We start from the raw sequence: 54549 nt of genomic DNA on the forward strand, positions 1-54549 counted from the left end.
AAGCATCGATTGCGGCGGTAAGCTTTGATCGAGCCCCGTCTGACATTCGCTTCAAACCAGTGTGTGATTATATTGCTGTTCAGTTAATTGTGATGGCGGCTTCCAATCCGATATCTGGAACAGGTCGGCGCTTGTCAGAGTTAAGATCGGGAATTAGTAGTCTGTTTTTGGAGAGGCGTCCGAGGCCTACGACACCTCGGACGGTTAAGATATCAAAGACCCGATATCCAGTAGATCGCAATGCTGCTCCTCTTAAGTGAACAGCATTGCGGCAAAATGGCCGGGCTTTTTTATGTGAGTTGATTAATGGATCAGTTTGATGCTGTCGGCAGCTTCTGGGTTAACGATAAATTGATTGTCATTGCCCTGAATTTCCCGAATTAGATTGTTACGTTCTATCTCCTCTGCTGAGGGAGGGTCGACGTGATGCCAGCGCTTGAGTTGACTGAGATCTCCGTGTAACGGCAGATCGTAAGTGACATACATGTACACAGACTTCTGGCAATGTCCCCCTTTACATCGTCAGGAGGATCTATAACCCCAAACACCCGCCGGATATTGCATTCGCTAACAGGAACCGAGTGATCCAGTTCCTCAAACTTCGCGGCCCGTCTTTCCAATTCGAATCGGGCATCTTCAGGATAGATATTGTGGAGGTCGCTGGTTAAACGCCGGTAAGTGGCGCTATGTTCGCGGCATTGTCGGGGGGTACCGCATTCCAGATTGTCCCGAATCCAAAGCGTTGAATAGATATAACTTTCGGTCACCAGAATGCTTTTCTTGGAGAACTTTTTTTTGCATATCAGTGTTTCTCCGCCTGTTGAATACAATTTGCCCCAAAACTCATTCTTCAGAGTTTCTTTGGGATCGTTGAGCTGGGTCTGGGCAAATGTCGATGTACAGGTCAGCGCCACTAAGCATGCTAGGACTGAACAGATGTCTTTCATGTGTGACTCACTATTTTTGTGCTTATTCAGTATCGATGGTCACAAAATCTATTTTTTAGCGCCGGTTAAGGCTATAGCGAAACCGGCGGTGAGCTCCGGCAGAACGAACTGTGAGAGACTCGGGTCCTGATAGTATAGTTTATAGACAGTTTGTTCAGGATAAAAGGATGTTTCCGTCAGATGCTTTTTTGTTTAAAAATGCATCTGGCGGAAATGAGAATGCGTTGCAGGCGCAGTAAAGTTGCAGTGCGCCCGTTAAATCTTTGTTCTTCGCCTGTCAGAGACGACGTTTGAAATCCTCGTATTCCTTTTTTAGCTCTTCGGCGAACTTATGGGCGGCATCTTTAACGTTCTGGCCGCTGTGCTCTGCTTCTCTGGAAACTTGGGAAACTTTCTGCCGGAACTGATCGTAGCGTTGTTCTAGCTCTTCCCAGTCATCTTTGAGGTCAGCTTTTGCCAGGTTGAGTTGTACCTGTAATTCATCTCTCTGCTGGGCGAGATCTTCTTTCAATTTCTGGAAATCATCTTTGAGGCTCATCGTTATCTCCCTTTCTGATTGCTTTGTTAGTGTGGGGCAGGCGCCCCGGGAAACCTTTGAAAAGCTATCTGCGTTATGACTACGACGTCAGGTGCACTCTTTCGCCAGCCATATTCCTTTGCAGGTGTGAAGGTCTTGCCAACGTTTTCAGAGGCTATAAAGATTATCCTTGTTGTAGTTTACGACAGATTGACAGGGGTCAATCTGTCGATGGTTTTGCTGGTGAGGGCGTCAGAGCGGTGCGTTGATCGAGATGGCGATCCTGGATTTTGGTAATCCATCCACTTTGTTTAAGTTTATCCATTTCCCTTTTCAGCTTGTTGACTGTAGTTTGGGAGGTGTCCTTATGGAAAGCGGCATAGAGATCGTGCGAGATGTCGCCCAGATCTAAGACAGGCTCCAGTTCGCTTGCACGATGTCCTTCTTTGTGAAGCATGATGGGAAGGCTGAGTTCATTGAAGGGGAGTAGGTCGATCCTGCCGGCAAAGAGTTTACGGATATTGAGCTCATCCTTGTTGACAAGGAGAATATTTTTACCTGTTTCGAAACCTTTTGTCAGAAGATAAGCCTGTTTGATGTCGGAATGCTCTCCACCCACAATGTACTGTTTGGCGTCTTCCAGTGAGTCGACTTTAATATCCTCACGAATGGCCAGTTTGTACATCCTTATGCTATATGGCGCGACTTTACCTACCCAGTGAAACTCATTCTCACGTTCTTTTGATCTGGCTATGGAGAATATCAGGGTGTTCGGAGTGTTCCGTGCCATGTGATAGGCTCGCGACCAAGTGAAAACTTTCAGGTTGTAGCTCAGCCCGGCTCTGGTTAGGGCCTTTTTGACTATTTCGGTGGCCATGCCGTGAACTTTACCGTTTCTCTCATAAGAGTATGGCGGAAAGTCTGTTGTTACGACTTGTATTGTATCCGCCTTGGAGATGGATGAGCACAATAAAGACAGGGCGAGGAGGAAAAGTCGAATCCGAAGCAATACTGAACCATCCCTGATGTTGGTGGAACATTAATCATAGTGTAGCAACTACTAGCAGTTTTGATACTTATGCATCGGCGATAGTTTGGGGATCTTGATCGGATAAAGAGATGGTTTTTCAATATATTACATTTTGTACGTCAGCACTGGGATAAGTACTGGAGATTGTCCTACTAAGGCTAATGGAGATATTACTGAAGATAAGGCTGTGTAATGGCGGACATTTCTCCGCTGTTTACCATTAAGGAAATTTCCTCGTCCAGAATTGTGCGCCAATCCTTCCGCGTTTGTTTGCTGTAAATGACCCACTGAGGAGTTGAACGAAACTTCGTGGGTAATACTTTTAATGGAAGTCCGCTGTTGGGAACCAGATAGTTGAGTCCGAGATCATGATAATAGAAAAAGCGGACAAACTGGTTTTTCGCGAGCACTTCGAGGGCGTTATCGAGCGTATGGAATTGATCATCGACCACTACGCCCCGTTGCTGTTTCAGGAAGGTGGCGGACGAGGTTCCCAAAAGTGCTCCGACCAGGGCTTTGGATTCAGAGAGATCGTTGAAGCTCTGGGGGATGAAGAGTTCTTTCTCGTGAGCTGCTACAACATTGCTGACTGAATACACGGGCAGGGTTGAATAGATGAAACGCTCTTCTCGCTTTGGGTTTCTTCCGGCTCCACAGTAGGCGTCGCTTATGCCACTTTCCACCATCATTAGAATCCGCTTTATTGGTAGAAGTTCCTTGGTAATGACAACATTGATGCCTTTAGCGTTCAGTCGTGACTTCAGCGCCATGTAGACGTCGCCGCAAAGCCCTCTGACTCTTCCATCTTTGATGAGGTATTTGGGGGCTGAATCCTGCATGACGAACTTCAGTGCTGTGTCGGATAATACGGGGAGGGAAAGCATTGTCAGCCAAGTGATAACCAGCAGCCTGATAGAAAGTAATCGTTTTGAGCCATGGGAAAGTGTCGGATGCTTGGTGAATGTTATACGGCCAAAGGGCATGCAGATGATCCAGGTGATTGTAAGGCGATATGTTTGGTGCTCAGTGAGCGCTCATTAAAAGTGTAGATCTTGGGAGCCAAATGACAGAACGTTTTAGGATAGAGTGTTACATTTTTTTGAGACTGTCGATTTAAATTTTCTGGGCGGTAATTTAATAACCATCAGATTGCTTGCAGTAAAAGAAAGCGTCTGAGGCTGTTCACCGAAAGTTTGGTGATGGGGGACGGGAAAATAATGAGGCCTATGTGGGAGATGCGCTGGCCTCGACGAGATTGAGTGGTAGCTAGGCCAAGCTGGCCGCGGGCGGATTCGATCGGGGCCGCCCAGGCGGGCAGGCCGCCTGCGTCGACCCCAGCAAAAACAAAAAGGGTCGGCCAAAAAAAAGCCCGCTAAATTAGCAGGCTCTTTGAAATTTGAGTGGTAGCTAGGGGCGGATTCGAACCGCCGACCCCAGCATTATGAGTGCTGTTATCTAACGTAAAGCATTGATTTTATTAACTGTAAGTAGCGTGACCGTACCAGTTTTCCTGCAGTAGACAGCAATAGGCTGCATCAGGATTACGCAAAAATCACGCACCGTAAAATCTTTGCAGGTGACAGCATGATCATTAGGACATTTCTGATAGCCATGGTTTTGGCGGCTTTTTCCACATCCTCAATTGCCGAGACGTTCACCGTTCATGGTGGCGGCTGGTCTCATCACATAGACAGCAGTGATTACGATTACAACTCAAACCACCGTCTGATTGCAGGCGAGTACCGCGACTGGATAGGCGGATACTTTCGGAATTCTTTTGATGAAGACAGTTTCTTCATCGGCCATCGATTCAATAAACAGCTTGGTGACATCAGGCTGTCGATAATGCCAGGGGCCACATATGGCTACCGGCACTGCACAAAACCGAAAGACCTGGACGGTAATGATCGCCGGGTCTGTCCTGTCGTCGTCCCTTCCGCGACTTACACCAAGTACCAGGTAAAGCCCACTGTTTCACTCATGGGAACCGCTGTGGTTCTCACCATTGAGCTGGACCTTGATAGCGAGATCTTTGGCAATAAGTGAGAGAAGCGCATGAACAAAGGCAAAGTTGAATTAATTAAATACGAACAGAGTTCAGAGCCGCTCAATGAAACTACGTTTGTCTATCTGGTCGAGCACAACAACGGGGACACAATGCTACAACAGAAGCTAACCATTTATGGTAACCCCAGGACTGTGCCCACTACATGGACAGCCGAAATAGCAATGGACGATTTCCCACCGCAAGAATCACCAGGTGATGCGGCAAACAAGTTGGCCGATTGGCTGGAAAGGATAGCGGCATCCATACGATCTGGTGAGTTTCACTCATTTGAGCGGACCAAATATATAGATCTTGATGAATACAAGAAGGTCTCGTAGGTCATAAGTGATTGATTTTTCAGGGCCAGCTAGGCCACCCCTAATCCTTTGTATATGCAAGGGTTTCAGCCACTTGTGGTGGCCTTCTATACGATTTCAAAAATTAGTCGAAGCCCGCGCGGCAGCTCCACCCCACGGTGGATTGGGATAGCCAGGGTCCCCGGCGATGAGAAATATTCTCATTAACATGGTCTGACAATATATAAGTTATTGATATTAATATGAATATACAGAGAAGAAAGCTAGGCAAGCTGATAGCCATGACTAAAACGATTACTAAACATATGGAGTTGTGGAGGGCTCATCGGGAGAGGATCGATACCTATTCGCCACTGTACCGTGAGGTTGTAGTAGAGCAATACAGGGCATCTGTAGAAATGCAACTGGACGCGATCAGAGCTACGCCAGTAGAAGTATTCAGGCCTGACGGAAAAGTGGATAGGCGTCGACTGAGGCGGATGCAAAGGAGGCTGAAATGGAAGGTCGTCAAGCTAGTAGATAATCGGGATGGGGTGAGTGTTGCCTCTTCTGTGGAGCTGTTTCTATCTGATCCAGCTGTAAGGGGGCTTCAGATCAACGTGGATTCACCAGGTGGACAGATATCGGCAGGGGAGGAGTTGGTCCAGTGACATGCACCTATTGCGGCAGCAGATACCACACTTATAATTATTGCCCTAAGACCTGGGCAGGCTCTTCGAACCGTGTGCATCTGAGGTGCTCCTATTGTGGGAGCCGTAAGCATAACCGGGATGCGTGCCCTAAAGCATGGCCCGGTCCTAATCCTGTAGCCATAGGTGATTGAAGGGCGGATCAACCGCCCCATACTCTCTGATAGAAGTCATCGAAGCCTGTCACAGCATAGGATTTGTAACCTTTCCAGCCATAATCGACAGCCCCATCATGAAAGCCTTTCCTGAACATGACCCGGTAGGTCGTTTCCTGGGCATCTACAAAGGCTTTTATATCCGCCTTGCTGATCCAATAGTCCTTAAATGACACGTTCTTATACATCACCTTGTCATATTCAATCTCGCCATATGAATCCACATTGACAGGGGGGAGCTCGACTAACCTGCCATCAATCTTAAGCATCAGTGGTTCGTCTGGTACAAATGAATAGGTGCCGTCGACTGCGAATGTGAAGAAAGCCCGGTCCTGCTTATCGCTGTCCCAATATAGGCCAGCCATGAACCCGCCATGCTCGATGATTGCCGGCGACAGGTTAACAACACGCTTGTTGTCAAATTGTGATGTCGATTCGGTGATGATGCCCCTGGTGCTTAATGCTGAGTCAACTGCTGCACAGCTGCAGAGCACCAGCATGGCGATTGAAAGTAACGCGGCTCTCATGTAATCCTCCGTTGATTTGTATGCCGGTTAAAAGTAGACCAGGCGTCACGTATCGTCAACATGAGGCAAAGGTAGTGAGAACGGTATCAAAGACTGTAGAGGTAGAGTTTATAGAACAGCTGTGCGAGTGCGGTGGGGTTCTCAGGACGCTTGACCGGCACGCTGAAAGAACTGATAAATGGATGGAAGAGCAAATTATTCATACTCACCCCACAACCTGGGATGTGAAGTGTTCTAAGTGCGGTCAGGAGTCGTCCACATCCTTTCCTTGGCCGGTAATCAAGTACAAGGGCAAGCGGTTCCTTTTGGAAGAGCATGTTAAAGGGAAGGTGAGCGCCTTAACTGCGTTATTAAGGCGCTACTCTTTGACAAAAAGCCCACGAGGGTAATTTGTCTATCAATAGCGCTCGCCACGGTCAGATGGCAGGTCTTTTGTCCACCCCAGGCAGTAACGAACATATGAGCCCTGCGTATCTTCAAACTGTCCTGGTGCGACTGCGATAAGAATCCACCCCAGCTTGAGGAGACTGTTCGCTTCTTGTATACGCATGGTCTCTATCACTTCTCTAACATCTGACAATTCCATTTCGACTTGCTCCTTATCTTTTTTGAATCATTGGCTGATCAAAAATATAGCAGATTTTATAGTGCGCGAGCTGATCGATTGACAGGATACTTGATAATTTTCGGCTTTTAGTGGAACTATGTTGCTTTCACAAACTTAACTCATGTTGGCCAGAGGTAACTGGACCTGTATAAGGAAATCCTATGAGTATCGATGCGCGTCAGCCGGAACAGACAGTAAAGATTAAAGCGACATATACTCCCCCACCTGACTTTTCTGAAGGTGGGAGAGAATACCGTAGAAACATCCTGGGCAGCTCTTCACTAATTGCCGTCCTGTTGTTTTCTGATTCTTTGAAACCGGCAATTTTTGGAGTCGAGTTAAATGTGCTGAGTATGTGGGTATTCTTAGGGGTGGCACATGTTTATTTTTTCATCATGTGGCGGCTCACAACAAGCATAGCAAACGATAAGAATGGTGAATTTTGGAACTTGAAAGGCATATGGAGGCAGGCTGGTTTAATTGGTGCATGGAGTTTTGATGGCAAGACAAAAGCGCAATTACTCTTTATTCGAGCGCTCCCTATATGGGCCTTTCTTTTGGGGCTGGCCGGAATACTCTGGGGGTTATTCCAAAGCAGCCCAGCAGCATCGATCTGAGTTTCTACGGGAGAGAAGCCTCATACTCCTCTTAGGTGTCCAATTTTGATAAGGCGTTTACTCGCTATTCCTCAACCTCAAACTGCTTTTGAATGCAGTTCAGTGCATGCGGGTAAATGCTTTGCACAAAGTCTGTCCACTCATCCGCAAGATCATCGTCATACTCTGGGTCGTCATCAGTGTACGGACAGACTAAATCCAGGCGTAGTGCCTCATAACCCAACATGTCAACAATGTGCTGAGCCTCTTCTTGGGTAAGGGGCAGCTCTTCGGTAGACCGATCATATTTAGCGAGGATAGAGAGGCACTTTGGGAACTTCTCTCTTTCTGCAATTTTAACGATTGGCCCATACAGTGCTTTTTGAAATTTAACTATCTTGGTTTCCATGTTGCTGTCTTACACCTTAATGTTCGTGCAAATATACCTGTTCTGTTCGAGGAGGGTATTAATTTTATTAATAAACTCTGATTCCAGCATAACCCGACAGGCGTTAATCATTGGGTGTGATTTATCTTGGTAGTTAATAACTAATCCTTCAGGGAGTGGCCCAGGTGTGATCATCCAAGCTGTTTGCCCCCTGAAAAGATACTTCCCCCGGATCTTCTTATTTCTAAGAGTTTCCATTGAGTCGGCAAATGATAGCCCTTTATTGGGATTGGGAATAAGTAGTTTGTCTTCAGCAAACGGGTCGGCAGCCTTGTCGAAGTCGGCAGGGCGTAAACCGTCCTTTTGCAGATATTTTGGATTGCTTTTGCTTTTGCTGGAGCGGTAGACCTCTGAATGCACAACTTCAATCCAGAAGTCTTCAGGGCTTGCGGTAGTGTAAAAGGAGTGTCTTAAAAAAATATCCCTATTTCTCATTCCATGACCTAACTTGAACTAATAAAAATCGGCTGGGGAGGGTAGCAGGCTAACGCCAGGTGCTCAATCGACCATAAGGCATATTTCGAAAGGAGGCGACCCAGCCGGGCCGCTATCACTGGGCATCCATTGCAATTATGTTCAGGCATCCGTGCGAGTGACGAGGAGCATGATACCCACTCTCACAGGGCAATATAAGGCAATATATCACCTATCCCTGTGAGAGATATCTCAAAATAGCCGGTCCTGTGGATCGAAGTTACAATACACCAGCTCGTTTACCTCCACCCCAGAATTACCACCCACCGTGTGGTTCAGCTTAAACTCCCGCAATTCCATTTCACTGAAGCATTCCCGGATGTCTTCGTGATCATTGATACTGATGATCATCCTGCCCTTGATCGACTTGGCTAGTTCAGCCATTCGGGTGTATTGACTCCAATCGAACGGGCAACCGTAGCCAGCTGTCTGCCAGTATGGAGGATCCAGGTAAAAAAGAGTGTCTGGCCGGTCGTATCTTTCGATGCAATCAGCCCAATCAAGCTTCTCGATCACAACACCAGCCAGACGTAAGTGCGCTTCACTCAGATTCTCCTCTATCCGGAGCAGGTTGAGCTTAGGTGGGCGTGTTGCACTGGTGCCGAAGGATTGTCCCTCTACCTTTGCGCCGAATGCTGTCTGCTGCAGGTAAAAGAATCTAGCAGCACGTTGAATGTCTGTGAGGCCAGGGATGTGAGCATCTTTCAACCATTTGAACATCTCGCGACTGACTAACGCCCATTTAAATTGCCTGACGAACTCTTCTAAGTGATGTTGGACGACTCGGTATAGATTCACCAAGTCGGAGTTAGTGTCATTAATTACCTCCACATGGCTTTGTTGTTTCATGAAGAACAACGCACCACCTCCACAAAATACCTCTACGTAGCATGTGTGTTCGCCGAATAAAGGGAGTATCTGTGGAGCTAATCGGCGCTTGCCCCCCATCCAATTGATAATTGGTAATGTCATTGCGAGTTCCTTTACAAACCTAAATCTGTTGACTAGGCTTCTTCCTGCCTCGCGAGGCGGGAAGGCCTTGGGTGCTCGCATGGCTTGCTCATGCTGGCGCTGTCCGGTCATTGTTGGCGCAATGGCCGGTCGCCTTCTTTCTTCCGAGGTGCTTTTACTTCTGCTGCCCCTCCTTAATTGCTATAACTTTTATCCTGACAGCCCGATGGTACCAATATTCAAATTTGCCCATGTCCAGCTGTGCATTGCTGTTGATAAGCCGGCAGAAAATCAGCATGGCAATTACTCCAGGTAAATAGAGAAACTGGAACCACCAGGCAATCTGGAGTTCTATGGTGATTGTGTTGCTTGTCATCGATCACCCGCATAGATAGATACATGCAATCTGCTTGGTTGTTTCTGATTCATCTGCCCAGGTGACGGGCTCCATGGCCTTTGCGACCACGACGCGCATATCAGATCCGGAATAGAGCATTCCTTTTCCAAGGGTTGAGCTGGATGTGATCAGGTCACCCACTTCAATATCGCCGCCTTCGTCACAGATGTTTATCTGGCCTTCACCAACGCCATTTACAGATGCAAGGTAATAGAGGTTTGATTTATTGACATATTCTTCTTCTGGCATTAACCGCATCGAAACCGGGCCAACATCTTGCTCTGGCAGTTCCTTAGTCCATACAATTACTCCGAAGGTGTCTTTTGATGCCGGAGAATCCTGCACCTCAATACCTAGAATCGTGTTAGATACTCCCCTTCTTGCGATGACAAGCCCAGCTTTTACAATGTCTCCAGGTTCATAAGGAGGGCCAATTTTGGGTAGTAAGGCATCATGAGCGCCTGTGAATGGGCCGTAGTTTGTTCCAGCTCCAGAAGCATAGAAATCATAGGAGGGGCCAATAGATGTAGCTGCCTCGCAGGCAGTTCCACCATATGAAGTAGCATATACGCCTCTACCGTTTTGGGAGTGAGACCCACGCACCCCTACAGAGCCAGCAGATGTCCCAAGAGCCCTACCTTCTACTCCATTGCTGTTAATAGATCTTCCGAGTATTCCTGCTTTGGAGTAGCTCCCACCGAATATTCCATTTCTGGTCCAATTCGAGGAAGTATTTCCTACCACCAAGTGGCAGTCGTTATAGATACTGTCGTTATCTCCAAGGGTAATAGTTCTGTCAATGGTTCCATTCCCAGTATCATTAAATACCCTGATCTGATCCGTTGCATCGCTAATCTCTGTTCGAGCACCGGTTGTAGATGTTTGTATTGTTCCTCCGGTGATGGTCGTAGCTGTCACAGATGTGCCGTTTATGCTTCCTCCTGTGATAGTTGGGGCACTGATTGATATGCTTGCAGCAACACTCGTCGCCTGAATGTCCCCGCGCACCTGAAGGGTAGACCCGTTCCATGACAGGAAGTTTGAGGAGTCGCCATTCAGGAAAAAATTGCCTGAGTTGTCCATGTAGGTCTGCCACATGGAGCTATCGTAATAGCCCAGATGAGTATTGGTGAGGTACAGACCAGAACCGGCTGGCGCATTACCAAACCGAGCAGGGATGTTGGAAACGTTTGATGACCAGTCAGCCCCAAAAGTGGCAAAACTAGACAACCAATTACTGCCATTCCACCGGTATACGATGTCGTCATCGGTGTCATACCACAGATCACCGACACCCTCAGCAGTTGGAGCCGTGGCCTGATAGAAAGTTGTGACCTTGCCATCGGCTGTTGCTTGGGCTCCAGCAGCATTTGATATGGCCTGGGCAATCTCCGTATCCTGTGAATCAACCCAGCTAGATCCATTCCACCGGTAAACCCTGTTTCCATCGTCGGTATCAAACCACAAATCACCAACACCTGAAGCTGTAGGTGCACCTGTTTGAAAGAATGTTTCGATCTTTCCATCTGCAGTCGACTGAGCACTGGCAGCATCTGATATGGCCTGGGCGATATTTGCTGTAATTGTGGTCGAGGGAACGCCGTTTACGTTGGCAGTGTCGTTTGCAGTGTTGTCAGCCGTTACATCAGCGTCAGAATTGACTATGGGAGTGACAGAACATAGGGCGATATGAAGCTCTGAGAGCCCCATCCCTGTCCAGTTTAGGAAATTAACAGATGCGTACTTTGCCGTAGATGTTGGGGTATATGTTACTTCGGCTGTCTGCCAAGCGGTCGTAATTGCTGCATTCTCGAACCCTATCAGAACAGCTCTGTCACCGCTTACGTTGTAGGAAGGTTCCGCCCCGCCTACACCGCCTTCGCTTACGTGGGTTACTCCGTCAGGCAGCTCGCTGTCATATTCCCCAATCCTTACATAAAGGCCGGATGCGCTGTTTTGATCAGATTTATATCTGAACTTAAGCCTGTATTTTGTTTCTGGCTCGACTCTGAAAGCGGGATAAGCAACGCCGACAGAAGAGTCTGTAGCGCTATATATCTTTATATGGCCAAGAGCCTGGTCAAGATAACTTACAATGCTTGTGCTTCCACCAGAAACAACTCTAACACCTGCAGGCCTGCCATCCTTTGCCACAATCAGGCCTCTTGGATTGGAGTGCATATCCCCGCCATTTGCCGCAACATCATTAAGATCAGGGGCATCTGAAAGGTTGGAGTAACCGCTGCTGTTTCCGGTAAGTGTCACGCTACCGGTAAATATCGCGCCACCGTCATCTTTAACGCCGAAAATTACAGTCCCATTGTCTTCAGCGCTCAACAAATAGACATCCCCACCCAGGCTCTTTGGACCCAATGTGGCTTTAATATTTCCGTTGACAGCCTGGACGATTCCCAAGGTAGTGATAATGGTTGTGGCAGCGAGTGAACCAGTGGCGATCTTGCCGGCGACAATGTTCTCGATCTTCGTGGACGGGATAGCGTCGTTGTCAACGTAAGTGTTAATGAATGCCAAGTCAGCGTTGGTGATCGATGCCCATGGTCCGAGCTCATCAGGTGTAACCAAGTCCAAAGTGGTGGCACCTACTTCTGCATAGCCCCCAGCGCCGAATACGTCATACAACTTCAGCCTGAAATAGTATTGGGTGCCTGTATCGAGACCGCCGATTGTGACTGCGGAGCCGTAGAAAATGCCCCTGCTCGTTGAGCTGTTTTCAGCCACTGGGGTGGAGGTGTCCACAAATACTTCAAAGTAAGCATAATCCTGGTCGGTAGGTGCATTGAATTTTAGAGCAACCGAGCTGAATCTGGGATTAGCTGTCAGACCTGTGGGCGTAGCTGGGGCAGGGTTATCGACCGTGAGAGTGGCTTCGTTACTCTCCTGTCCCTGGTTACCAATGGCTTTTACTTTGACAGTGATTTCCCTGAAGTTACCGTCTTCCAGGTTCTTCTCGCTGCTGTATGTGTATGCCCGGTCGGTAATCTGTTCTGTCCTGACCAGGATGGCACCGTTGTAAATCTGCAGCTGATAGTAAGCGAAGTGCTCTTTCTGGTAGTTATTATCGGTGAATAGGAAATGTGCATCGCGTCCAGTGAACTCGGTGCCACCTTGTTTCAGGGCGATAATGGGCACCAGCAGCGGGAGCACAGTATCTCGGGTTGCAGGAATACTGATATCTTCAACTGTCCACGATCCTGTCTGATAGGACTTGGATCTCAGACCTGACTTTGAGACAGAGAATGCACGGAAGTTATACGTGGAGCCATCACTGACAACTGTCACAGTCGCTTCAGGGGAGGCCGCGCCCACATATGTCCACCCTATTTGACCGTCCAGCTGATAGTAGATCTCAGAATAGCTATAAGCATCATCACCCGGATCCGTGACGCTTATCTCAAGCGTTGATAGGTTACCCTGGGCGCTGGCCGGGGTGTTTGTTGCTTCCTGGATATTGATCGCACTGGGGATCGGTGCATATTTGATCTCTGGCGCTGGTGCAACATAGCCAGTAAGCATCTGCACGCGTACCCAGGCTTCTGAAACGTTCTCTGCCAACCCGGACGCACTCTTTAAGGCTCCGTCGCCGTTAAAGGTGCGATTTGGGGCAAGGTATGTCCCTACGTATTTTGATGCCACGGCATTCTCTATACCGCGATATCGAGGATCCCAGCTTGAGCCAACGGTGTCCGCGATGTGTTTTTTGCCGAGTATGTAATAGGAGCCATCTAAAACTGGGCTTAACCCGAACCTAACAACACAGTTTGATGTCGTGATGTTGGGTGGGTTGTTTTGGCCGTCAACAAGGAAATAGATACCACCAGGGCAACCACCTGCGCCGGATCCTGCTTTTATGAAAGCGGGGGTTCCTGTGCTGATGACTTCGAATGCTTGCCCAGGACTCCCGGCACCTCCGACATTCTTAATTTTACCAGCAGCTCCAATATCCGCCCCGCGAGAAACTACCAACAATCCTGCAGCGCCATCTCCACCTGATCCACCGGGGGCTGTACCGGTATTTATTATTGAGCTTACAGCTTCGCCGCCTCCTGATCCTCCATTACCTTGGATATCAGTAGGAAGTCCCCGAGGAACTCCGTCATTGCCAACAGTAACGTTCAAAAATGGAGGCCAGTCCCGGTCAGGATTAGCAGATCCTTCATTGTTCAAGCTCTGGATTCTGGCCTGTGAATCATCGCCGAACTTAATACCTTTCCCTGCTAATGTCCGACCAATACCTGACGTAGTTCCATCCAATCCACCAACCTTGCCCATATGGCCACCGCCGGTCAGGATCATATCCCCGTTTTCTTGGAAGAAGCCGCGAATCCTCATCTGTACATTGTTGACAATGTTAACCCTGGCGCCTGAATCAACGGTCAAATCTTGGTCGCAATAAAAAATAGAGCCAGAACTTCTAAGGTTACTGCCACCGGTCAAAGTAATTGTGCCTGTTACGTGCGTGACACCACCTACCTCGGTGACTTGGCCAGGGAAGTTTGTCTCGTTGATTTCGGTTCCCGCAGATGAATACCAACTGTCAGTTATTGCGGTACCTGGCTCCTGTGGAGGGATCGCACCAGCTGGCTGACTACTGCCCAGAAGGCGGACGACAACGTCCCCGGTCTCCCAGTCAGTGGAGATCTGTTGGATCTCGAAATTTCGATCAAGGGTTAGTGTGCCGGTTGTATTGGTATAGTCGGCCACGTTCTCCAACTTGACCCGCACGATGTCGCCGACCTCCAGGTCGTTGTTATCTGCCAAAAGGACAAGGGTGATTTCGAGTGGTGGGCCAGCATAGGCATCCCGGAGGGCGTCGAAGTGGTTCTTAATTACATCGAAGCTGTGGCGTGATGAATGTAGGGTCTTGAACTTGATTTCTTTGAGCTTACTGACACCGTGCCTGGTTATCGAATCAGAGTCTGATACAGCATTTACCCGGCGATAGGTTTTCTCGACCGGATCGTAGCTCCACTGGATGGAAATCAGGTTGATAACTGAATCCATATTGTGGGTAAGTTCGCCATAGTCCTTGACGTTTGAATCAACATTGAGTTCGCGGATGTAAGAGCCGCTGGAGTGAATGACAGTCCTTCGACGTAGCCCCATTTCACCGCTTGAATAAACTGGAGAGAAACACCCCATCAGCAGAAGCAACTGTTCCTCGATGTACTTCTTACCATCGACTTTCGATTGTCCACGGACGACGGCGGCAAGCCCCTCATCAAAATTCGTGAGATCCCACAGGTCGGAGCCAATATTTAGAAAGTCGCTGGTACGGATGTATTGAGCGTCGACGCCGAGGTGCCAATGGTCTGGTAGAAACTCGCCGGCATAACCGTATATTGAACCGGTCAGCAGAGCGTACAACAACATAGGCGCAGGCATTTCGAGGTAGACATACTCCTCGATGACCGGCGCATTATCTTTATTTGAGTCGTTTGACTTCTCGATATCCTCAATCAAGTGGGCAGTATCGAGCACACCCCAGGTGCAACCGGTAAATGAATTGGCAGTCTTCCCGGTGTACCGCACAACGCACTTATTAGGGAGCATGATGTAACCGACAGTCTGCCCAGATGCGTCTGTAATACCGGAGGGTGAGACGGGCTGCTTGACCATCTCAAAATCAGATGTGTCATATACTGGAATGGTCGACGCTCCAGCTGCCACAGACTGGCTGAGCGCTGTTTTCTTAACGTCAAAGATGTCTTCCCGGAGCAGGCGCTGAACATCACTGCAGTTGAAGGTGTACTTCCCTTCCTCGTATACGACCTCGCTCACAACTTGCGTGGTGGCCATGATGAAATCAGACCAATCCAACTCAGTGGCACCTACCCAAAAGCGCGCACGCTTGCCTTTCAGGCCTTTATCAGATGAGCTGAGTTTGTCACTCTGCAGGTCAGTCAGGTCGATGTAGGCTGGCGTGCCTGAGCCTTGGATATCCAGGGCATGGAACGTCAGAGATCCGATAGTCGACAGACCTTTATCAGGGGATATCTTCTGGCTGGTACCGGAAATGTTCTGCAGGACACCTTCATAGACTTCACCGGTTAGACCCTGAATGGGTCCGCTGGTGAAATAGACAACATCCGTATTGGCTTCATCAAAACTTAACTCGATGACATAGGCGACATTTACGACATCGAGGCCCCAGGCCCCAACGAAATTGGAGTTATCAGTCCTCACGGATCACCTGTTATATAAAGCGGATTGAAAAGGAGTAGGAAAGGAGTTGGTAGTTGCGGGGATCTGGCGTATAGCCGTTTGAGAGCATTGCAGTTTGAGGCAGTGTCACATTCGTCCACTTACTTTCGAGCGATACGATGCTGAAAGTCTCACCGCCATCGATGGAAGCAAAGAATTCAGCCAGCTGAAATATCTGGTCAATGTCATCTGTGGGAACAGACCGACACTGAAACTCGATATAGCTGCCGTGTCGCAGGGATTTTGAAAGTGTCTGCTTTTTGTTAAATGCTGTGCTGACGATGCTGCGCGGTCGCGGTTGGAACTCTGCCAGCGGGATAGTGATGCTCTTAAAATCGTTCTCTGAGGTGCCGGATGTCAGAGAGCGAAGGGCGGTATATTCAATTATCATCATTCACCCCTTAGATCCTGGCCATTACGGCTTGTATTCGTTACCAGTACAAAGTCGGTGGATTCGATTTGGTCGCGCAGCGGCTCAAGGATTGCTCCAGCGAGTTCCTGTGCGAGCTTCTCCGGGTCACCGTTAAGTGTCGCGCCACTAAAGTCGAAAATTATCTGGCCACGGTTTCCTGTCTCAGATACTGGGCCTAGCGGTTGCTGTGGTACGGTTGGCTGATAGGCGGCACTATTCGCAGAGGAAGACAGAGAGCCCCCGCCACCGAACTGCTGGGATTTGATTTGCTTGATCTGCACCAACGTCGCTGCAGCAGCGGCTGCGGCGAATGCTGCGCCAAGGGGAGGACCACCAAGCTGGGCACCAAAGTTGTATGAGTGGACAACAGCCTCAGCGCCAGCGATCAGGGCATTTGCAATGGCGGCTTTTTTCCCGATCTCAAACAGCTTTTTGTTTTCGCTGTTCATCAGGGTGGACAGGTTGCCAAACACCATCTTCGCGCCATCCAGCGCCGGCTGGAACTGGCTAAACTGCAGCTGCCTCATCACATCTGTGTGGCGACGCTCCTCTGCCTCTAATGCTGCATTGGCTCTTTCCCTTAGTGCCTGGTTCTCTGCTGCCGCAGCTTCGATCAGGGACCGTGTTTCCTCGTACCGTGCCAACTCAGCGGCAAAGGGATTATCTTTTGATGCTTCAGCGGACTGCTCTTCTTCCAGGGCAAAAAATGATTCCTGAATAGCCAGGCTTTCGCTGAGGCGAGCTTCTTCCTTAACTTTCCTTAGCTGTTCCTGGAGCTGGATCTGTTCTTTGAGGCGCTCATTGATCAGTTCCTGACCTCGTGTCTGCGCCTCCAGGAATCCCAGCTCAGTGTTTTCTACATTGGCATTCCGGATTGCCCTGATACCCGATTCGTAAGCCTTGTTAGCCGCCTCCTGACTCTTGATCCGCTCCTTGATTAAACCGTTGAGTACTTCCTCACCACGTTTAGCTGCATCGATAAATCCGAGCTCGGTATTTTCGACACTGGCATTGCGGATGGCGCGCAGGCCTTTGACGTATTCATCTGTCGAGCTCCCCACACCTTTCAGGGCTTCGTCGACATCCTTCAGAGCCTTCTCCAGCTGCTCTTGAGCATCGGCGGCATCCTTTGCAGCGCGCACCTGCTCTGCGAGTTTTGCGGCTATCTCAACAAATGCAGGGGAGGTGTTGCGGGCTTCGACACCAAGCTTGGCAACGACTTCCTCAAGGTTGTTTAGGTTGTCAGTGGTGGGAGATAGCCTGGCTGTTGCAATAGCATCAATGAATAACAGCGCCTGATCTCTGGATAGGCCGAAATCCTCTTGGAGCTCTACTAATTCTTCCCGAAGTTCGGACACCCCAAGAATGGCCGCTGCGTAGTTAGTACCGCCCTGGTTCTCAACCTCAGCCAACACTACAGCGACATCTTTGCCGGCTTGCTCAAGTGCAATTAACTGGTTGACCGCATCATTGATATCAGTCTCGAACGCACCGCCAAAACCATCCTCAAGGGTTTCTTTTAGGGCTCCCTGTGCTTCATTGAATGCCTTGGTGGCATCCACCAGCCCCCGGGAGATTTCTAACTGAGCAGATAAGCGGGAGGCTCGAGCGAGTTCCAATACTTCATCTGTAAGCTCCCTGGTTCCGCGCTTGGTTGTCTTCAGGACAGAATCCAAACCTTCCAGCGCATCCTCCAATCTCTCGGTTGCTGTGCTGGATTCGAATAGAGCAGGGAGGAAAGCGGTACCAAGGGCAGCACCAACGGCGATAAACGCACCAATGACCGCACCACCAGGACCGAAGATGCCCGCGATTTGCGAGCCCTGCTGACCCAGCGCTACCATCAGGTTGGTGCCGGATTGCAACTGGACGGCAATATCCTGAACCTGGAAGCCTAACTGACCAACTGCGCTCCGCATTTTCTTAGTGGAGGCTGCGGCTTTCTTGCTCGCTTGGTCGATTGCACCCATCTCGGATGCCATCTTTTTGTTGGCCCGGTCAATCTTCTGCGCGGAGGATTCATACTGAGCAACCTGCTGGCGCAACTCGCGCTCAGAGTTAGTTGAATCCAACTCCAGAGTAATTTTGAGCTTTTCTTTAAACGGCACTTTTCGCCCCATGAAGAGTTGCAATCACATCGGAGCCAGACTGTTCAACCCGTTCCTCTTTAAAGAAGGGCATGAACATCGATGGCTTGACGGGTGGTTTGCCTTTGGGAATTTGGATGTTGATGAGTGCAGATGTCTGCATTCCGGCGCGGAGATCGTCTCGCGTGTAGTCCCACGGTTGCCGGTTGAATTCAGCTCGCCAGAGGTCGTATTCCCAGGCTGGCATCCCTTCCAGCATTTCAGTGAGGGATCTCCATCCGAGTGTTCTGGCAAGTAGGAGCTGGAACTGTAGATCCGGGGACTCTTCTATTCCTTTTCGGGCGAATCCTCGGCGCTGATCTTGTTCAAGCTCAGTGCTTCATAGAACATCGGCAGCACTTCGGATGGGTGTTCCGCGCCAAAGTCGTCCCACTCATCCATTGTCATGACAGGAATTCCGTCGCCATCTGTAACGGCCACAGACAAAAGGGCGGGGACGTAGTATTCCTCCCCCTTCTGATTGGATGTCATAAACACTCGCTGACGCTCGGACAGCTTTATTTTCTTGAGGAATACAGTACCCAAAGGGGTGTTAGTTTTACGCTCGGTCAGGTTCATGATGCATACCCTGTCAGCACACCACTGGCGCTGATGCTTACGTTTGTAGTTACCAACCCTTGAGCGGATCCGCCTGGGTTGAGTGCCGCAGATACAGTCCCGTAGAAGTAGACTTTTTCCCCTGAAGGGAAGGTGATCCGGAATGCCCGCTCGGCGTTGGTGTTCGATGCTGCCTTTGCAGCCAACAGAGCTGGGTCAGATACAGACCAGTGTGAGGTGAAGCTGAACTCAGAGGGGCTTACTGATGTTGCTGCCTGGGTTTTTTGCTTCTGGTGAATGGTTGTGGTGTCGGTGTACTCAGGCTCGCCCCCTGAAGCATTTACATCGGTAAATGTCGAGAAGGTTGTACCAAAGGTAACGACCTGGAATGTACCTGAGCTGAAGTCGTCATAGTCGCTGGTGTCTTCCCCTTCCAGCTCAAATGATCCAGCAGCTGCGTTGGCCACCCTGAACAAACGGGCATTAACCTGGGACATACCTTGTGCTGTAACGAGAACAATATCCCCGTCACTTGGATCAGCTCCGGCATGGGTCACCACACCTGGACTGGCTTTAGAAATAGCGGAAATAGCGACGGCTGTTGCAATGGCAGATTGCATAGCAACGCCTACGCCCGACCAATAAGTGGACATGAAAGCACCTCCTACGGTGGTGAAACTAATCGCTGTATTTGATGGTGAAGCGGTGGGTTATTCCTGGCGTGCCGTCGTCGAGGTCGCCGTACTCGTAACCGGCATAGGCGATGGCACCTAATACCGATCTGAGGGTGGAATCAGTGAGAATGGATGTCCGGATCTGGTCCGCGACGGTATCGAGATCTGAGTCATCTGCGAGTTGCTTGTAATAAGAAACGTACAGAAGTGCCTCGGTTGAAAAGGTCAATCCCATGACCGGCTCTACATCACCCTGAGCCACAAATACTTGCACGAACTCTTTGTCGTTGCGGGTATCTGATCTGCGTGATGTATAGGTATTGCCGGAATAGGAGAGGGCGACAGTATCTTTAACGGCCTGTCTAACCTGTTCTCTTGTTGGCATATTTGGTTGTCCGGAAGTTGAACTCTTGTGCGAGCACCTTGGGGTAAACCTGCTCCATGCTGCGCTCAATTTCCTTGATGGTTTCTTCGTCTACTGTGTTGGATATGTCGACGCTCAGTCGGCGGATGGGGTACCGCTTGCTGGTCTTACGCTCCCAGGCGTGAAGCTTCCTGTTCTTTCTGCTGACGCCCACGAATCCTTTCGGGAACACATGCGAGCGAGCTTTGACTCCGTATCGTTTTGTGCGCCCGCTCTTGAGCCGGGTTACACGCCGGGCTCTGGTGATTTCACCTTGGGTCATCATGTTTATCACCGATATTCCACGGCGATAGACAGTCACCCTGGCCCGCAGCTTTCGAAAGGTCGCTTTGCCCAGGAAGATCCGCTCAGATATGAGCTTCTGCTGAACATCTGCACGCGCGGAGATTGACTTCTTAAGCTTTGATGCTGCGTGCTCTATCGTTCTGTTGGCAGCACGAACGTGGGAGGCCTTTGTCTCATCGTTTACGATTGCCTCGATCTTGCGATTTAATCGGGTAATCTGTTTGGACAGGGATTCAGACAAGTAACACCTCAAGGTAAATCCGGTGACCATCGTCTGAAAGAATGGATACCACTTGAAAAGTGCCATCACTCAGTTGGAACTTATCACCCTTGGTAACGGTCCCTACCTGTTCCTTGAACACGCTGATTTCGTAATCAACCCGATAGACTTCACCGTACTGATTGGTTCTTTCCACATCCCGGCTGAGGGAAGCCTGAACCAACGAGGTACCGTTAAACACAGCATCTTCGCCAAACACTTTATTGAAAGCAGGCTCCAATGCTTTGGATATAACCCGATCAAAGAGACTAGCCATGATTCACCAAGATAAAGCGGCCAAGAGGCCGCTATAGGGGGGAGTGTTGATTAAGTCCGTCTGCCGCGTTGCAGCATCTTCGGACGGCTGCAGAGAGCTGTGCAGTAGCTGTACACCTCGATATCGGCGTACATATTGCGCTTCGTGTCAGGGATGATCATCGGATAGACTTCCTGCCCTCTCTTTCCGATCATTTCGAAGGTTTCCCCAGGGCTGTAAATCATTTGGAATACACCAGGTGCATTCACAGGGAAGAATTTAACCTTATCGGTTCCCACTGACACAGTGGTCCCATCGTCTGTACCACGGTAGTTTGTCCATTCGATACCACCGTAGCGGAATGACTCATAAGCGATGCCATCGCGCAAATCCGCTGCTTGCTGAGTGTTGAGGTAGGTTTCACGCACCTCTGGATGGGCGGTCAAGTCATCCCAGAAATTATCACCACAGTAGGCTCGAACAAACGTACGGCCAGGAATCCATGCACCCTTGGCGGCTTTCATCATTTGACGCACCACTTGGCTACATTTTTTTCGAATTGCACCGCTGGCCGGAGATGCGTTATCCAAATCAAAATCGATTTCCGTATCTTGGGTGACACCAAATTCGGTAAACCAGTTGTAGATCTCGCTGGTGCCATCAGCATCCAATACCGAGCCCTGGATACAACCCAACATATGGTTTTCCCACGTAAGCTCTAAATCCCTGATTAGTCCGTCAGGTCCGTTCAGGCGATCTGCCACTTCCATTTGCACCTGAGCGACTTCCGTTTCGCTACCAAATGCGCGGATATCTGCCAACTCAGAAGCGGTAATGCGATCTCCTTTGGCCAGTCGAACTGTCTCAAATGGACGTGCTTTGCGTTTTTGGCGATCACGCTGTTCCAGTGGCTCGCCCCGTTTTGATGTTTTAACCAAGCTCAATACACCGTCTTTCTCTTCGATATAGAAATGCTTGGTGCGGATGTAACGCGGTGTGAAGATACCAGAGTTACGTAACATGGAAGGAAGGAAATCCACCTTCCTGAACGCATTCGCCATAGTGGTGACACTGAATGCATCGTTGTTGAAAATATCTATTGTTGCCATTTGTTGGCCTCCAGAAACGAAAAAACCCGCCGAAGCGGGTTAATGAATTTGGTGATTAAGAAGGGAAGAACTTAGCGGACGATAATCCCCAAGGCTGCGAGCTCGGTGATGGCAGTTGCCTTCTCGTTATCGGTGATGCCGTCTGGCCATTCCAAATCATAGCCATTGACCTCGCAATCTCTTACATGTGCCACGGCGTCTGCGGTGGTGCCCGTCGCGATTACAGCGTCAAACAGAACACCTGCAGCAACGTCGACATCTGCAGTGGTAGATGAGGGGTCGAGTTGTTTGTAATTCCCTGTGGAAGCCACCTTGGCAATAACGGTACAAGCGCCCAGGTCTTCACCGTCGATTGTGACTCTTTCGCGTGAGCGGCAGCCATTGGCCTCGGATACGATATATTCTCCGGCGTGGCGGCCTTCGGTTAATGTCGCCATTATGAGTTACCTCGTGTAGTGGATTGAATGGCTGTATCCCAGCCGTTTGACTCCGCTCCAGGAGCGGTATTCTTTATTGCGCGATCCCAACCCTTTGAATGGTCTTCATTCGCTGCAATCGGGTTGTGTGCAGAGTTGATGCTCGTCTCTTCATCTTCGTCAGCCATCGCCTCTTGCAACTTGATACCCACGGCCTCAGCTGACAAGCCTTCGGCAATATAAGCGTCCGCCTTGTCATCAGCACCAGCGATCTTGCAGAAAGTGGTAATGGCCTTCGCAGCATTGAGGCGTTGTTGAACTTGGTCGATAGAGGCTTTCTCGCGGATCAGCTTTGCCCCCAGTTTTGGGTAGCCAGCATCTGCACACATCTCTGTGATAGCTGCGGCATCTTCGGCGCTAAATGCTGATGCTTCAGGTTCTGGTGTAGTTTGTGGCTCTTTTTCCTCGGTATCAGGGGTGTTGTCTTCAACCTTTGGCGTTGAGCTGGTTTCAGTGGACATTTGAAATGCTCCTTTACTGGATTTCTTGGAGTTCAGATGGTCTGCAAATTCATCAACAGCGTCATGGCCGTTAATGAGTTGGTCAGCGAATCCGATATCTACAGCTTCGCCGGCTTCGAAGACGGCAGCCTCGGTATTGAGGACAGCCTCGAGTGAGATGCCGATATTGTTTGAAACGATGGTTGCAAACTCTTGGCGCATCGAATCTATAGCTTTCTGGTACCGGTTCAGAACTTTGTCTGGTAGATCTTGGTATGGGTTGCCGTCAGCTTTGTGTTTGCCGGAATAAATCAAGGTGACCTTTCTACCTGCGTTCTCCATTTCCTTCTCACGGCTCACGTGTGCCATGATCACCCCAACTGAACCCGATACACCTGTCTGTGTAATTAACCGGCGCTGTGCGGCGCTGGCCAGGGCAAATCCGCCACTTGTCGCCTGGTCGTATGTCAGTGCCCAAATGGGCTTATCTTTTCCAACGCGCTTCAGGACCTCCACGCAGTCGAAACAGCCGGACACTTCACCACCAGGTGTATCCATGTCGAGCAATATGCCTTTTACCTCTGGATCTTCTGCCGCTGCCATTGCCCGGGCCACAAGGCCGTCATAGCCGGTCATACCTGAGTAAGGCTGGAGGTATCCATGCTTATGCACCAGCGTCCCTGACACGGGCAAAACAGCGACACCTCGGTGGAGCATATAAGGTCTATGTCTATCCCGATCAGATGAAAAGCTGGCGGCTTTTGCTCGAAGTTTTTCGCCAACCAGTACTTCACCTTCTGGGGAGCTCAACTCAACGATATTTAGCCGCGGTGCAATGGCTGAGAAAAATACCTTGGCGTAGCCAGGATCAACCGCCAGAGGCTTACCAAATACTCTGGCAGCTATGTTTATAAAATCGGGCATGGTTATTCCTCTGATTTGTCTTTCCCGGATCCGTTTGAGGTAGCAGAAGTGTCAGTCTCATAGTTGAGCCCCAAATCCTTTTCCCTGGCTGAGTCTTCAGCGTTCTGGCGATCAACTTCCTCGGCATCCTCGCCTTGCTCCGCAACAATGGCGCTGCGTGATTTGAGGCCAGCTTTCTTCTGCAGGATCTTCGACTGAACATCCTGGACGGGATGTAAGTAATCCCAACCATCTGGACGCCACTCGCTTGATTGATATTTCTTGCGGTTCTCCAGGTAGTCTGGGGCGTAGAGCTTGCCCGCTAACACAGCGCGGTCAATGAAGGCAGACCAGACCCTTTCGCAGATCTGGGGAATGGTGTACAGCCACTGGGTGTGTTCGAGAAGACGACGATATTGGTTCAATATGGCGCGTAACGTCCTATCGTTAATTGCGCTCATATCGCCAGTCATGATCTCGTAAGGGACTCCCAATGATGCAGCGATGGCAAGAAGCTGCGCACGGATGAAATCAGCGTAACCATCGCCAGCCTTGTCTCCATCAAATAACGTGGCCGACTCACCAGGTAATGCCGTCATCCATGTGCCTGGCTGAACATCTGTGACTGGGGCGTCGTCGAATTCTTCCAGTGGCTCACCAGTGAAGGGATCAAACTTGTAATCCTCCTCACCGTAATCTGGGCGGGTGAACACACCAGTATATGACGACCTGGTTTTCTTCCGATTCAGCTCAGCGTCGTCATACTCATCAAAGTCTTTCGCTTTAATGAGGGCTTGGACTGTCGCTGGTATACCTCGGATTTGGCCAGCTCTGAGCGGAGTGAAATGGTGAATGATCTGATCCGCAGGGATATCAGCCAGCTGATCAAATCTATCTCCATCGAATTCGCCAGGGTGATTCCGATACATCCTGTAATGGGTGCGGCGACCGATTGTGTCGAACTTCACCCCGTGCTTAATTCGCCTCGAAAGATCTGTGTCTTCCATTGGACAGAATTCTGACTCCAACACCTGGAGCTGTAGGGGAACTGTTAATCCGTCGCTGGGCCTTCTGTCCCTGAATCTTAGGAATATCTCACCAGCCTCTCTGCGGCCTCGAACCATCATGGCCAATATTCCGGCGAAGTTGGTTATTCCATCTGCATCGCATTCTTTTACAAAGTCTTTCCATAGATCATTTGCAGCAGCTCGAAACGCTTTATCAGGTGCCGCGCTCCGACCAGTGATACCGGTCCCGATTTCATCTGCAACCCAATTATTCTGGGCAGATGCAATCCAAGGATTGTTCCGCGCCATATCCCTGGATCTGTTTCTCAGGGACGTCAGGTTGTTGGTGTTTATTGAGTTGGGGCCTTCAGGGGTGGGCCTCCATGTCTGAAGCCTGCGCCCATATCGGGCACCCTCATAGGCTGATTGAGAACGCTCCCTTAAAGAGCTGGTCTCTGAAACTATCCACGGATTGGACATTTACAACCCCTTGCTATGGCGCACCCGTATCGCTCTTGGGCGCTTGGTTGTTGAATTCTTGGCAGAGAGTTCTGCTCTTATGTTTTGGATAGCTCGGTAAAGCTGGTTTGTTGACTGGTAGGTAACTGATCTGCCGTCTGCGTGCTTAACGGTCAGGACGCCCATTGCGTAGGCTTCTTCAAGCTCAGCCAGTTGAGTGGTTGTGAATGCCATAAGATTTACCGGTATCTATAACGGGTTTGACGTTTGCGGGTTGGGCGGGCTTTCGGCTTGACTTCCTCGACCTTTTCCAGTGACCGCACTATGTCTGGGTTTTCTTCCCATGAGCGCGCCCAAGGGGGAGGGGAGTCCCAATCGATTTTGTGAGCCTTCACCTTTTCATGGCGCATGGCACCATATGCATAGACAAAGAGGTCAAAGGCTTCATTGTCGCCCCGTCCAGGCTTTTCCCATTTACCATCTGGCATCCTGACTTCGTAGGTGAGTTCATCGAAGAACCAGGATCCTAACCAGTCGGGGAAGTGGCAGTAGTTGGGGCCTGGCTCATCCCGCCAGATGTTGTTGTTAACAGCATCTTTAAACTGGTGGGTGTTCAGGATGTAGATCGGCACATCACCCTTGCTTGAAGCTTTCCGGTCTTTCCGCTTTGTGTTATCCGGGAATGACTCAGAGAACAACTTGGCGTTTACCTGGGATGCACCTTTGACCAGCATGAATCTTCGATGCAGGCCGTCCTTGCGAATTTGCCTATAGAACTTATAAGCGTTGTCACTGACACCGTCTTCACCACCCATGTCACAGGCGGTCATTTTGATCGGCATGTAGCCAGAGCCATCTGCCAGTGGATAGACCTTCTTGATTACACCATCAATCAGCTGGTCCCAATCTTCCAAATATTGGGCTGGGTTGATGGGTTCGAAATCACCCTTATCGTTTTTCCGATCTGACCATTTGATATTGAAACGGTCTATCAGGGAGCACTCCAAATGCTCTCCAAATCCATGGACCTGAACCACAAAACGCTTTTTCTTATTCTTGAGCTTTGAGCCTGCCTGGACGTCAACAGATGCGATAAGGAAACGGACACCTTCCGGTACAACTCCTTTTTCCCAGTGTTCTTTGCGATCATCAAAGACACTGGCATCTCGATCATTCTGCCGACTGCGGGACAGATATGGCCGACCTTGGTCAACGTTGATCGTCGATTTCAGCGCCTCTTCATCACCGGTGCGCTCGTATTCTTCCTCGGCCTGGAGTAGGGCAGTGATCTGCGAAACCCAGGTCTGGTAAGCCGCGACCGGGCCCTCAAACCAAAAGGATGCAATTGTTGATTCCCGCCCCTTTCCGACAACTTCGCCATCTTTAGTAAGTGACTGACCTTCCTTTAACCAGCGCTGGTTATCTTTAAGTGTTGGCCGATCACTATAGTCATGCAGGTGACCGCAGTGGGGACACCCGAGCTTGACTGTCTTAGCTGTTGCTGCCGGATCCCCCTGATCTACAGTGTTGTAAAGCTCCATTGTGGGCTGGAACCATTCTTGACACCCCAGGCACTGCCAATATATGCGCCGGCGATCACCCCGGTTATAGATCCCCATGATGCCCTTGCAAGGTGGGGCCTCGTGTGGTCGGTCTGGGTTAGGGTTCCAGCTGGGGTCCAGGATCTCAAAGCCTGGAGAAGACTCAATGAAGGTCATGCCAGCCGACCGGAATGTCGTATTCCGCTTTTTCAACAGCGTGAACAGGTCACCTTCACCATCGACGTTATCCGTTTCACGTCGGTCATAGTCCGTTGCGGCACAGAATTTAAGGTCTCTGGATGAGATCTGCTTAATGGATGGCCATCCTATTGAAAGGATGTTCCCAGCTTTGAACACCTTGTCGAACGTGTTGTCGTCGTTCGCCCGGGTAGAAAGCCTGCTCTTGAGCTCCGGGGAGTGTCTGATGAAACGATCTACACGCTCTTTGGAGTACTTCCGGCCAAGATCCTGGCTTGTGTGTACTACCAGCATGTCGCTTGGATCGCATTTGATCCCGTATGCTAGAAAGCCGTCGACAGTTACGGTTTTTGAACTCCGTGCTGGACCGGCCAAGACCACCGCTTCATATTCGCGGCTGCTCATGCACTCCATAACTTCTTTCATCTCTGGCGCGAGACTGCAGTCGTATTCCCGCCAGGTACCGTCTGGATATTGGACCTTCAGATATTTGGTAGCGGCTTCGTATACAGTGACGCGCTCAGGCGCTCTCACCAGTGCCGTTACATCCTGCCTTATCGCAGTCGCAGATCCGTACATCGAGTTCGTCCAATTTATCTGCCGCCTTGTTGCGGACTGAATCAATTACCTGTTGAACGTGTTCGACTCCACGGCCATCGAGGTTGCAGATCCGTTCCAGGTCATCGGGTAAGCAGGCAAATGCTGAAACAAGTGTTTTGACCATTTCCGCCATCTCTGCCCTGGATTCCTCCGCCTTTACCAGGGTGCCTTGGATTTGGAGTACCTCATCTCGTTTGAGCGTCCCTTCATACCATTCCTTCCTTTCCTTGGTAGGCAGCTTTTCAGGGTCGAAATCTTCGTCGCCAGGATTGATGGCATCATCTTCCTTGAACAGGAATGGGGCGATTTCGTGGATGGCGTAGACGGGGTGGCCGTTCTTTGATCCGGATGGAAGAACCCCGGAGAGAGCTATTTTTTTACTGACCGTATCGCGCCCCATCTTGAACGCTTCAGCTATCTTCCGGATTGACCACTTGTAGGCGTCAGCGGTATTGGCGACTTCACCATAGGCCATAGATTAAATCGGCGCGATTTCTACAATAATCGTCCTGGTCAGGGTCCGAGGGTTACTGTCTGGCTTGAGCTCGCTGGTGGTAATTGTGTTGGCCAGCTCCACTTCTGAGAGTGTGCCAGGGTTCTCAAGCCATACTTTGGTGATGGGGCTTTGATAGGAGCCGTCTTGGATAGTTGCGCCGCTGGATGCAGCCCAAGATGAGCCTGTAATAGTCTCTCCATCTGCAAGCTTTGGCGACCAATCGAACCCGTAAGAGTCGTCATCGTCTTTATGTGCAGGAGAGACTCTTGCCGGCTTCTCTCCGTCATGAACTAGCAGAGCCATCAGACTGTATCGCCGCCAACAACAGGAACTGCTGTGTCACTCGAAGATGCAGCAGAACTGTTCACGGTGCGGCGTAGCCAGATGGCTTTGTGTTCACCTGCTGCCAGGTCACCAATTGACAGTCCGCTGGCTTTATCTGCTGGTGCAGAGAATGTAACACCAGCTGGTGCAGTATCTTCATCACCAACCGTTTGCTCTGTGCCATCAATCGCGCTGGTTCCCAACCCGATATCGAGAGTCGTATCAGCGCTCGCGGTATTAGAGCTAATCCAAGCCGCAGCACTTACCAATGAGTCTGTACCATTAGTGTTCTCAACGTAGATACAGCGGTATTCCACATCGCCAGCAGATGCTTCAGAGCTTGAAACATCGTCAAAAAGGGTATTTGGATCAACCTCGACAGAGGATTTCGCGCCACCCAATGAGGCAGCAGGATCAGAGTTTGCAGCACCACCTGAGAGGTAGTATTTAATTTCGGCTTGTAGTACAGGCATCTCAAGACTCCACTGTAACGACTCGTTTTGAATTCAGAACTAGAACCAGATTTCTTGGCGGGGTGAAGGCATCGGATTGAACTGTCCATGACAGGTTGAGGGCTCTTTCTACAGACCCACCTACTAACCAAGACAAAGACATTTCGTTATCAACAGACTGGAAAACGTCCCATTCGACCTGAAGGGAATTGCTGACCGCTCCGAAGATGGACCAGCCCATCATCAGGCCCTGGTCTACGGCGTTGTATACACTCCATGAGAGAGTTGCCCTTTGGGAAACTGCATTGAATACATCCCAGCCCAGTGAAAGTGATCGTGAAACTGAGTTCGGGCTCTCGACTGACCATGCGAGGGGGATGCTGCTCTCAACAGAATTCAGCACAGACCAACTGATCGATGATCCATTCTGAACAGTGTTGTAAACAGGCCATGACAAAGCCAGGCTTTGCTCTACCACGTTATAAACTGTCCATGACGTAGATAGCTCGGCTTCAACCCCGTTATAGACATTCCAGTTCGGGGACAGTGATTGCTCTACTTCTGAGCCAACTGCCGATGCATAACGTTGATAGGTCCGATAACCAACCGTATCAATGTCGGTGTCTGTTTTTAGGTGCAGGCCATCGCCAGTTACATCGACGTCAATGTCTCTGTTAGAAGCAGTGATAAAGGCGTGTGGATTGCTTGCCGCAACGGCTTCTTGAGCGAGCCTGATAGGTTCCTGCCCTGTAGTAGTACCGTTACCGTCACTTGTGGAGTGGATCGTCTGCATGGCGACAATGATTGTGATCGCGCCAAAGTCTGCATAGATGTCGTTAACGAGCTGATTCAGGTCTGTCTCATAATCAGCAGCCAAGTCGGTATCGTTGGAGTTGCTTTCGCCCTGGTGGAAGATTACTACATCAACCCCACCTACTTCATTGACCCTTCTGGCGAATGATGTGTAAAGGGCTCCACCTTTCTGCCAAACGCCTATTTTTGTGGCTCCAAGTGGGCATGGAACAAAGCCCAATGGCTCACTATTCCCCGCCATGGCATGGTGCGCAAACCGGAGCATGAAGGAACCTGCCGCACCTGGATCAGCCGAAACAGTATCAACCTGGTCGACGTCAGAGTCCCAGGCGTCCTCCAACTCTTGATACAAGTCAGCATTAGTGAACAGGAGATGCCGCTCACCTCCTGCACCACGTGCATAAATCTGCAGGTTGTCACCGCGCCCTGAGCAGTTTGATTGCCCTATACCCGCAATCACTCGAACTACAGAGATGTAATTGGCAGTTGCTGTGGTGTCGGTGTCGTCCGCCAGCCTGACTTCGACAGAGTGATGGCCCTTTGCCAGCACAGTATCAAACGAGTAGGGGCCGGTTGACGGTGAAGAAATGGCCGTTTGCCAGGATCCGCCATCCAGTCTGTATTCAATGGCACTGGTGGAGACGTTCAGCAAACCTGATACAGGAACTGTGGCAGTGCCTCCAACTGAACGCCTGAATACATAGTCGTTGATTGTCAGTGGCACTTCAGGAGCCGTGACAAATCTCACGTTATCAAGACTTGGGGCGGTGCCGCTTGCCCTCATTCCCATCCTTGTCGCGGATTGAAGGAATGATGAGGAATGTGTAAAGGCCTCGACTTCGTTTATGTGGGCAGTGATATCGGGTCCGTCGAGTGTGACCGAGACATCATAATCATCAAACCGCCCAAACGATGGAATTACATAGCTTTGGACAGATGTCCATGCAGATGACTGTCGGCGATATAGTCTGAGTTCCGCTTCGGAAGACGACAAAATATAGATACAGACAAGCCAGAAGTTGCTTGTGTCTGAGTACCGGCAGACCAACCCATAAAACCCAGCTGAATCACCACCAGAATTGAACTTGGCGGTCAGTGTCCCGTCAGAGGCTTCAGCATCGAATGTTGAGACCCATTTCGCTCCAGTGGGGCTTGATCCTGTTGCCTGCAATACGCCTGACGCGGCGGTGAACTGGCCATTATCTTCTGTCCAATCAGCAGGGAACTGGAGATCATCAAAGGTGTAGTTTTTTACACCATCAGGTAGGACATGGCTTGCTGTAAGGGATGCGGTGAAAGGTGCCAATGTGGCAACAACATCTGCCGACCCATCCGGAGGAATGAAGGATGCTTGTATTGCCGCAGTAAATGGGGACAGCGTTGCAACAAGGTTATTTGATGAGGCAACGAATTCCCATTGAGAATCATCTGTCGGAAAGTTGGTCAGAGTTCCGTCAGTCGATCCATTGCCAAGACTGTCAGCGATGGTCGAGCCGGTGCCCTCATTTACCGGATATAGCCGACTATTCGAACCGGTGTCAGTGTCCACGAGTTCCAACTCATGGAGCTTAAATTGACCATAGGTTGCTGAAGAACGACGACCAATCCATTCAAAGGAAAAGGCGCCAGATCCATCGGTACCAGAATCGACCAGCTGTGGACCGGATCCTGAATCAATATACAGCTCCGAGGTGTAGTCAAATCCGTTGTAATCGACAATGACATGGAGCTCATATACAACCCCAGTTTGCCAGGTGATACCAGAATTGAAATCTACGCGGTGAGATGATCCGCCACCCTGGACCCTGACATCAGGCGAGCTGCCGGGATTTACATAAAGCCGTTTGTTCGAGCTGCTTGAGTCACCCAGAATATAGGTGAGCGCCAGCGCGGATAACTCGAACTTGACCCGGATCTCCCATCGTTCACTCGATGGTGTCCATGTCGGCATCACAACATGGTCGTTGGAGCCGTCGAATATTAGAGCGTATTCAGCCATTAACCAGCCTTACGGTACTTGGAAGGTCGCTGAACTGATTGGTAATGTGCCGCCTGTTACCAGTGACGTGTCATCCATGGTCATGCTTTCACCGCTTGCTGTTAGGCCCACAGAACCATTCCACATAACAGTGTCGTCTGATTTACACATATCGTATTCAGCGGCAGTACCATCAGCGTCCACGCTACTGTCTTCCGTGATGGCGTTAAATGTCAGAAGGCCGTTAACAGCTGCTGGAGCAGAAGTGGCAGAAAGCGGACAGGTGCCGAGAAGGGTGCGGCCCGGGGAGGCGGTATATACCTTGATATTACCTCCGTCCAGTTCCCGCGCGATGTTGTCGGCAACCAAGTTTTTACCATAGGTGCTCAGGGTTACTTCGGTGCTCATTAACCGTGAACCTCAAGTTATTTAGTTAATGTGAAAGAGCGCTTCCCTTGTGGTCGATCTACTCGGCATTCCTTGCAGCCGTGAGATTTGATGATGGAGCCTATCTGCGTTCTTACGCGGCGATTGAAAGCTGCCTGGTCTTTAACTATCAGGCCCCTGATTTCTGCTATCTCGCCGGCAACCAATAGAACGCAGATCCCAACATACTCGGATCGGGCCTCGAAGCTTTGTCCGTCTGGATAGATTCGCAGAACCGATATCGAGTAATTTATGGGGCTGGTGCTTGAGATGAGGATCTCTTCGTGGACGGAATACATGCCATACCTCGCTATCCGGTACGGCTATTAACCGGAGATAGCTAATCTTTGTTCAACATGTGATTGTGGTATTCCTCTTTGAGCTTGAATTCCTTTCTTTTGTAATACCAATTTACGCAGAAAGTCGCTGCAGCCAGTCCAAAACCACCCAGTGCCAGCCACTGATTGAAGGTCATGGAACCAGCCACTCCGATACCAACACTGGTGAAATATGAGGCTGCTGTGGTTTTATCTGGGATCACTTGTTCATCACCTTGGGGATAATCTTTTCTGCTGAACGCCCGACGACATATCCACCGAGGCCAATCTGGAGCAAGGTCCAGGCCTGGTCAGCCAGGCGGAAAGTCAACAAGCCAAAAGAGTCACACACAACCAACGCCAGGAAAGTCAGCATCGTAATCGGACGCCAATTGCGCTGGAGCCAGCTTTGTCCCTGAGCCTCTGCCTGAATGATTGAGGCCTTGATCTTGGCCAGTCTCATCTCATATTCGAGAACTTTACCGAGTAAGTTGGATTGCGCTCCAAACAGAGCATTTTTTATTTGGGCCTTTTCTTCATCGGATGTATGGAGTTCATCCACTAAGTCCACAGCTGGCTCAAAAATGCTTTTTATGAAACCGAATACATTCACGGCAAGCTCCTACAATTGGCAGTCCCAGGCAAACCATCCACCTGCACGAACTCCCAGGTACATGAGGCCAGACTTCAATCGACTAACCCCATCGAATCGTAACGCCTCATAAAACAGGGAATCACATTTGGCCCGGCTCAAATTTTTGTTAGCCAGGTGTCCACGGATCGAATATAGGAAGTCGTGCAGAATAGCAGCCCTTCTAACACGAAAATCGTCATTAGAAACAAGCCACCGAGCAGTAGCAGGGATTGAAGCAAGATCGTGCCGGAAGCCCTTTTTAACCGTGATTTTATATCCATCTCTGCATGTCCAGATTAGATTCTCTTTAAGCATCCATGATGCTGCACCACGTATGCTTGATTGGTCCAGCTCATCAGACTCCCTGTTGAAGCCGTAATCTTTAGTCATCATGGCCATACCATTGAATAGGGTTTGATTTGGAGGTAAAGATCCTCAAAACCGTCCAGGGCTCCCATAAGTACAGAGAAAGCCAAACGGCTCTGAGTGACAGCGTTCTTACCGGAAATTATCTGATAATTCATGCCAGGGGCGATGCAGCCCTCCAACTGGTGAGGCCAGTTTGCCGGGTGGATCATGATATAAGTTCGACCAGGCACATCGGTTACTTCCCAGCCGGATATATAATCTCCACCACTAGATCGCCGAACCACGCCGCTGTCGCGCTTCTGTAGCTTATACAGGCCATCTGGGATGCAAGATTTCCCAGTTTGGTTGTTTAACCATGGGCGCTCACAGGTGTAGAGAATTCTGTCGTTAGGCAACTGTAGTCGGCCAAACGTCCCATCTGTGGCGTAAGCGAATCTCTCAAGAGTGATTACTTGCATGGATTAACCGTGGGGCAGAAATAGAAAAGCCCGCAGCGGACGCATCATGACCGGCGGGCTAGTTTCCCCTGGGGGTAGGGGTGAGGCACAGAAGAAATAAAAAAGGCCCACCGAAGTGAGCCTTTGTGGCGGAAAAACCGCAACATGAAAAATTTTAGGTTAAAGCGTTCCCAAAATCAATAAACAGCCCCATTCACGGAGATCTTACTAAGGAGTACCGATACAGGTTTCAGCGTCCTTTTTTCCATTGAGTCAATTGCTGTAACGATAGCTTCGTATATAGGTTCGCAATCCCTTCCCCAATGTTTCCGCTCCACTTTCACTTGATAGTCATCAAAGAGTCTTTCGCAGAATAGGCCCACAGAATAGGATCGATCGGTCTGGAATTGGCCTGCCTTTTGAGCCCCAACATACTCGCTCCCACCACCAAATACCTGACGGCGGTGGTCCCTGATGAGCATTCGTATCAAGCCGGACATCAGGCGCTCTCGTTTTGTCGTTATCTTTCTTTTCGGATCCATTTCTGAGACGTACTTGTACATGCCGTTAACAACCAGATCCTCAACTTGGTCCAGCACCTCATCGTAGAATGGCCCGTACATGTAGTGACCGAAGAGCTGGAAATGGGCCTCCATGCCTTGGATTGTGCGCTTAACCCTGGCCAGTACATCTGCATCTAATGGAATATGCGCGCCAGATTTGCCTCGGGTTTGGGTCGCTGTGATAGTCCAGTGGCTTCCCACAGTCATCATCCTGCGTCTATCCTCTGGGTTTCTAATGCGCTCCCATACTAGCTGACTGACCATACTTCCCAAGGTCACAGATTGGGCTAGAATCTCCAGCCGGTCAGGGGAGGGGATAAAATAGCATTCGTGCCAAGCTCTGCGTGCTGAAAAAATTCTCACCCGTTCAAGCCCTCTCTCACTCTTTGAATGGTTTGATTGGCAACCCTAAGTCGTTCCTGAAGGTCAGCATTCAACTGGGTCATCTTCATCAGCTGTTCCCGTAGCTTTAAATTCTCAGCTTCCAGCAAAGAATGGGATTCTTGCAGTGGGGTCATGCTGCACTCCTTTCCTTCCCAGTCTGCAGATATTGGATAATTGCGATCCGGGCAGCATCCCAACCGGCACATACCACAACCTTGTAACCAACCTTCTTCAGGCGGGTGATCCACTGCTGCTGATGGCTATACAACTTGCCACCCTTCCGGCGCTTCATTTCGATAAACAAACCTGCATAGCCTCCGAGCGGTAGAGCAAGCATCAGGTCAGGGACGCCCTTGCGGACGCCTTCGGCCTTGAGTTTCGCAGCCACAATCCGGTGTCTATCTCCACCATTTGGAACTGAGAATAGAAAGTCACCGATAAGGCCTTGAGGTATTCGCTGACAATCAGCCCACTGGACAAGTGCTTTTTGCTCTTCGTGCTCTGAGGGAATCTGATACCTCATTCGACATACCCCGCTGGCACAAATCTCAACACGTCATGCTTCTGAGCCCATAGCTTGAGCTCCTTTGGTGGCACATCCGCCATACTCTGATAACCGAGAGTGTTTTTTAGAGTTTCCCAGGCCCAGCGCTCGACGTGTTCGATACGCTGCTTATCGAACCACTCTTTGCCACCGAGTGCGGACTCGCCTTGCTGGTGCTGTTTGGCATGATTGCTCGCAAGTAATGGGATGGATGAGTAGGGTGGTTTGATTCCGGTACCAGATCCATTTGCCACGCGGCGGACGTGGGCGACTTGTACAGGATCTTGATCTGTTCCATACACTCCGGAGAAGCAACACTTCTGGTTGCGTATCCAGGCTGTGAAATGGCTGTCTGGACCAATCGCCCTCCATACGTCCAAGACCCTAAAGAAGCCTTTGAGCTTAAGCAGCTTGGCCATCTCACCGTACTGACCACCTTGGGAAATGGCTTTCTGTTGCATGTTCTGCTGAGCCGCTTGCTGTGTGAGTCGGCATACAGCACCAGCAACGCCAGGCATGCCAAAAAGCTCAAAGGCAGCTTTCGCATCATTGGGCTCTATATCGATACTTAGCCTCAACGTTCCATCAGCAAGGGTTTTGACCGACCGGCTGGTGAAAGCAATCACGTCGCTCATGAGGCCCTCCTGTGGCTATCCCATTTGAACACCAGTGAGATTCCGCCATTCTCGCGCAATCTGTCGACCACCCGATCACCGATGCATTCGGTAATTGTGTGGATGTCCAGGTTGGATATCAGAATCGTCGGCTTCATATCCTCGTACCGCGCATTAACGACATCGAACATCACCTGCCGTTCGAAATCGGTTTTATGCTGGACACCGATCTCATCGATGATCAGCAGACTGTAGCTCCGCATCTCGTTAATGATTCCGATCTGGCTTTCACTCGAGCCCTTTCCGAAAGTTGACTTAACCCTGAGTAGAAGCTTTTCGAGGCCTGTGTATTTGGCAGCAACATGCTGTTGAGTGATGGCGTATTTTGCGACTGCGATGGCAAGGTGGGTTTTACCAGTACCTACGTCCCCGGTCATGATCATGCTGGTGCCGGTTTTTCGATGCTTCCGGATGTTCTCAGCGTAGGATTTCGTTTGCTCGCAGATCGCACGCTGCCTTTCTGACCGGCAGACGTAGTTTTCAAATGTTGCGTCCTTGAATCTGAGCGGAATGTCCGCTCGTTCGAGCCAGCCCTCGATGTCGACTTTCAGTTGCTGCTCTCTGAATTCGTTTTGCATGCTGAGCGATTGAACGCACTCGGGGCATTCAGACCAGGTGCCGTTGCCAAGGGCGTAGTAAACGGATTCGTATTCACCGTGCCGGGGACATGTTCTGGTTTCAGTTGTGCCTGTATCAGGATTAGAATCTGTATGATCCATCGCCGTTATCCTCTAAGCCGTTAAAGTGATCGATTTCGTTGAAGTTGGTGTGGGGGCTTCGAAGTGGGGGCGGTCCACCCCGATTAAACTTGACCGCATTTCGCATCCAGGTACGCCATGCAGCTACCCAGTCAACAAACAAACTGCGTTTAGCTTGGTGGTGATCTTTGAAGTTCTCGGTCTCATGATCGAGATTGATTCCAGGCACCTGCTGTTGAGCCCAAAGGCGCATTTCGTCAGTAATTTCAAAACCGGGAGGGAGAGCTGATTTTCTCTTGGGCTTTTTGGGGGCTGCCGGTTCGGCGGACAATATATCTTTATCTTTACTATCTTCTCTTCTCTTCTCTTCTCTGGTAACGCTTTTTGTAACGGTTTTTGCGTTACATTCGCGTTTCACGTCTTTAGGTTGTTGTTCTGACTGAACTTTATTCCTGTGTTTTGCAACCCTCCTATTACTCTCAGCTCGTTTTTTTGCTCCGTTTCCGTTGTGTTTTCCAAAGTCTGGGAACACCATTCCGTCGCCTGATTCGCTCAACCAGCCGACTTGTAACATCGCATCAGCGAATCCGGTAACGGCTGTGATACGGTCGAGTAATGCCTTTGTAACGTTTTTTGCGTTACCGTCTATGGTCTGTTGATCAGCCCAAATCCATATCCGGAGTAGCTTCCCAGATACCGCATCCGGATCGATATCCAGCAATTCTGCCATTTTAAAAACCTCTGGCTTGTCTGGTGTCGTGTGATCGAGTTTTATCCAATCGCCTGCCATAAGCTCCTACGCTGCGTCATTCTCTTCAAAGTCGAACAGGGTGGGGGTCTGGTGTTCTATCTCGGCCTGTTTCAGGTACTGAACACCGTCAAAGAAATAATCTGAATTCAATTCGCTAGCACGACCTAAGCGCCCGAGTTTTACCGCCATATACGGTACAGTCATCAGCCCCCCAAAGGGGTCATAGACGGTCTCATCAGGGTTGCTGTATCTGGTTATCAGTCGCTCGACTATATCCAGCTGTAGGGGGCACACGTGGTTTTGTAGGCCCTTCTGGGTCTGCTTACCGTTAAGAGTTCGCATCCTGTTTACGTCGTGCCAAACGTCATCAGAATGACTGCCTGGCGCCAGGCTCATGAAACTGGAAGGGAGGGCTCCACGGGCATCGAGAGCCTCGCCGACTCTTACGTGGTGCTGGTAGTCGTAAATGTTGTGCAGACTAAACTCGGTGAAGATCTTTGCCAGTTTGTCTGGCCCGTAGCCGGCCATCTCTTCAGGGTCCAGAAGACGGTTGCCACTGGAGCGCCAGAAAGCATGTGCATCCACCTGCCAGCGTGCCCTGGAGTAATCGGCCTTTTCTTTGGTGACTGGGACATCTGCGTAGCCCTTGGTTCTGTTTGTCTGAGGCTTCCTGAACAACAAAACATACTCGGGCGAACCTACACCCATCTTTGTGCCGTCCTTGCATTGCTCTGACCACCCCAGCCGGTAAGTCTGGTTGTTTTCCCGTACAACATCGGTAACAACGGTGATCATCCCCATGTAGTCAAAACCATGCTTCTGTGCATGAAATATGGCTTCTGCATGAAAGGGGGAAACAGTTGGGGCACCAGCGCCTGTAACATTGCCAAACAGGATCCGGTCTTTAACGTGGCAGCAATACAGTCGACCAGGATTCAAAACCCTCAACAGTTCCGGCGTGAGGTAATCCATCTGCTCCCAGAAATGATCATTGTTCTCTGTGTGGCCGAAATCGTTATAACTGGGCGTGTATTCGTAATGGTTGGCAAACGGAATACTGGTAATAACCAGGTCGACAGAATTGGTTTCCATTGACTGGGCTTCCTGGACGCAATCATTATTTGCTGCCAGATACCGCTCCCCACTTACTTCTACTCGCTCGACACCGATAGTGCGTTTCAGAGTCTCGGCCATCTCCAAATTGCTCAGGCCGTACTTTTTAACAATGGCTGTCATCTTCTCCACCATCTCATCGTGATTGCGCCATTTCTCCAAGAGTATCCGGAGGATCTCCCGCTCGGAGTCGGCGTAAATGATGTGGACCTCACAGGTGTGGGTCTGTAGGAATCGATAGATCCGGTGAACCGCCTGAATGAAGTCGTTGAACTTGAAGCCAATGCCGACAAATATTTCCTTGTGGCAATGGCGCTGGAAGTTACAGCCGGATCCGGCAATAACCGGTTTTGTAGACAGGTATTTGTACTTGCCATCCTGGAAGTCGATGATGCGTTGTTCCCTCTCATCTAAATCGAGGTTCCCGTAAACATCCTTACAACCCGGTACCGCTTTGTTTATCGCGTGACGCTCAGATTCTTGGTCATGCCATAGGACAAAATGGCTATCAGGATCCTGCTCGAGTATCTCGGACATTTTCGCAACTCGGAGGGGGAGGGTGTCTCGCTTCTCCCTGGCAGCATCTTGGAGACTCAAAGCCGCATCTTTGAACATCTCATGCTGGCCCCACTTATCAGTACCGGCATCAGAATGGTCTGTCTTCACCTCGTGATAGATGACTTTCAGTTCTGGCAGCACATACCCATCGTCTGAAAAGCCGAGATCCGAAGGTCGATCAATGAAGAGTGCCCAGCTGCTGATCCAGAGCCAGAATTCCTCTTCTTTGTGTGGGTATATGGTTAGATTGTTAGCCTTGGTGCTATCACGCTGGAAGAACCGGGTAAGGGCCTGGCCAGTGTCCATGATCCCCAGGAAACCAGCGTAATGGATAAGCTCTTTATACCTGTTCGGGCTGGGTGTCGCGGTTGCAACGTACTTGAACCTGACGCCATCAAAGAGCGGCAAGAATTCCTGGTAAGTCTTCGATCCGTATGATCGCAGGATAGATGCCTCATCCAGGCTGGCAGCATCAAACAAGGTAGGGTTGAGTTTTCCTTCCCGGATACTTTCATAATTGGTCAGATAGATTCCATCGCCGTCGATTTCTTTATCGGATTGGATAAACCTGATCTTAATTCCTAGCATTGCAGCATCGCGCTTGAACTCCTGACGGACACCTAAAGGGGCACATATCAGAGCCTTTCCGCCCCCGAGACACACTAACAGCAGCCGAAGTACTTCCAGCTGTACAACGGTTTTACCGAGACCAAACTTAGCGAATAGTGCGCGACATCCCCCCTTAACAGCCCAGACCACCATGGCTTTCTGGTGGGGCTTCAGAATTGGATTAACATCTGCAGGGGAGATATCGAAGCCGGTTGAAACCGCCAGCTTAATTTTCCGCTTAATGAAGTCGATGTATGCGCCCATTTCAACGACCTTCATTCTCAACAATTGGACGGAGCTCATTCTCTGCCCATCTGAGGCTGTCCTTGAGCTGAGTTACAATCGTTTTACAAGTGCGTACTCTTGAATCAACATTGATGCGGTTCTCAGTAAGTCGGAGGGCGCGTAGAAGGCTGTACTCGTTGTGATTCTCTTCAGGCAATCCTAATGCAGTGCACAATCTCTTGATGCCATCAGAAAGCTCTTTCTTGCTGCGTTCGGCAGATTCATTGGCGCTCTTTAAGAGAATGTCCGCTCGCTGTTTTGCTCCATTAAGGATTGAATCAACCTCAGACTGGATGTCTCTTAGGTTGGCTCTCGCAGCGACCAGATCAGTAATTGTCTGTGCGACATCCTCGCCAAAGTGTTCGCGGACCTTACAGTTTAGTAGGTAGGTGTTGATTGCCTTGGTTCGATGTTTTGAATCCGCTCGCTCAATACCATCGATGAGAAGCTTGAGCATTGTGTCTTGAGGTAGAGTGCATGGGTTCAAGACTGGTGCTTTGAGGCTCTTCCAGCCGTTTTCACCACGGATCATTAGACCGCAGGCAGCTGGCAGATCTTGTTTTGAAATCAGCCCTTGGGGAACGCAGAAATACACACCACAACTGAATTTCAGATAGCTCTGCCATTTGCCACTGGTAACGTCAGACCGGTAGTCAGACACGGACACCTTAATCTCATAAGATAGGGGTTTGGGGTTGGAATAGCTTTTCCGCATAACATAGACGTCGGGGCGCTTACTCCCGGATGGCCCCATCTGCATATCGCGCCACACCATCTTTTCTGGTGTGTTCAGATGTTCAGCGAGATCATTCAACAGGTCGTCATGCTTCCATTTCATGCTGCACCAGCCATTGCCGCCCGCTGGCAACTCACACAACGATAGAAATGCTCATCATCGTTCTGATAAAGCCATCCAGGTGCCGCCTTGCATGTAGCACACTCCACCCGCTCAATCTGAGTCAGGTCTATAGACCGATCGATCTGACCAATCTGAACTACAGGAAGGTAGGTTTGCCCCAGCTCAGAGTCATGGAAGGCATTGATATCAGGCTGGTTAAGTGGGATTCTCTTTGCGCCTGGGAAGGCTGTCAGGAAACGTTCTATGCGTTCCTCAATTGGCTGTTTGAACATCATTCCCCCTTGAGTTCAAATACGCTGTTGAGCGTTATAGAAAATGGTTTGATGATCATCCATGACAGAGTGGTTGTGATAACTGCCAGGCAACCCAGCCCGGTCAGTAAAGCTATCGAGGCGATTTGTATTGTTATGTGCATAATCGGATCCTCTGATCTATAGCTGAGTAGCCTCATCATCGGCTTGTAAATTCGTGCCCTGTTCTCGGGGTGGATATCCTCCGAAGGCAAGCAGCAAGCTGCACTCCCAGGCTTCCTATTGAATTCATGCCCCTGAATCCCAGGGGACTAACCGTCTCGTGGCTTTTCCGACCAGATCGCCGATGCACTTAGTAGTCGGTTCTGGCTGCCAATGTTTCCCACCGTTGGCTGGGGGTTTGCATACTCGCTTTGTGAAGCTTCCTGGTGCCCTCTCTGGCGGTTCATCCAGGAAACTTCAAAAAGCGCCCTGAGACAGGGCGAACATCAGGCATGGAACAAACTTTCCTAAATCACCGCTTGGTGATGGTTAAAAATTCCTCGAAGTGTGCGAGCTTCTCCTGCAGGGCGGCGTTCTGAGCTCTAAGAGTTTCGTTTTCGGCTTCTACTTCGGTTCGGAGGCGGACCAGTCCGTAACCTCGGTGCATGGCGAGCCATCTAAGTGGGATCTCATTCCCGACTATATCCATGAACTCGCAGAGTAGGTTTTGGGGGAAGTGAGCTTGACCACTTTTAATCCTTGTCCATTGTGCTGCGGCAATTTTCAGTTCCAGGTGAATCTGCTTTTCCTGAAGCCCGCTTGCAGTGATCGCCAAAACCAGTGCAGACTGCATATCTGGCAGGCGGTCAATAACATCATCTCCCACGGCCTCTATGATTTGAGGGCGTACGACTAGGGGTAATCTTCCTTGTTCGGCAACTGCAGTCATCTCAATTGACTCCTATTGACTGTTGAAAAAGAGATATAAAAAAAACACCCGATTAAACAGGTGGTTATTTTTATGCAGCATCACTCTCATCCAGCTCCGGAAACACAGCTTCATACTTCGATACAACGCGATCTGGAGTTACCTCCTTTGTCGCTGCTTCAAGTCGTTCTGCCAAATGCCGGGACGGATTCCGGTGATAGCCAGCTAATTGCTTTAGATAGTTCACGGATGTATCAGCCAGAGCGGCCACCTTTGCCCGTTCGATATCTGTTGCAGATGAAAACCAACTTTTCACATTCATTTAATTTTGCTCAGTGTTAGCATTTCGCTAATAAGCATAAGGCAAATTCAAATGGCCCGCAAGAAACATTATCATTTTGCTAACTCAAAACCGGGTAGGGATGAACGGACCTTGGCAACTATTCACGAAACGAGATTAAAGAATCTGCTGCACCTATATAATCTGCATGGCGGTGCTGCCGGTTTGGCCCGAAAGGCTGATGTCAGTGAGGGATATTTGAGACAGATCACGTCCGAGAAGGGTGGGAGAAATGTCGGAGGCCAGTTGGCCAGAAAAATTGAGAGCAACTTGGAGCTCCCTAAAGGCTGGATGGATTCAGGCCACGGTGATGGTGGAGCGAGCAAGGTAGAAGTAGAGGAGGTAGTGGCAGTTCCCTTCTATGACTTTAACGATGTATTAAACAGGGAAAATATAGAGCCCAGCCGGCACGAGTTCTTTTTCGCCAGCAAATTGACTGAAGGCGTGTTCGCTACTCAGTTCTTTGGTGATTCCATGTTGCCCAGGTCCGGAATGGGTATTTTCGATGGGACTATCGTATTCGTAGAACCAGCAATTGAGCCAAAACACCTCTCAATCGTTCTCGCTGTCGTGAATAACAAAGCACTGATTCGTGAATATAAACAAGATGGGGCAGACATCATTCTTGCCCCGCTGAATGATTCCTATAAGCCTGTCGAACTCGGTGATGGTGAGGTCGTTGGCGTTATAAGGCAAACAAGGGGCACCATCAAATAGGTGCCCTCATAGATTTTTGATAAACTCCTGTAATTCCTCCCTGTTAAACGTCGACTTCCCTTTCTGTTCCTGTTCCCGCAAGTATTCCAGGTCATAATCAACCCAGACTTCCTTGCCGTGTTTAATGACCGTGACCCCTTCAGCAAATGGCAATGCTATCAGGGCTCTCTTATCAGAGTTCATTCATCCACTTCCGTGCAGGTATTTATTATTTCCTTGTCTTTATCCGTTGGCGTGCATCAACTGCTGGGTTGTAGCTGGCGATTGTGAACCTAACGTTAAAGAAATTGGCAAGTGTGTTGGTGTAGCGGAAACATATCGCCCTACCATCAACATATTGCTGTAGGTATGCCCGCGAGGGCGTACATTCTTTGATAAAGGCTTGATATTCCTCTGCTGTGCATCGATCTTTGAGGTCTGATTCCTCAAACTGATCTATGACAAATTTCTTGATCTCAGCAGTCAAAGTCCTAAATGACTTCCGTTTGGTGTACTGCTCGATATAGGAATGTAGAGCTTGATCAAGTTCGGCGGTTGTCTCAAAAGACAGGAAAGATTCCTTTAGTGCTAACCCCATGTCTGCTTATCCTTGATGTATTTATTTTACGGGTGGCCACTCAAGTGGCCTAGTCCGTTTTCAGTATCTCCATAGATAAAACAAAGTCAAGCTAACGTAACATTAAATATCGTTCCGAGTTGTGGCTGTCTGCAAATCCCAATCGGCCATTCCAGTCATATCCTAGGTTGACTGTGCCAAACACTGTATCCCATAGGAATGCCACGTAGTTATACCGGTGTCGCCCGTACTCATGATGAACTAGATGCATTTCAGGGGTTTGGATGATATAGCCGATCCAACGGACACGATCCGGGGTTCGAATATTGCTGTGGTGGTAGCATTCTAAGCAGCCCTCGATGACCAAGGCCATAACTATGGTATCTATAGATGCATCCATCATCACCGCCAGACTGACAATGACAAAAGTGTTTGCAGCGTACTCTATCGGGTGCTTATAGAAGGCGACTGAGGTTTCCATGTGGGAGGGGGAGTGGTGAAAGCGGTGGATGTATTTCCAGAACCAGCGATTACTATGTTTTACCCTATGTACCCAGTAATTTGTGAACGAGTACACCAAGTAAAATACAATTCCATCCTGCCAATTAAACTGAACTGGGTTCAATAAATCGAGATAAAGAGTCACCCATAAGTTTGCCCAAACCAATGCAAAGGTGTTTACCAACATCCAAATTTTTGCATAACCATCAGCTCTATCAATCTTTCTTATCCCCTTAATTCTCTCCAAAACCACAAAAAACACAAAAAAAGCCACTTGAAAAATGCACAGATATCCAAGCATTTGAGTCTCCATTTTATTGATATTAGCAAAATGCTATTGACGAAGTGTTATCATAACGCTAACGTATGTTTATCATATTGCTAACGGTTACGAATTGTTAGCGACATGAATAACTAAAGGTAAGTGATAGTTCGTCGTGTGGCACCCACCGATGCCCGGAAAAGGAGATGGACCGTGATTCCCAAGATGAGCGCCCAAGACTACGCAAGAAAAAAACGGGACAAACTGATCGCCCAGATCGAGAAAACAAAAAATACAAGTGGACTGGCTCAGCAGTATTACCAAGCCGAACTAGACACCCTCCAGCGCTATTTGAAGAGGTTTTCATGAGCACCAGCACCATGGAATACCAGCAAGACCGAGCAAATCAGGCATATGTAGACCAAGTGGTCTGGGGGCATTACCTGGAGATGTTCGAAACCGGGAGAACAGTGGTTAACGACACCGTTATTACCCGGTCGCTGATATACCAAAACAACGAGCCCGGTTTGCATGAGTATCTGGACAACCTGCTCAAGGGGGTGATCTCTCCCACCCAGTACACCACTGGCGTTACAGAGCTCATCAAACAGGCAAGTTTCAGATTGATCAAAGAGGCCTTGGAAGCATTTCCGGCTTCGCTGGTCGAGCAAGCCTTCTAAAAGGAACTGAGTATGAATATGAGGCATTTGGCAAATGAGTTTAGAGAGCGGCACGGCATGACAGGAAAAGGTGGCGTGGTCGTTTTCTTTAACGGTACCGCTGAAGGGTGGATGAATGAACTTCGTGACCCTCATGCCTGGGTGCCAGGATGCATCGCTATCGATGAGACGGGCAATACCTGGGAATCCGTAGGCGGTAACGATTATGACGGCGCAAAAGAGTGGAGCGCCATTTCAAATAACTAGTATTTCATTGGCGGTGAATCCCCCCAGTTTGCAGTCGGGGGTCTTTTTAATACAGGAGAAGAGAATGACTACAAAGCAAATCGTTAAATGGGGAGCCACATCACTTGGGGTGATTATCGGGCTGTGTCTGTTATGGGCCACTTTCTACACAGTTGATGAAGGCCACGTAGGGATCGTTAAGCGTTTCGGCGAAGCTAAGGAGCAGGTACCACCAGGTCTGCACCTCAAAATGCCCATAGCTGATTCGGTTGAGATTATCGAGGTCCGGACACGTAAGAGCACCGAGCGCCTTCCAGCTGCTACCAGTGAGCAGATGCCGGTGGATGCTGTTGTTAGCGTGAACTGGACTGTCAATAAGGCCAGCGCCTTTGACTTGTTTGTTGACTATGGCGGGCTGGATCAGTTTGAGGACAGGATTCTGGATACCCGGATGAAGTCCGCCACTAAATCAGCCATCAGCAAATTCACTGCTGAAGAGCTGATCATTAACCGGGCAAAGGTCATCCACGATATCGCCGTCGCCCTCAATACCACGATGTCAAATTTCCCGGTAACGCTGGATTCCGTGCAAATTGACAACATAGGCCTGCCTAAAAAGTACTTGGCTTCGATTGAGACCAAGCAAACAGAAAAGAATCTGGCGGATGCAGAGAAACACAAGCTCGACCGATTCGAAACCACCGCGCAACAAACGGTAAAAACCGCAGAAGCTGAGGCGAAGGCCACCCGCGAACGGGGAGATGCTGACGCATACGCCCTGAAAGTGAAAGGTGAAGCTGAGGCCGCTGCTATCGAGGCCAAGGCTCAGGCGCTGCGTGACAACCCGTTGATAGTCCAGCTAACGCTTGCCCAGAAGTGGGACGGAGCTCAGCCCAGGATGATTACTGGAGACAGTGGTCTGATTCTTCAGATGCCCCAGCCAGAGTAAACCCCATGAAAACGGTCGGTGTAGCAATTATCTGGCTCTTGGCTTCACTGGCCGCAGGTTGGATCACTGAGCAGGACTATCAGCACAGCAAAAGCTCATGGGAGTCCTTCTGCGAGAACCAGCCAATGTCAGAGCAGTGTAAAGAGTTCGTTAAACCGGAGGGTGAATGATGCAAAAAGTATCAATGCCAGATTGGGTAACGGTATCTGATCTTGCCAAGTTCGCTAGTTCACAGAAATGTGACCTGGAATTCAAAGATGGGCATTACTGCATTGTTGAAAAAAGCAATGTTGTACGCCTGCCAGCTAGACCTCGCGTTGTGTCGCCACAGCCGAATGGAGCTGCATGATGTCTGATCCATTTCGCATTCGCGCAAGTTCCTGGGGTTCTCTCTTTGACTGTGCCCACAAATGGGAGGGAGAGCACCTATTAGGCATGTGGAAGCCGTACAGCCCTCGGGCGTTGCTTGGTACAGCGATTCACGCCAGTACAGCCGCATTCGATGACGCCAGGGTGAACCACTTCGACCTAACACCAGATGACACTGCTGGGATTTTCGTTGAAACGCTGCGTGATCCAGGAAAGGACGTCGACTGGTCCACCTCTGATATCCGGATCCGGGATGCTGAGCGCATCGGGCTGACTCTCCACACAAGGTATTGCCTGGAAGTATCGCCGAATTACCAGTTTGAAGCGGTCGAGATGGAGACCGTTCCACTTGTGATCGATTGCGGCCACGGTATCCAGATTCAGTTAACGGGCACTCTGGACAGGTCACGGATCAGGAAGACAACCAACGGTATCGGTATCAGTGACCTGAAAACTGGTAAGGCCTCGGTCCAGCAGGGCAAGGCAAAGACCAAGGGTTTCAAGGCTCAGTTAGGCACCTATGAGCTGTTGTATGAACACACATCCGGCAAGCAGGTAACTGAACCCGGGGAGATTATCGGATTGAAGACATCTGGTTCTCCCGATATCGGTACCGGCGAGATTCATGGCGCCAAAGAAACCCTGATAGGGACCGATTCATCACACGGCCTGATTGAGTACGCAAAGGAGTACTTCAGAACCGGCCTATTTCCACCTAACCCATCCAGCTATCTGTGCGATGAGAAGTACTGCGCCAGATGGTCAACCTGCAAGTTTAAAGATCAGTAGCACTGGAGCGTTAAATGGCAACTCAACTTTCCGAATTAAAGCAGCCAGGGGGCAACAATCCACTGGCTACTCTGAACCACTACTTTACGGCACATAAAGGCCAACTTGCTGCTGCACTACCAAAACATCTGAATCCTGATCGCATGGCAAGACTGGCAATGACTTGTTTCAGCCAGAGCAAAGATCTCGCGCTGTGTAATCCCAAATCCATATTTTCCTCCATTGTTGTCGCCTCCCAGCTGGGGCTTGAACCAGGTGTAGACGGGCAAGCCTATCTGGTGCCATACAAAGGCACATGTACCTTGGTCCCTGGCTGGAAAGGCTATGTGGATCTGGTGAGCCGATCTGGCAGGGGGACGGTCTGGACGGGTGCGGTATTCCAAGGCGATCAGTTCGATTACCAGCTTGGTGACTCCCCGTATGTGCGCCACAAGCCAGGCGATGAGAACGACGAAAGCATGCTTACCCATGTATATGCCATCGGGCGCGTAAAGGGGGCAGAGTGGCCGATCATAGAAGTCTGGTCAGTGAATAAAGTCGTTAAGCATCGCGACAAACACAACAAAGTCGGCGGTAAACACTACAGCTATAAAAATTTCGAGATGTATGCCCGGAAAGTGCCACTCATGCAGGTTCTGAAGTACATGCCGAAATCTGTCGAACTCACCGCTGCCATGGAGATAGATACCGCAGCCACTGAGGGCAGAGGATCTGAGTATATCAATGGCGAATTCGTAATCCTAGACAACGAGCCACCAGAGGCTGAGCCAGCAGAAAGCGCCCCTTCACCAAATAACCCCAGCCCCAGCGATAGAAAGGATTCGAGCGGAGCTGCCCCAGAACAGGCTGAGCGGGATGCCCAGCCGGCAGCTACCGAGACCGTCGCTAAACCCGGAAAAATGACCACCAAGCATCTGATGGGGGATATCGAATGATCATCATGATTCTGGCCGTTCTGCTCGGGCTGGAATTTCCAATAGTCCACATCTTGTCACGCTCGGAGTACCAGGGGCAGTGGACAAGCAGAAGCAGTGCTGCACCTGCAGATCGTGCAGTAACCGATAAGGCCCTGGCGCAGGAGACCGGATCCTGTTTGCTGATACACCTCAATGTTAAGTGTGATCTAAAACTCGCGGATGTGACTGATCAACAACCGTACTCAAGCATATTAAAAGGTTCTTTAAGTAAGCCAGTTGTGTTGTCCGGAGTCAGGACCGGGCAGCACAACCCTAAAACCTGGAGTTGAAGATGAGCGATACAGAAGAAACCACACAAACAGAACAGACCCAGCTCAATGCAATTGAGTGGCTTGGCCATGACCTGATGGCCATTGTTCTGGATGAAATGAAAGCCATGCCAGATGTGTGGCAAAAGCTTCCCGAATTTGAGCAAGGGGATGTGATCGACCGCGTTAGGGAGCGTGTTACAGAAGCTGCAGGTAAAGCTATCGCCCTGATCTCATCGAATGGATGCATGAAGGTGTCAGGGGTGCTGGAGAGCGTTCAGATCAAAGACAAAATCAAAGCGGTTTTGATCGTCGATAGGACAAATCAGTCAGACGCCCTTCAGGAATTATACGAATCAGCCGCTCAGCCTTGCCTGATAGTGATGGCAACCCCTGATGCAGTACTTGGGGGGATGGATCAGATTCAAGCAGATCCAGATCAGCATGATCTCGAACTGGATGACGAAGCAGCGTAAGCCACGATTCCCCCTTTGATTGTGTGGAGGGGGCTTTTTCTACAGGAGAAATAAATGATCACTACGGATTTTTATTTGAAGCTGATTGACCCGACCGGGCGTCATAGTCCAGTTATCACCCATCACCGTGTCTGGAATCGAGATCGCTTTATAGCAGCCCAGAAGCGTTACCACGAGGACAAAAAGCGTGGTGATGAAATTCGAGTGGTTTCTGAGGTTAGCGAAACCGAATACCTGGCACTGAAGCGTGGGAAGGCTGCTTGATATGAAGAAGCTAACCGCAGATGAGTTCAACGAGAAGTTCCACGAGGGACAGCCTGTCTATTTCGATAACGATTTCGGGCAAGCCGAAGAGTGCTACCTCAGATCTGAAGCCTGGGAACTGGGACATGGTGAACCGGTAGTAAAGGTCACCGGTCGGACTGGGGGAGTGTTGTGCGAACGGATCAGACCAAGGGTGGAAGGATGAAAATATCTCACATCAAAGTCGAGAATTTCCTGGGCATCCAGCGCGTAGATGTAGAGTTGGTATCGCCTATCACTGTGTTTGCCGGTCCCAACGGTGCCGGTAAGTCATGTTTTCAGAACGCCATCCGGAGCGCGCTCACTGGCTTCATGCCTCGCATCGATAAAAAGAAAGAGGCTAAGCAACTGGTGAAGGATGGGGCCAAAAAGGGATCTGCAGAGGTCACTATCAATGGTGAGAAAAGCACTATTGAAGTGCCATCACTAAAAGGTGTTCACGGTTCTGTATTCGATAACCCGGCCATCAGTTACGTTATCAATCCCGCCAGTTTTGCTGGTGCCAGTGCAGATGAGCGGCGGACATCTCTATTTGAGATAACCGGTGTGAATCCAGACACCAACAACATCAAAGAGCGCATGGAGCAGCGTGGTTGTGACATGAAACTGGCAGCCTACGTAATCCCCTTGTTGAGATCTGGCTTCCCTGAAGCCCACAAAGAAGCCAAGGATAAAGCCAGCGAAGCTCGGGGGGCGTGGAAATCTGTCACCGGTGAGACATACGGGAGCCAGAAGGCTGAGGGGTGGGAGCGTGAGTGTCCCGCTGCGGTCGATGAAGACCGCCTGGAACAGATGGAGAACCGAATGGCCGTAGTTCTCCATGAGGTGGGGGAGAAGGGTAGAAAGATTGGCGGATTGCAGGGCTTGAAACTCCAGGCACAGGATGAGCAGGCCATAGTGAGCAAGCTCCAAGAAATTGCCGATCAGTATGAGACCATTCATACCCAATATCTTGCAGCGCACAAAAGGAGCTCAAAGTGTGCGTCTGACCTGAACACCCTGAAAAGAAAGGTCATGACCGGGGATGATCTAACCATCCTTGAATGCCCTCACTGCCAAGGCAAGGTCGCCCATGTATCAGATAGCTTGGTTGCTTACCAGGATCCTGCAGATGTAGATCCAGCCGTACTGGCTGAATACGAGGAACTGAAACAGGAAGCTGAAAGAGCATACGAACTGGCAAATGAGCTATCCCTGGAATTGGACCGATCAAAGCGCGCCCAGGATGAGCTGAGTAATCGACCCAGAATAGAAGTAGTGACGGACGAACAGATCGCAGCCTTGGATGCTGAGGCTTCTGCTCTGATGGAGGAACATGATCTGCTTCACGAGGATCTGAAAGCTGCAAGGGCAGAAAAGCTGGAGTATGAACTGGCGGTCAATGCCAACCGTCGAGCTGCTGAAAGCCACGAATTGGTGAAAGCCTGGAGTGAAATTGCTGATGCTCTGGCACCTGATGGCATCCCGAGCGAGATCCTTGGGGAGGCAATCAAGCCAATAAATGATCGTCTGAAGGTTTCAGCAGCAGGTACCGAGTGGATGACGCCACGTATTCACGCCGATATGAGCATCACCGCAGACGGCAGACTCTACCATCTGCTTTCTGAGTCCGAGCAATGGCGTGTCGATGTCCTGATCGCCGAAGCATTTAGTCATGTGAGCGGGCTCAAGTTCCTGGTGATCGACAGATTCGACGTTCTCCACCCATCACTACGCTCAAGCCTGATTAATTGGCTGGCCGACATAGCAGGATCTGGGCAGATCGACTCCGCAATTGTCCTGGGAACTCTCAAGAAACCGACCGCCACCATCGAGGGCGTTATGTCCTCTTTCTGGATTGAAGGCGGCGTCCTAACTACTCAAAAACAGGAGCAACAAGCAGCATGAGATGCATTTTTGCGTATGACACCGAAACAACTGGAATCCCAGACTGGAAATCGCCATCAGGTGCTGAGCACCAGCCCCATATTGTTCAACTGGGTGCCGTTCTGGCCGACCTGGACAGCAGGAAGATCATTAAAACCTTGGATCTGATCATCAAGCCAGATGGTTGGACCATCCCACAAGAAACTATCGACGTTCATGGGATCACAAATGAGCAGGCCATGGATGAGGGCATCCCAGAAGATGAGGCACTAAACCAGCTGCTTTCGCTCTGGGGTGGCCATCTCCGTGTGGCTCACAATCGAACGTTTGACCAGCGGATCGTCCGGATTGCCTGTAAGCGCTACAGCACGGAGGCGGTAACCGAAGCATGGGCAGACAAAGATAGCCATGAATGCTCGATGTTGATGGCCAAGCCGATCATGCAACTGACGCCAAAGAATCGCTATGGGTTCAAGCCACCAAAGCTGGAGGAAGCCTACCGGTTCTTCACCGGGAATGAACTCCAGAACGCTCACAGCGCGCTGCCGGATGCGATGGGGTGCCTTGAGGTCTATTTCGGGATTCAGGATCACCTGAAGAAAGCTGCTTAACCAGTCCCAGCAGGAACCTTCCGCACGGAAGCGGTTATTTTGAAGGCGAGGAATAACAATTGAGTACAGTAGAAATAACGCACTTCCATTTATTCTGCGGCTGTGGCGGGGGCGCGAAAGGGTTTAACCAAGCCAATCCCAGAATAACCGGACTTGAAGGTAAGTATCGTTGTCTTGGTGGTATTGATGTTAACCCGTTAGCGTTGGAAAACTTCAAGTTGCTGACCGGTGTCGCTGGCACCGTAATGGACCTCATGAACCGTGATCAATACATTGCTTTTCATGGCTCTGAACCCCCGCCAGAGTGGAGGGAGGCGACTCCAGAAGATATCCGGAAAGCGGCTGGTAATGAACGACCAAACATAGGCTTCACATCATCGCCATGTAAAGGTTTATCTGGGCTGCTGTCACAAAAGTTGAGCCTTACTCCGAAGTACCAAGCTCTCAACGAGTTAACGTTGCGTGGTACTTGGCTAATGATGGAAGCCTGGGCAGACGATCCCCCAGATATGTATCTCTTTGAGAACGTCCCCCGGATACAGAACAGAGGTCGACATCTACTCGACAAAATAAATGCCATCCTAAAGCATTTTGGTTATGCCGTATCCGAGACTGTTCATGACTGTGGGGAGCTTGGAGGTCTCGCGGAGAGTCGCAGGCGCTTCTTGTTAGTTGGTCGCCACACCGAAAAAGTACCGCCATTCCTGTATGAGCCGCCAAAACGCTCACTTAAACCGGTTAGCTCTGTACTGGAAAAAATGCCAATGCCAGGCGATGAAACAGCCGGTCCAATGCATAGAATCCCGAATCTACAGTGGAAAACATGGGTACGATTGGCCTTTGTCGAGGCCGGAAAAGATTGGAGAAGTCTCAATCGACTTAACGTTGAAAACGGTAATCTAAAAGATTACCTGATCGTGCCGGAATACAGAGCTGGGTATTGCGGCGTGAACAAATGGGAGGAGACTGTGGGCACAATCGCTGGCAGATCAAACCCAACAAATGGAGCTTTCTCAGTAGCTGATCCTCGATACGCCGGCAAAGACTATGGTGCATACGGGGTGGTTGATTACGGCTCACCTACTGGCACGATCACCGGCCAACGATCACCCGGGCAAGGTCGATTTGCAGTTGCGGATCCGCGCCCCACCAACCCATTCAGGGGCGGAAAATATCGTATCACCCGATTTGATGAGGCTGCCGGGACGATCATTGCAGGCAGCACTACCGGCCAGGGTGCATTCGCTGTCGCTGATCCCCGACCAAATCTACACCGCAGTAAAGGTGATAATTACCTAACAGCCGGTCACTACGGCGTAATACCTTGGGACGCATCCACAGGCGCTGTATCAGCTGCCGCTGGACACGATAACGGGCGCTGGTCTGTGGCTGATCCAAGACTGCCAGAACCCAACGACAAGCTAATAGCCATGATCATCAGCATGGACAACACCTGGCATAGACCATTCACCACGCTTGAGCTGGCTTGTATCCAATCCCTGATCGATCCAGAGGAAGACATCATCCAGTTTGCAGGCAAGAGCGACAGCGCCCACAGGGAACAGATCGGCAATGCGGTCCCCAGTGCAGCCGCCAAGGCCATTGCAGAAACCATGGGGGAAACCCTTCTGTTGGCCTGGACAGGGGAAACGTTTGTGCTGTCAGCCAATTCAGTATGGGTCAAGCAAATCAAGGCGGGGCTTTCTCTGCCGCAGGAGGTGACTGCATGAGACTCTCCAGAGACCAGATAGAAGCCAACCTCAAGCAGGAAACCAACAGAATCCAGGCTGAAGGCATGGATGCAACGATTCAACGGCTTGTAAATGAAGGCGCTCTCTTTGTCTCAAACCATTCTGGTGGGAAAGATAGCCAAGTCATGCTGATCAAGCTCTTGGAGCTGGTTCCCAAACACCAGCTGATCGTTATTCATGCGTCGCTGGGGAAAATGGAATGGCCGGGAGCTTTGGAGCATGCTGAGAAGCAAGCGACCGAGGCCCAACTACCTTTCATCGTTGCCACTGCCAGCAAAACCCTGTTTGAGATGGTTGAGAGACGATATAAGGCCAGACCGGAAGTGCCCAGCTGGCCATCATCCGCAACCAGGCAATGCACCAGTGATCTGAAGCGTGGCCCCATTCAGAAAGAGGTTCGCCAATACGCTAAGCAGAACGGCTTTACAAAGATCGTCAACTGCCTTGGCTTACGCGCAAAGGAGTCAACCGGAAGGGCCAAGAAAAAGCCTTTAACCCTTAACGTTAAGGCCAGCACTAACGTTGCAACCTGGTATGAATGGCTACCAGTACATGAGCTAACGAAGTATGAGGTATTCGCAGAGATCGCCAGATCCGGTCAAAAACCCCACTTTGCTTACACCATTGGAAATGATCGACTGAGCTGCATTTTCTGTCTATTTGGCAGTGAGAATGACATCAAAAACGGGGCAAGGCATCACCCCAAGCTGCTGAGTGAGTACGACTCCCTGGAAAAGAAAACCGGCTACACCATGCACATGAGCCGGATCCCACTCGTTGAAATTGCATCTTGAGGTGAAACCATGATCGATTCTAAACAACCAGAGTTCACT

71 protein-coding genes and 1 pseudogene (1 of these 72 only partly in view) are annotated in these 54549 nt (G+C 50.0%); 22 read left to right on the top strand and 50 right to left on the bottom strand.

The window, feature by feature from the left end:
• Positions 1 to 260, top strand: a pseudogene (locus F566_RS36400) (IS4 family transposase); the annotation flags it as partial.
• A gap of 43 nt (positions 261 to 303) precedes the next feature.
• Here the strand turns inward: F566_RS36400 and F566_RS38375 are convergent.
• The 5 genes from F566_RS38375 to F566_RS0120505 form a co-directional block, all read right to left on the bottom strand.
• Positions 304 to 468, bottom strand: a complete 165-nt coding sequence (locus F566_RS38375) for an endonuclease (RefSeq protein WP_425402012.1) — start codon at positions 466 to 468, stop codon at positions 304 to 306.
• A complete protein-coding gene (locus F566_RS37200) occupies positions 396 to 914 on the bottom strand; it encodes a hypothetical protein (protein ID WP_051085404.1) in 519 nt (172 codons plus the stop codon). The genes F566_RS38375 and F566_RS37200 overlap by 73 nt, the downstream gene beginning before the upstream one ends.
• A gap of 310 nt (positions 915 to 1224) precedes the next feature.
• Positions 1225 to 1485: a hypothetical protein gene (locus F566_RS0120495; protein ID WP_020408906.1), complete on the bottom strand. Its 261-nt coding sequence runs from the start codon at positions 1483 to 1485 to the stop codon at positions 1225 to 1227.
• A gap of 199 nt (positions 1486 to 1684) precedes the next feature.
• Positions 1685 to 2341 carry a substrate-binding periplasmic protein gene (locus tag F566_RS33585; protein ID WP_020408907.1) on the bottom strand — a complete coding sequence of 219 codons (657 nt, stop codon included), beginning with the start codon at positions 2339 to 2341 and terminating at the stop codon, positions 1685 to 1687.
• Between the two features lie 323 nt (positions 2342 to 2664).
• Complete coding sequence (locus F566_RS0120505; RefSeq protein ID WP_020408908.1) at positions 2665 to 3477, bottom strand: substrate-binding periplasmic protein; 813 nt, start codon at positions 3475 to 3477, stop codon at positions 2665 to 2667.
• 601 nt (positions 3478 to 4078) lie between these two features.
• Between F566_RS0120505 and F566_RS0120515 the strand changes: the two genes are divergently transcribed.
• The 3 genes from F566_RS0120515 (at position 4079) to F566_RS0120525 (ending at position 5508) form a co-directional block, all read left to right on the top strand.
• Positions 4079 to 4540: a hypothetical protein gene (locus tag F566_RS0120515; RefSeq protein ID WP_020408909.1), complete on the top strand. Its 462-nt coding sequence runs from the start codon at positions 4079 to 4081 to the stop codon at positions 4538 to 4540.
• A 9-nt stretch (positions 4541 to 4549) separates the two neighbouring features.
• The gene (locus F566_RS0120520) at positions 4550 to 4879 is read left to right on the top strand and encodes a hypothetical protein (protein ID WP_020408910.1); all 330 of its coding nucleotides are present in this window, start codon (positions 4550 to 4552) and stop codon (positions 4877 to 4879) included.
• Between the two features lie 260 nt (positions 4880 to 5139).
• On the top strand, positions 5140 to 5508 hold the full coding sequence (locus F566_RS0120525) for a hypothetical protein (protein ID WP_157496953.1): 369 nt from the start codon (positions 5140 to 5142) through the stop codon (positions 5506 to 5508).
• A gap of 181 nt (positions 5509 to 5689) precedes the next feature.
• On the opposite strand, the gene F566_RS0120535 is transcribed toward F566_RS0120525, so the two are convergent.
• Together F566_RS0120535 and F566_RS0120545 are read right to left on the bottom strand one after the other, a co-directional pair.
• Complete coding sequence (locus F566_RS0120535) at positions 5690 to 6229, bottom strand: hypothetical protein (protein ID WP_020408912.1); 540 nt, start codon at positions 6227 to 6229, stop codon at positions 5690 to 5692.
• Between the two features lie 397 nt (positions 6230 to 6626).
• On the bottom strand, positions 6627 to 6815 hold the full coding sequence (locus F566_RS0120545; RefSeq protein ID WP_020408913.1) for a hypothetical protein: 189 nt from the start codon (positions 6813 to 6815) through the stop codon (positions 6627 to 6629).
• 182 nt (positions 6816 to 6997) lie between these two features.
• Between F566_RS0120545 and F566_RS0120550 the strand changes: the two genes are divergently transcribed.
• Positions 6998 to 7453 carry a hypothetical protein gene (locus tag F566_RS0120550; protein WP_020408914.1) on the top strand — a complete coding sequence of 152 codons (456 nt, stop codon included), beginning with the start codon at positions 6998 to 7000 and terminating at the stop codon, positions 7451 to 7453.
• Positions 7454 to 7517: 64 nt separating this feature from the next.
• On the opposite strand, the gene F566_RS0120555 is transcribed toward F566_RS0120550, so the two are convergent.
• The 40 genes from F566_RS0120555 to F566_RS33640 all read right to left on the bottom strand — a co-directional run bounded on the left by F566_RS0120555 (position 7518) and on the right by F566_RS33640 (position 42418).
• Positions 7518 to 7841, bottom strand: coding sequence for a hypothetical protein (locus F566_RS0120555; RefSeq protein WP_020408915.1), 324 nt, complete (start codon positions 7839 to 7841; stop codon positions 7518 to 7520).
• 9 nt (positions 7842 to 7850) lie between these two features.
• Entirely contained in the window at positions 7851 to 8315 is a 465-nt protein-coding gene (locus F566_RS0120560) for a hypothetical protein (protein ID WP_020408916.1), read from the bottom strand.
• 231 nt (positions 8316 to 8546) lie between these two features.
• A complete protein-coding gene (locus F566_RS0120565; RefSeq protein WP_026180175.1) occupies positions 8547 to 9326 on the bottom strand; it encodes a DNA adenine methylase in 780 nt (259 codons plus the stop codon).
• Between the two features lie 154 nt (positions 9327 to 9480).
• Positions 9481 to 9681, bottom strand: a complete 201-nt coding sequence (locus tag F566_RS0120570; protein WP_020408918.1) for a hypothetical protein — start codon at positions 9679 to 9681, stop codon at positions 9481 to 9483.
• Between the two features lie 3 nt (positions 9682 to 9684).
• On the bottom strand, positions 9685 to 15906 hold the full coding sequence (locus F566_RS0120575) for a hypothetical protein (protein WP_020408919.1): 6222 nt from the start codon (positions 15904 to 15906) through the stop codon (positions 9685 to 9687).
• Between the two features lie 10 nt (positions 15907 to 15916).
• Positions 15917 to 16318: a hypothetical protein gene (locus F566_RS0120580; protein ID WP_157496955.1), complete on the bottom strand. Its 402-nt coding sequence runs from the start codon at positions 16316 to 16318 to the stop codon at positions 15917 to 15919.
• Positions 16315 to 18444, bottom strand: a complete 2130-nt coding sequence (locus tag F566_RS0120585; protein ID WP_020408921.1) for a phage tail length tape measure family protein — start codon at positions 18442 to 18444, stop codon at positions 16315 to 16317. The genes F566_RS0120580 and F566_RS0120585 overlap by 4 nt, the downstream gene beginning before the upstream one ends.
• Entirely contained in the window at positions 18434 to 18682 is a 249-nt protein-coding gene (locus F566_RS0120590) for a phage tail assembly protein T (protein WP_020408922.1), read from the bottom strand. The genes F566_RS0120585 and F566_RS0120590 overlap by 11 nt, the downstream gene beginning before the upstream one ends.
• Before the next feature lie 68 nt (positions 18683 to 18750).
• The gene (locus F566_RS0120595; RefSeq protein ID WP_020408923.1) at positions 18751 to 19041 is read right to left on the bottom strand and encodes a hypothetical protein; all 291 of its coding nucleotides are present in this window, start codon (positions 19039 to 19041) and stop codon (positions 18751 to 18753) included.
• Positions 19038 to 19673, bottom strand: a complete 636-nt coding sequence (locus tag F566_RS0120600) for a phage tail tube protein (protein ID WP_020408924.1) — start codon at positions 19671 to 19673, stop codon at positions 19038 to 19040. The genes F566_RS0120595 and F566_RS0120600 overlap by 4 nt, the downstream gene beginning before the upstream one ends.
• A gap of 25 nt (positions 19674 to 19698) precedes the next feature.
• Positions 19699 to 20079: a hypothetical protein gene (locus F566_RS0120605; RefSeq protein ID WP_020408925.1), complete on the bottom strand. Its 381-nt coding sequence runs from the start codon at positions 20077 to 20079 to the stop codon at positions 19699 to 19701.
• Positions 20057 to 20644: a phage tail protein gene (locus F566_RS0120610; protein WP_020408926.1), complete on the bottom strand. Its 588-nt coding sequence runs from the start codon at positions 20642 to 20644 to the stop codon at positions 20057 to 20059. The genes F566_RS0120605 and F566_RS0120610 overlap by 23 nt, the downstream gene beginning before the upstream one ends.
• Positions 20637 to 20939, bottom strand: a complete 303-nt coding sequence (locus F566_RS0120615) for a head-tail joining protein (protein ID WP_020408927.1) — start codon at positions 20937 to 20939, stop codon at positions 20637 to 20639. The genes F566_RS0120610 and F566_RS0120615 overlap by 8 nt, the downstream gene beginning before the upstream one ends.
• Before the next feature lie 50 nt (positions 20940 to 20989).
• Positions 20990 to 22027: a major capsid protein gene (locus F566_RS0120620; protein WP_020408928.1), complete on the bottom strand. Its 1038-nt coding sequence runs from the start codon at positions 22025 to 22027 to the stop codon at positions 20990 to 20992.
• Positions 22028 to 22098: 71 nt separating this feature from the next.
• On the bottom strand, positions 22099 to 22464 hold the full coding sequence (locus tag F566_RS0120625) for a head decoration protein (protein WP_020408929.1): 366 nt from the start codon (positions 22462 to 22464) through the stop codon (positions 22099 to 22101).
• Entirely contained in the window at positions 22464 to 23867 is a 1404-nt protein-coding gene (locus F566_RS33590; protein ID WP_020408930.1) for a S49 family peptidase, read from the bottom strand. The genes F566_RS0120625 and F566_RS33590 overlap by 1 nt, the downstream gene beginning before the upstream one ends.
• Before the next feature lie 2 nt (positions 23868 to 23869).
• Positions 23870 to 25333 (bottom strand): phage portal protein, encoded by a 1464-nt coding sequence (locus F566_RS33595; RefSeq protein WP_020408931.1) that lies wholly within the window; start codon positions 25331 to 25333, stop codon positions 23870 to 23872.
• A complete protein-coding gene (locus F566_RS0120640) occupies positions 25334 to 25546 on the bottom strand; it encodes a phage head-tail joining protein (RefSeq protein WP_020408932.1) in 213 nt (70 codons plus the stop codon).
• 5 nt (positions 25547 to 25551) lie between these two features.
• Positions 25552 to 27630 carry a phage terminase large subunit family protein gene (locus tag F566_RS33600; RefSeq protein ID WP_033416657.1) on the bottom strand — a complete coding sequence of 693 codons (2079 nt, stop codon included), beginning with the start codon at positions 27628 to 27630 and terminating at the stop codon, positions 25552 to 25554.
• Entirely contained in the window at positions 27572 to 28126 is a 555-nt protein-coding gene (locus F566_RS0120650; protein WP_020408934.1) for a DUF1441 family protein, read from the bottom strand. The genes F566_RS33600 and F566_RS0120650 overlap by 59 nt, the downstream gene beginning before the upstream one ends.
• 3 nt (positions 28127 to 28129) lie before the next feature.
• Positions 28130 to 28450 (bottom strand): phage fiber-tail adaptor protein, encoded by a 321-nt coding sequence (locus F566_RS33605; RefSeq protein ID WP_020408935.1) that lies wholly within the window; start codon positions 28448 to 28450, stop codon positions 28130 to 28132.
• Positions 28450 to 28944 (bottom strand): hypothetical protein, encoded by a 495-nt coding sequence (locus tag F566_RS0120660; protein ID WP_020408936.1) that lies wholly within the window; start codon positions 28942 to 28944, stop codon positions 28450 to 28452. Before F566_RS0120660 ends, F566_RS33605 begins: the two co-directional genes overlap by 1 nt.
• A 1-nt stretch (position 28945) precedes the next feature.
• Complete coding sequence (locus F566_RS0120665; protein WP_020408937.1) at positions 28946 to 31735, bottom strand: sialate O-acetylesterase; 2790 nt, start codon at positions 31733 to 31735, stop codon at positions 28946 to 28948.
• A gap of 9 nt (positions 31736 to 31744) precedes the next feature.
• Positions 31745 to 32122, bottom strand: coding sequence for a hypothetical protein (locus tag F566_RS0120670; protein WP_020408938.1), 378 nt, complete (start codon positions 32120 to 32122; stop codon positions 31745 to 31747).
• A gap of 358 nt (positions 32123 to 32480) precedes the next feature.
• A complete protein-coding gene (locus F566_RS33610; protein WP_020408939.1) occupies positions 32481 to 32681 on the bottom strand; it encodes an HP1 family phage holin in 201 nt (66 codons plus the stop codon).
• On the bottom strand, positions 32678 to 33070 hold the full coding sequence (locus tag F566_RS0120685) for a 3TM-type holin (protein ID WP_020408940.1): 393 nt from the start codon (positions 33068 to 33070) through the stop codon (positions 32678 to 32680). The genes F566_RS33610 and F566_RS0120685 overlap by 4 nt, the downstream gene beginning before the upstream one ends.
• 9 nt (positions 33071 to 33079) lie before the next feature.
• Positions 33080 to 33484 carry a DUF1353 domain-containing protein gene (locus tag F566_RS35680; protein ID WP_051085407.1) on the bottom strand — a complete coding sequence of 135 codons (405 nt, stop codon included), beginning with the start codon at positions 33482 to 33484 and terminating at the stop codon, positions 33080 to 33082.
• Positions 33481 to 33918 (bottom strand): DUF5675 family protein, encoded by a 438-nt coding sequence (locus F566_RS35685; protein WP_020408942.1) that lies wholly within the window; start codon positions 33916 to 33918, stop codon positions 33481 to 33483. Before F566_RS35685 ends, F566_RS35680 begins: the two co-directional genes overlap by 4 nt.
• 176 nt (positions 33919 to 34094) lie before the next feature.
• A complete protein-coding gene (locus F566_RS0120700; RefSeq protein ID WP_157496957.1) occupies positions 34095 to 34670 on the bottom strand; it encodes a hypothetical protein in 576 nt (191 codons plus the stop codon).
• 149 nt (positions 34671 to 34819) lie between these two features.
• The gene (locus F566_RS36970) at positions 34820 to 34978 is read right to left on the bottom strand and encodes a hypothetical protein (RefSeq protein ID WP_020408944.1); all 159 of its coding nucleotides are present in this window, start codon (positions 34976 to 34978) and stop codon (positions 34820 to 34822) included.
• A complete protein-coding gene (locus tag F566_RS0120710) occupies positions 34975 to 35367 on the bottom strand; it encodes a VRR-NUC domain-containing protein (RefSeq protein ID WP_020408945.1) in 393 nt (130 codons plus the stop codon). Before F566_RS0120710 ends, F566_RS36970 begins: the two co-directional genes overlap by 4 nt.
• The gene (locus F566_RS0120715) at positions 35364 to 36023 is read right to left on the bottom strand and encodes a hypothetical protein (protein WP_020408946.1); all 660 of its coding nucleotides are present in this window, start codon (positions 36021 to 36023) and stop codon (positions 35364 to 35366) included. Before F566_RS0120715 ends, F566_RS0120710 begins: the two co-directional genes overlap by 4 nt.
• Positions 36020 to 36781, bottom strand: coding sequence for an ATP-binding protein (locus F566_RS33625; protein ID WP_020408947.1), 762 nt, complete (start codon positions 36779 to 36781; stop codon positions 36020 to 36022). Before F566_RS33625 ends, F566_RS0120715 begins: the two co-directional genes overlap by 4 nt.
• Positions 36762 to 37550 carry a hypothetical protein gene (locus F566_RS35690; RefSeq protein WP_020408948.1) on the bottom strand — a complete coding sequence of 263 codons (789 nt, stop codon included), beginning with the start codon at positions 37548 to 37550 and terminating at the stop codon, positions 36762 to 36764. The genes F566_RS33625 and F566_RS35690 overlap by 20 nt, the downstream gene beginning before the upstream one ends.
• A 6-nt stretch (positions 37551 to 37556) precedes the next feature.
• Positions 37557 to 40094: a DNA methyltransferase gene (locus F566_RS0120730; protein ID WP_211210691.1), complete on the bottom strand. Its 2538-nt coding sequence runs from the start codon at positions 40092 to 40094 to the stop codon at positions 37557 to 37559.
• Entirely contained in the window at positions 40057 to 40914 is an 858-nt protein-coding gene (locus F566_RS35695; protein WP_020408950.1) for an MmcB family DNA repair protein, read from the bottom strand. Before F566_RS35695 ends, F566_RS0120730 begins: the two co-directional genes overlap by 38 nt.
• Positions 40911 to 41210, bottom strand: coding sequence for a hypothetical protein (locus tag F566_RS0120740; protein WP_157496959.1), 300 nt, complete (start codon positions 41208 to 41210; stop codon positions 40911 to 40913). The genes F566_RS35695 and F566_RS0120740 overlap by 4 nt, the downstream gene beginning before the upstream one ends.
• Complete coding sequence (locus F566_RS36975) at positions 41207 to 41350, bottom strand: hypothetical protein (protein WP_020408952.1); 144 nt, start codon at positions 41348 to 41350, stop codon at positions 41207 to 41209. The genes F566_RS0120740 and F566_RS36975 overlap by 4 nt, the downstream gene beginning before the upstream one ends.
• Before the next feature lie 350 nt (positions 41351 to 41700).
• Positions 41701 to 42117 (bottom strand): hypothetical protein, encoded by a 417-nt coding sequence (locus F566_RS0120750; protein WP_020408953.1) that lies wholly within the window; start codon positions 42115 to 42117, stop codon positions 41701 to 41703.
• Positions 42118 to 42187: 70 nt separating this feature from the next.
• Entirely contained in the window at positions 42188 to 42418 is a 231-nt protein-coding gene (locus tag F566_RS33640; RefSeq protein ID WP_020408954.1) for a hypothetical protein, read from the bottom strand.
• Between the two features lie 51 nt (positions 42419 to 42469).
• Between F566_RS33640 and F566_RS37390 the strand changes: the two genes are divergently transcribed.
• Positions 42470 to 43153, top strand: a complete 684-nt coding sequence (locus F566_RS37390) for a LexA family protein (RefSeq protein WP_020408955.1) — start codon at positions 42470 to 42472, stop codon at positions 43151 to 43153.
• Between the two features lie 6 nt (positions 43154 to 43159).
• Here F566_RS37390 and F566_RS36980 read toward each other — a convergent pair whose 3' ends face one another.
• The 3 genes from F566_RS36980 to F566_RS35705 form a co-directional block, all read right to left on the bottom strand.
• A complete protein-coding gene (locus tag F566_RS36980) occupies positions 43160 to 43336 on the bottom strand; it encodes a hypothetical protein (protein ID WP_020408956.1) in 177 nt (58 codons plus the stop codon).
• Positions 43337 to 43361: 25 nt separating this feature from the next.
• Positions 43362 to 43730: a hypothetical protein gene (locus F566_RS0120770; RefSeq protein ID WP_020408957.1), complete on the bottom strand. Its 369-nt coding sequence runs from the start codon at positions 43728 to 43730 to the stop codon at positions 43362 to 43364.
• Positions 43731 to 43821: 91 nt separating this feature from the next.
• Complete coding sequence (locus F566_RS35705) at positions 43822 to 44511, bottom strand: sterol desaturase family protein (RefSeq protein WP_020408958.1); 690 nt, start codon at positions 44509 to 44511, stop codon at positions 43822 to 43824.
• A 174-nt stretch (positions 44512 to 44685) separates the two neighbouring features.
• On the opposite strand from F566_RS35705, the gene F566_RS36985 reads away from it, so the two are divergent.
• The 16 genes from F566_RS36985 to F566_RS0120860 all read left to right on the top strand — a co-directional run.
• Positions 44686 to 44841 (top strand): hypothetical protein, encoded by a 156-nt coding sequence (locus F566_RS36985; RefSeq protein ID WP_020408959.1) that lies wholly within the window; start codon positions 44686 to 44688, stop codon positions 44839 to 44841.
• Positions 44838 to 45152, top strand: coding sequence for a hypothetical protein (locus tag F566_RS0120785; RefSeq protein WP_020408960.1), 315 nt, complete (start codon positions 44838 to 44840; stop codon positions 45150 to 45152). Before F566_RS36985 ends, F566_RS0120785 begins: the two co-directional genes overlap by 4 nt.
• A gap of 12 nt (positions 45153 to 45164) precedes the next feature.
• Positions 45165 to 45398, top strand: a complete 234-nt coding sequence (locus F566_RS0120790) for a hypothetical protein (protein ID WP_020408961.1) — start codon at positions 45165 to 45167, stop codon at positions 45396 to 45398.
• Between the two features lie 64 nt (positions 45399 to 45462).
• Positions 45463 to 46326, top strand: coding sequence for a prohibitin family protein (locus F566_RS0120795; protein WP_020408962.1), 864 nt, complete (start codon positions 45463 to 45465; stop codon positions 46324 to 46326).
• Positions 46327 to 46331: 5 nt separating this feature from the next.
• Entirely contained in the window at positions 46332 to 46496 is a 165-nt protein-coding gene (locus F566_RS36990; protein ID WP_020408963.1) for a hypothetical protein, read from the top strand.
• Between the two features lie 175 nt (positions 46497 to 46671).
• On the top strand, positions 46672 to 47484 hold the full coding sequence (locus F566_RS0120810; RefSeq protein WP_026180178.1) for a RecB family exonuclease: 813 nt from the start codon (positions 46672 to 46674) through the stop codon (positions 47482 to 47484).
• A 14-nt stretch (positions 47485 to 47498) separates the two neighbouring features.
• The gene (locus F566_RS0120815; RefSeq protein WP_020408966.1) at positions 47499 to 48419 is read left to right on the top strand and encodes a recombinase RecT; all 921 of its coding nucleotides are present in this window, start codon (positions 47499 to 47501) and stop codon (positions 48417 to 48419) included.
• Positions 48416 to 48730, top strand: a complete 315-nt coding sequence (locus F566_RS0120820) for a hypothetical protein (RefSeq protein WP_020408967.1) — start codon at positions 48416 to 48418, stop codon at positions 48728 to 48730. The genes F566_RS0120815 and F566_RS0120820 overlap by 4 nt, the downstream gene beginning before the upstream one ends.
• Positions 48731 to 48732: 2 nt before the next feature.
• On the top strand, positions 48733 to 49185 hold the full coding sequence (locus F566_RS33655) for a hypothetical protein (RefSeq protein WP_020408968.1): 453 nt from the start codon (positions 48733 to 48735) through the stop codon (positions 49183 to 49185).
• Between the two features lie 54 nt (positions 49186 to 49239).
• A complete protein-coding gene (locus tag F566_RS0120830; protein WP_020408969.1) occupies positions 49240 to 49449 on the top strand; it encodes a hypothetical protein in 210 nt (69 codons plus the stop codon).
• 1 nt (position 49450) lies between these two features.
• Positions 49451 to 49654, top strand: a complete 204-nt coding sequence (locus F566_RS0120835) for a hypothetical protein (RefSeq protein WP_020408970.1) — start codon at positions 49451 to 49453, stop codon at positions 49652 to 49654.
• The gene (locus tag F566_RS0120840) at positions 49651 to 51375 is read left to right on the top strand and encodes an ATP-binding protein (RefSeq protein ID WP_020408971.1); all 1725 of its coding nucleotides are present in this window, start codon (positions 49651 to 49653) and stop codon (positions 51373 to 51375) included. Before F566_RS0120835 ends, F566_RS0120840 begins: the two co-directional genes overlap by 4 nt.
• Positions 51372 to 51965, top strand: coding sequence for a 3'-5' exonuclease (locus F566_RS0120845; protein WP_020408972.1), 594 nt, complete (start codon positions 51372 to 51374; stop codon positions 51963 to 51965). The genes F566_RS0120840 and F566_RS0120845 overlap by 4 nt, the downstream gene beginning before the upstream one ends.
• A gap of 59 nt (positions 51966 to 52024) precedes the next feature.
• Positions 52025 to 53695 (top strand): DNA cytosine methyltransferase, encoded by a 1671-nt coding sequence (locus tag F566_RS0120850; RefSeq protein WP_020408973.1) that lies wholly within the window; start codon positions 52025 to 52027, stop codon positions 53693 to 53695.
• Complete coding sequence (locus F566_RS0120855; RefSeq protein WP_020408974.1) at positions 53692 to 54510, top strand: phosphoadenosine phosphosulfate reductase domain-containing protein; 819 nt, start codon at positions 53692 to 53694, stop codon at positions 54508 to 54510. Before F566_RS0120850 ends, F566_RS0120855 begins: the two co-directional genes overlap by 4 nt.
• A gap of 9 nt (positions 54511 to 54519) precedes the next feature.
• On the top strand, positions 54520 to 54549 hold the beginning of the coding sequence (locus tag F566_RS0120860) for a hypothetical protein (protein ID WP_020408975.1). It continues 552 nt past the right edge of the window; the window shows 30 of its 582 coding nt (coding positions 1-30); its start codon is at positions 54520 to 54522; its stop codon lies off the right edge, out of view.

Origin of the sequence: Hahella ganghwensis DSM 17046, from assembly GCF_000376785.1 — a bacterium.
GTDB lineage: Bacteria > Pseudomonadota > Gammaproteobacteria > Pseudomonadales > Oleiphilaceae > Hahella > Hahella ganghwensis.

What these genes read in the sequence shown, in the direction of transcription:
- F566_RS0120650 (WP_020408934.1), bottom strand. Translation starts at nt 28,126, where the DNA reads ATGGCCTATGGTGAAGTCGCCAATACCGCTGACGCCTACAAGTGGTCA.
- F566_RS0120670 (WP_020408938.1), bottom strand. Translation starts at nt 32,122, where the DNA reads ATGAGCACCGAAGTAACCCTGAGCACCTATGGTAAAAACTTGGTTGCC.
- F566_RS35685 (WP_020408942.1), bottom strand. Translation starts at nt 33,918, where the DNA reads ATGCAAGTAATCACTCTTGAGAGATTCGCTTACGCCACAGATGGGACG.
- F566_RS33585 (WP_020408907.1), bottom strand. Translation starts at nt 2,341, where the DNA reads ATGGCCACCGAAATAGTCAAAAAGGCCCTAACCAGAGCCGGGCTGAGC.
- F566_RS0120495 (WP_020408906.1), bottom strand. Translation starts at nt 1,485, where the DNA reads ATGAGCCTCAAAGATGATTTCCAGAAATTGAAAGAAGATCTCGCCCAG.
- F566_RS0120615 (WP_020408927.1), bottom strand. Translation starts at nt 20,939, where the DNA reads ATGGCTAGTCTCTTTGATCGGGTTATATCCAAAGCATTGGAGCCTGCT.
- F566_RS0120620 (WP_020408928.1), bottom strand. Translation starts at nt 22,027, where the DNA reads ATGGCAACAATAGATATTTTCAACAACGATGCATTCAGTGTCACCACT.
- F566_RS33590 (WP_020408930.1), bottom strand. Translation starts at nt 23,867, where the DNA reads ATGCCCGATTTTATAAACATAGCTGCCAGAGTATTTGGTAAGCCTCTG.
- F566_RS0120840 (WP_020408971.1), top strand. Translation starts at nt 49,651, where the DNA reads ATGAAAATATCTCACATCAAAGTCGAGAATTTCCTGGGCATCCAGCGC.
- F566_RS0120790 (WP_020408961.1), top strand. Translation starts at nt 45,165, where the DNA reads ATGAATATGAGGCATTTGGCAAATGAGTTTAGAGAGCGGCACGGCATG.
- F566_RS0120545 (WP_020408913.1), bottom strand. Translation starts at nt 6,815, where the DNA reads ATGGAATTGTCAGATGTTAGAGAAGTGATAGAGACCATGCGTATACAA.
- F566_RS0120750 (WP_020408953.1), bottom strand. Translation starts at nt 42,117, where the DNA reads ATGACTGCAGTTGCCGAACAAGGAAGATTACCCCTAGTCGTACGCCCT.
- F566_RS0120555 (WP_020408915.1), bottom strand. Translation starts at nt 7,841, where the DNA reads ATGGAAACCAAGATAGTTAAATTTCAAAAAGCACTGTATGGGCCAATC.
- F566_RS0120785 (WP_020408960.1), top strand. Translation starts at nt 44,838, where the DNA reads ATGAGCACCAGCACCATGGAATACCAGCAAGACCGAGCAAATCAGGCA.
- F566_RS0120740 (WP_157496959.1), bottom strand. Translation starts at nt 41,210, where the DNA reads ATGATGTTCAAACAGCCAATTGAGGAACGCATAGAACGTTTCCTGACA.
- F566_RS0120550 (WP_020408914.1), top strand. Translation starts at nt 6,998, where the DNA reads ATGAGTATCGATGCGCGTCAGCCGGAACAGACAGTAAAGATTAAAGCG.
- F566_RS33595 (WP_020408931.1), bottom strand. Translation starts at nt 25,333, where the DNA reads ATGTCCAATCCGTGGATAGTTTCAGAGACCAGCTCTTTAAGGGAGCGT.
- F566_RS33600 (WP_033416657.1), bottom strand. Translation starts at nt 27,630, where the DNA reads ATGTACGGATCTGCGACTGCGATAAGGCAGGATGTAACGGCACTGGTG.
- F566_RS33640 (WP_020408954.1), bottom strand. Translation starts at nt 42,418, where the DNA reads ATGAATGTGAAAAGTTGGTTTTCATCTGCAACAGATATCGAACGGGCA.
- F566_RS0120525 (WP_157496953.1), top strand. Translation starts at nt 5,140, where the DNA reads ATGACTAAAACGATTACTAAACATATGGAGTTGTGGAGGGCTCATCGG.
- F566_RS0120830 (WP_020408969.1), top strand. Translation starts at nt 49,240, where the DNA reads ATGATCACTACGGATTTTTATTTGAAGCTGATTGACCCGACCGGGCGT.
- F566_RS0120835 (WP_020408970.1), top strand. Translation starts at nt 49,451, where the DNA reads ATGAAGAAGCTAACCGCAGATGAGTTCAACGAGAAGTTCCACGAGGGA.
- F566_RS36970 (WP_020408944.1), bottom strand. Translation starts at nt 34,978, where the DNA reads ATGACCCCACTGCAAGAATCCCATTCTTTGCTGGAAGCTGAGAATTTA.
- F566_RS0120625 (WP_020408929.1), bottom strand. Translation starts at nt 22,464, where the DNA reads ATGGCGACATTAACCGAAGGCCGCCACGCCGGAGAATATATCGTATCC.
- F566_RS35680 (WP_051085407.1), bottom strand. Translation starts at nt 33,484, where the DNA reads ATGATGACTAAAGATTACGGCTTCAACAGGGAGTCTGATGAGCTGGAC.
- F566_RS0120520 (WP_020408910.1), top strand. Translation starts at nt 4,550, where the DNA reads ATGAACAAAGGCAAAGTTGAATTAATTAAATACGAACAGAGTTCAGAG.
- F566_RS0120535 (WP_020408912.1), bottom strand. Translation starts at nt 6,229, where the DNA reads ATGAGAGCCGCGTTACTTTCAATCGCCATGCTGGTGCTCTGCAGCTGT.
- F566_RS0120580 (WP_157496955.1), bottom strand. Translation starts at nt 16,318, where the DNA reads ATGATGATAATTGAATATACCGCCCTTCGCTCTCTGACATCCGGCACC.
- F566_RS0120660 (WP_020408936.1), bottom strand. Translation starts at nt 28,944, where the DNA reads ATGCCTGTACTACAAGCCGAAATTAAATACTACCTCTCAGGTGGTGCT.
- F566_RS0120570 (WP_020408918.1), bottom strand. Translation starts at nt 9,681, where the DNA reads ATGACAAGCAACACAATCACCATAGAACTCCAGATTGCCTGGTGGTTC.
- F566_RS37390 (WP_020408955.1), top strand. Translation starts at nt 42,470, where the DNA reads ATGGCCCGCAAGAAACATTATCATTTTGCTAACTCAAAACCGGGTAGG.
- F566_RS0120845 (WP_020408972.1), top strand. Translation starts at nt 51,372, where the DNA reads ATGAGATGCATTTTTGCGTATGACACCGAAACAACTGGAATCCCAGAC.
- F566_RS36975 (WP_020408952.1), bottom strand. Translation starts at nt 41,350, where the DNA reads ATGCACATAACAATACAAATCGCCTCGATAGCTTTACTGACCGGGCTG.
- F566_RS0120770 (WP_020408957.1), bottom strand. Translation starts at nt 43,730, where the DNA reads ATGGGGTTAGCACTAAAGGAATCTTTCCTGTCTTTTGAGACAACCGCC.
- F566_RS33655 (WP_020408968.1), top strand. Translation starts at nt 48,733, where the DNA reads ATGAGCGATACAGAAGAAACCACACAAACAGAACAGACCCAGCTCAAT.
- F566_RS0120665 (WP_020408937.1), bottom strand. Translation starts at nt 31,735, where the DNA reads ATGGCTGAATACGCTCTAATATTCGACGGCTCCAACGACCATGTTGTG.
- F566_RS0120605 (WP_020408925.1), bottom strand. Translation starts at nt 20,079, where the DNA reads ATGCCAACAAGAGAACAGGTTAGACAGGCCGTTAAAGATACTGTCGCC.
- F566_RS0120595 (WP_020408923.1), bottom strand. Translation starts at nt 19,041, where the DNA reads ATGAACCTGACCGAGCGTAAAACTAACACCCCTTTGGGTACTGTATTC.
- F566_RS0120505 (WP_020408908.1), bottom strand. Translation starts at nt 3,477, where the DNA reads ATGCCCTTTGGCCGTATAACATTCACCAAGCATCCGACACTTTCCCAT.
- F566_RS0120730 (WP_211210691.1), bottom strand. Translation starts at nt 40,094, where the DNA reads ATGAGCTCCGTCCAATTGTTGAGAATGAAGGTCGTTGAAATGGGCGCA.
- F566_RS36990 (WP_020408963.1), top strand. Translation starts at nt 46,332, where the DNA reads ATGAAAACGGTCGGTGTAGCAATTATCTGGCTCTTGGCTTCACTGGCC.
- F566_RS0120515 (WP_020408909.1), top strand. Translation starts at nt 4,079, where the DNA reads ATGATCATTAGGACATTTCTGATAGCCATGGTTTTGGCGGCTTTTTCC.
- F566_RS33605 (WP_020408935.1), bottom strand. Translation starts at nt 28,450, where the DNA reads ATGGCTCTGCTAGTTCATGACGGAGAGAAGCCGGCAAGAGTCTCTCCT.
- F566_RS0120810 (WP_026180178.1), top strand. Translation starts at nt 46,672, where the DNA reads ATGATGTCTGATCCATTTCGCATTCGCGCAAGTTCCTGGGGTTCTCTC.
- F566_RS0120715 (WP_020408946.1), bottom strand. Translation starts at nt 36,023, where the DNA reads ATGAGCGACGTGATTGCTTTCACCAGCCGGTCGGTCAAAACCCTTGCT.
- F566_RS35690 (WP_020408948.1), bottom strand. Translation starts at nt 37,550, where the DNA reads ATGGCAGGCGATTGGATAAAACTCGATCACACGACACCAGACAAGCCA.
- F566_RS36980 (WP_020408956.1), bottom strand. Translation starts at nt 43,336, where the DNA reads ATGAACTCTGATAAGAGAGCCCTGATAGCATTGCCATTTGCTGAAGGG.
- F566_RS33625 (WP_020408947.1), bottom strand. Translation starts at nt 36,781, where the DNA reads ATGGATCATACAGATTCTAATCCTGATACAGGCACAACTGAAACCAGA.
- F566_RS0120600 (WP_020408924.1), bottom strand. Translation starts at nt 19,673, where the DNA reads ATGTCCACTTATTGGTCGGGCGTAGGCGTTGCTATGCAATCTGCCATT.
- F566_RS35705 (WP_020408958.1), bottom strand. Translation starts at nt 44,511, where the DNA reads ATGCTTGGATATCTGTGCATTTTTCAAGTGGCTTTTTTTGTGTTTTTT.
- F566_RS0120565 (WP_026180175.1), bottom strand. Translation starts at nt 9,326, where the DNA reads ATGACATTACCAATTATCAATTGGATGGGGGGCAAGCGCCGATTAGCT.
- F566_RS0120710 (WP_020408945.1), bottom strand. Translation starts at nt 35,367, where the DNA reads ATGAGGTATCAGATTCCCTCAGAGCACGAAGAGCAAAAAGCACTTGTC.
- F566_RS0120640 (WP_020408932.1), bottom strand. Translation starts at nt 25,546, where the DNA reads ATGGCATTCACAACCACTCAACTGGCTGAGCTTGAAGAAGCCTACGCA.
- F566_RS0120855 (WP_020408974.1), top strand. Translation starts at nt 53,692, where the DNA reads ATGAGACTCTCCAGAGACCAGATAGAAGCCAACCTCAAGCAGGAAACC.
- F566_RS0120795 (WP_020408962.1), top strand. Translation starts at nt 45,463, where the DNA reads ATGACTACAAAGCAAATCGTTAAATGGGGAGCCACATCACTTGGGGTG.
- F566_RS0120815 (WP_020408966.1), top strand. Translation starts at nt 47,499, where the DNA reads ATGGCAACTCAACTTTCCGAATTAAAGCAGCCAGGGGGCAACAATCCA.
- F566_RS0120590 (WP_020408922.1), bottom strand. Translation starts at nt 18,682, where the DNA reads ATGCTGGAAGGGATGCCAGCCTGGGAATACGACCTCTGGCGAGCTGAA.
- F566_RS0120560 (WP_020408916.1), bottom strand. Translation starts at nt 8,315, where the DNA reads ATGAGAAATAGGGATATTTTTTTAAGACACTCCTTTTACACTACCGCA.
- F566_RS35695 (WP_020408950.1), bottom strand. Translation starts at nt 40,914, where the DNA reads ATGAAATGGAAGCATGACGACCTGTTGAATGATCTCGCTGAACATCTG.
- F566_RS0120820 (WP_020408967.1), top strand. Translation starts at nt 48,416, where the DNA reads ATGATCATCATGATTCTGGCCGTTCTGCTCGGGCTGGAATTTCCAATA.
- F566_RS0120700 (WP_157496957.1), bottom strand. Translation starts at nt 34,670, where the DNA reads ATGATGACTGTGGGAAGCCACTGGACTATCACAGCGACCCAAACCCGA.